Origin of the sequence: Leptotrichia shahii, from assembly GCF_008327825.1 — a bacterium.
Taxonomy (GTDB): Bacteria; Fusobacteriota; Fusobacteriia; order Fusobacteriales; family Leptotrichiaceae; genus Leptotrichia; species Leptotrichia shahii.
This window is the reverse complement of sequence record NZ_AP019827.1, coordinates 2,076,170-2,133,840: the sequence shown is the minus strand read 5'-3', so window position 1 is coordinate 2,133,840 and position 57,671 is coordinate 2,076,170. Positions and strand designations below refer to the sequence as shown.

The window sequence follows — 57,671 nt, the reverse complement described above, 5'->3', positions numbered from 1 at the left end:
TTATCATAATAAGGAAGTGGTTAAAATGTTACAAAAAAAAGCATTATTTTTAGTTACGGCAGAAAATGAAATACAGCCATTGGTTAATTTTGCGGGAATTTTTAAGAAAAAATATGATGTTGATATTGATGTTATCTATATCAAAGATATCTTAAAGTACGAAGTTTTTCCTGTGAGCATTGAAGGTATGGGATTAAATATCGGAGCAAATTATGCCTTTAAGGAATACAGGGAGCTTGAAGAAAAAACTGTAAAAAAAATAAAAGAAAAAATGACAGCTGATATTTCAAATTTTTACACAAAGGATGGAGAAACTTCTGAAATTATTTTGGAAGAATTGAAAAAATATGATTTGCTCGTGCTTGTAAAAAATGAAAAAGTAACTCCTGTATTAAAGGAAATTTTGAGAAGCATATTCAAGCCGCTAATTATTTTACCAAATGTGGAAAATTTCAGATTGGATAATTTGGTATTGCTTGATGACGGGGCTTATAATGCCAATAAGACGCTATTTACTTTTTTCTACATATTTGGTGAGCAAAAGATGAACGTATTGCGTGTAAATGTTGAAGAAGATGATGAAAATAGCTTAGCCCAAAGATTTGGAGAAAACTATAACCTTATTCATAAAAAAGGAGATACATTCAAGACAATTATGAACGAATCTCAAAATTATGATTTAGTTTTAATGGGAGATTTACGGTATACAGTAATGGTTGAAAGAATTACTGGTAAACTTGGAGTTAGAATACTTGAAAATCTTCAAAAACCGATTTTTATTGTTTAAAAAGTCAAATAATAAAGAAATTTTTTATCTGCAAATAATATTGGATATTACTCAAGCAGTTTATAAAAGCTGTTTGAGTGTATCTAAATTCAAAAAACGCATTTCTTTCTTTTTTATATTTAATTTAGTATAATTAAATAATATTAGATCTGTATAAAATAGTTGCTTGACTTATAAATAGTTTTACTGTAAATATGAGTATATTTTCAAGATATTATTTAAAAAATAAAAAATTATATTTTAAAAATATGCTCGATTTTCTTTAAAAATATATTAAGAAACTACATAAATATAATGTGTGCTTGAAAAGCATTATAATTTTAAAGTTTAGTTTTAATTTAATTTTACTATAAAAGAAAATTATAATAAAAATAATATTTTTTATAAATTCTGCTGGATTATAATAAATAAAACTTATCAAAAAACTTATGATTAAATATAGATCAAATAATAGAAAAAATTAGTATAAAGTTAAAAAGTATGATATAATTTATCCAAAATGCCATAAACTTGAATATTAAATTATACAAATGTTTAATTGAGTAGAATAATTATAATATTTAAAACAGTTTCAAGGTAATTTTGCTATAGAAATAAATTATTTAGAAAATGATTATTTTAAAATTTAAATTTTAATCTAAAAAATACAATAAGACTATTTTAAAACTAGGCTAAAAAACTACAACCATTTTGTATAAAACTTTTAAAATGTTTGATTTTTATTAGTTCAATTTTAAAGGAGTTTGGGTATGAAAAAAATTTTAGGAGTAAAAAAAGAGGAAGATGGAGAGAGGAGATTTAATGAAAGTATTAATTTGTTCGGATAGTCACAGAAGACTTGATTATTTTCAGCAGGTGATGGAGCTGGAAAATCCAGAAATCGTAATTTTTGCAGGAGATCACAGCACCGATGCAATTGATATGTCATTAGTTTATAGGGATGTACTTTTTGCTATTGTAAAGGGAAATACTGATATGGATGATTATGAATCGAGAGATATGAGAATATTTGACTTGATGGGGAAAAAGGTATTTCTTACACATGGACATCTGTATAATGTGAAACAGACACTTGAAGAACTAGAAAAAAAGGCACATTTGGAAAAAGCTGAAATTTGTGTTTTTGGACATACGCATAAGGAATTTTTTGCAGAAAAAAATGGTATAATATTTGTAAATCCAGGAGCATTACAAGATAAGAAATATATGTTATATTATGGTGGAAAAAAATTTGAATCCAAAATATTAAAATAATTTATCTTTGTTTTATTGTAAAATTTTAAAAAAGACGTAACTTAGTGAATTAAATCATAAGCTATGTCTTTTTTGTTATTTTTTATTGGTTAAATTTAATGTTATCGTATAAAATAGAAAAGTTGTAAAATATAAAAAAACAGTTATAAAAAAATACTAAATATGATATAATAACTCTGTATACAGAGTTAAGGAGAAAAAATGAAAATATTGGTAATACATACAGCATTTATTGGGGATATTGTCTTATCTACGCCTTTGATCCAAAGATTAAAGGATATGTATCCTGAATCAGAAATTGATTATTTGACATTGCCGTCAAATCAGAGTGTAATAAGCAATAATCCTAATTTAAATGAAATACTGCTTTATGATAAAAAGGGGAAAGATAAGGGAGTAAAGGGATTCTTGAGAGTATTAAAAATTTTAAAGCAAAAAAAATATGATTATGCCGTGATACCACATAGATTTATAAAGTCGATATTGCTTGCAAAACTGGCAAAAATTCCGAATATTGTTGGATTTGATGTGGCAACAGGCTCGTTTTTGCTAAATAAGAAAGTTCATTATGACATGAAAAAGCATGAAGTGGAAAGACTGCTTGATTTGGTGGAATACAAAGGGGAAAAAATTCCAATTAGAATTTATCCTGTAAAGGAAAATTTTATTAAAATTGATAAAATTCTAAAAAATCATGGATATTTTGGGAATGAAAGGCAAAAGTTGATATTGGTTGCACCAGGTAGCCAGAGGGCTGAAAAAATGTGGCCAATAGAAAAATATCGCAAAGTTATTGAGAGATTGAAAAAAAATAAAAATTACTTTATTGGGATAACTGGCTCAAAAGTGGAAAAGGAACTTCCTTTAAATTTTGAAAATGATAAAAATGTTATTGATTTCCGTGGGAAAATTAATCTTGTAGAATTTGGAGCATTGATTTCAAGGGCTGATATTGTTGTAGGAAATGACAGTTCTCCAATCCATATTGCCAGTGGATTTGAAAAACCGTTTATAATCGGAATTTTTGGACCTGGGAAACGTTCATTGGGTTTTTTTCCTTGGACTGAAAAAAGCAATGTTATTGAGGATAATGAGTTTTATGAGAATAATATTGTGAAAATTCCTGAAAGACAGCATAAGTATAGGAAGGATTATTATAAGGGAATTCCTTTAATTGATGTGGATAGAGTTTATGATGAAATTATAAAACATATTTAATGGGTTGCAATTGATATTGTAATTTATGATCAAAATAAACAAAAGATATATAAATTAAGAAATAATAGTATTTTATAGTAATAAAAAGAAATATTCCTTGTATAAGAGTGGAAAGATTAAGAAAAATAAAATATAAAAGTGCCGTATTTATTGGAATTTATAAATTTTTATAAAAGACTTGTTTGCAAATTATATGTATTTTAGAATTTAATAAAACAAATGTTCTAAAGCGAGAGGTATTGACTCCTCGTTGAAATAAAAAACTTAGGTTGTCGAACAGGTCTAAATTACCAATAAATATATTATGTTAAGGAGAAAAAAAATATGAATAATGAAAAAATAAACTTAATTATAGACAAGGTGGGGGTTATTTTTTGTTTATTAACTGGAGTTTCTTTATTTTTATCTGAAAAATTTGAGAATAATGTTGTGATTCCGTTACTGTTATTAACATTTGTAGTTTCAATGTTTTTTAAAAAGAATCGGAAGGATTTTTTTTCTAAAATAGATGTAAAATTTTCAATAGTATTAGTTTCATTTGTAGTTATGTCATTTTTAATAGCGGCATTTGATGGCGGAATAGGATCACGACTTGATAATTATAATTTAAGATATCTGATTTTTTTCCCATTAGCGTATTTTATAAATGATGATAAAAGAATTTTTGATTTTTTAAAGTCATTTTTATGTGGCGGAACAATAATTTTGATTTTAGCAATTTTTAATTTTATAAAAAATTATAATGAATGGGCACATCCTGTAGGGTTCGATTATCCGAGGGTTACTGCTATTTTAACTGTTCAGGATTTTGCAAATATTATGTGTATAATATTTTTATATTTGTTATCTTTTTTATTATTTTATAAAAATGATGATAATAAAAAAAACAAAATAATAAAAATTTATTTGGCTATAATGTCAATGCTAGTTTTGTTTATAGTTGTTGTAAATAGATCAAAAATGGTCTATATCTGTTTAATTCCTACCATTTTATACATTATGTATAAAAAAAGAAAAAGATATATGTTAATGGCTATTTTGATGTGTTTTGCAGGTTATTTCATGTTGCCAGTTTCAATATCAAATAGAATTCAATATATAGTCAAATATAAAAATGATCCTTCGAGCAATTTAAGAGTAATCTTCTGGAAGACTGGAGTCGAAGCCTTTAAACAAAAGCCTCTATATGGCTGGAAAGCAGAAGAAAGAAAACAATTTAATTTGGATTATTATAAAAAAACAGGAGTCAGTGACTATGTTTATAAATATTTTCTTACTGGAAATAAACTGCGTATCCAGCATTACATAGCTTCGCATAATTCATATTTACAATATTTACTGGATTTTGGAATTTTAGGTTTTATATTTTTTATTTTGATAGTTATGAATTTATTAATAAAATTATTTAAAATGAATCTTTATAAGCACAATAAGAATGCAAAAATAATTGCATTTGAAATAGCTACGAAAGTTTCATTTCTAGCTTGGATAATTCAAGGGATGACAGATGATAATTTGAATGATAAGCATTTAGTAATAACTTTAACTGTACTAATATTTTTTATTGACTACTTGTACAGAAACATAAAAAATCAGAAGACTTTAGATTTTGAAAATGAAAAATGATGTTCTACTATTTTTAGTTTAAATATTATGTTTGAATTTTCAATTGGTGAGATCGAATTAATTAAAGTAATTTTACTATATAAATAACAGGAGCGTGAAAATGGAGAAATATAAATTTTCTAACAGCAAAATTTACAAACTTAACGAAAAATTAAATAAAAAGCCCTATAAATATGTGTATAAAGAATTATTGCCAAAAAAAATATATGACAAATTACAAAGTAATGTGTATCTTTTGAATCAAAAAACAATTGCAAAGGATTGGGATAATATTTTAAAGGATTACTTTCAAAATAAAGTTATGGGAAAAAAAGTTAAGCCAAAAAAGACATTGGCAGATAAGAACATAATATGGCAATTTTGGGGGCAAGGCTGGGATTATGAAAAATTGCCTAGTGTTGTAAAAATTTGCTATAAATCTATGGAGAAATATGGCAGGGATTATACTGTAATTCGTCTGGATAACGAAAGTATGAAGGAATATCTTGATATTCCAGAATATATTTTGGAAAAATTAAATGATAAAAGAATGGGATATGCTCATTTTTCAGATATATTAAGGCTTGCATTGCTAAGTAATTATGGTGGTGTCTGGATGGATGCGACAATACTTTTAACAGATTATTTGTCTGAAAAATATTTTGAAATGGATTATTTTTTGTTTCAAAGAGATGAAAATTTGGAAAACAAAAAAGAATGGGAAGATTATGATTCAATTTATTTTTCTTGGAGTAAAAAATCGAAGGTAAGAATGTTAAGCAGCGTTATTTTCTCACATAAAAATAACAAAGTCATTGATACATTACTGGATATGTTAATGATTTTTTGGGAAAACAACGATTCAGTTCCAAATTATTTTATTTTACAAATACTTTATAACGAATTGATAGAAAATTATTATAAAAAGGAACAATGTCAAGTTATATCTGATACTTTTCCACATGAAATGTTTAGAGTGTGGTTTGATAAATATTCTAAAGATAAATTACAAGAAATAACAAAAAAATCAAGTATTCATAAATTGTCTTTTAAAATAGAGAATAGTAAAAGAAAAAAGGATGGAACTTTTTTTGAATATTTTGAAAATATGTACAAAATAAAATAAACTTGGTAAAAAAGGATGAAAAAAATGAAAGTGCTGGTATTACATGGTCATTTGAGCATGGGAGGAGAAGAAAGAGTTTTACTAAATGTATTAAAAAATTTGGTTGAATTAAATTATGATGTTGATTTGCTTATAACTTGGGATCATAGGGGAAATAATTTATTTGAAAATGAAATTCCTGAAAAAGTGAATTATGAATTTTTATTTAAAAATTATGACGGAAAAAGTAAAATTATTAAAGAAATTTTTAGGTTACGGGCAAAAACTACATATTTAAAAAAAGTGGAAAAGAGAATAAAAGAAAAAAAATATGATATTGTTATAGATTACTCTTCAAATTTGTTGAAATATAATAATTTTGATATAAAAATACCTGTATTTGCCTGGATTCATTTCTCGCTTACTTTTGGAGAAAAATTGAGCGAAGAAAAAATAGAAAAATATAAGAAACAATATAAAAAATATGATAAAATACTGGCAATATGTGATACAATGAGAGATGAGTTTGTGGATATTTTAGGAATGAATAAAACTAAAGTGGAATTAGTTTATAATCCAATAAATCTTGAAAAAATCAAAGAAAAGGCAGAGAATCCAAATCCTGACTATGAAAAATACTTAAAAGAGGATTATTTTTTACAAGTATCACGTTTGACACAGCAAAAGCAGCCTGAACATCTAGTTGACATTTATCATAAATTAAAGCAGCGAGGAATAAAGGAAAAACTTTATTTTATTGGAAATGGTGAAAAAATAGAATTAATTAAACAAAAAATTAAAGAATACAAATTGGAAAATGATGTGATTTTGTTAGGACAAATTGAAAATCCGTATCCATTTTTTAAAAATGCAAAATTATTTGTACATACTGCTAAATATGAAGGATTGCCAACTGTACTGCTGGAAAGCCTTGCTTTTGGAACACCTGTTATATCTTATGACTGTCCCACAGGACCAAAAGATATATTGGGAAAAAATAGTGAATATGGGGAACTGATACCATTAAATGATAAAGATGAATTTGTGGAAAAAGTTTATGAATTAATGAATAATAATAAAAAATATGAAAATTATAGAAAGCTGTCATTTGTGAGAGCGAATGATTTTTCAATGGAAAGTAATAAAACAAAACTAAAGGAATTAATAGAAAATATAAATTCCTAAAAAAATAAATAGCTATTTAGAAGAATGTAAAGAAAGGTTACATAATGAGTATAGTAAATGGAATAAAATCCAAAATAATGATATGGCTATTTGGTACTAAAAAAAAGTATAAGCATGTTAATTTGAAAAATATAAAGTCTATACTTTTAAATCCTAAAGATTCTATTGGTGATACTTTAATAGCTTTTTGCTATGCAAGGCAATTAAAAAAGATGTATTCTGATATTAAATTAGGAATAGTGGTAACAGATAGAAATATAGAATTTGCTAAATTATGCAATGAAAATGAAAAAGTAATAGATGCTGTTGTAAAGTGGAGTGATGTGTTTAAAAATCATAAAAAATGGGATGTGCTATTAGACTTTTTGAGCAAAGAAAATACAAAACGGATGATTTGGAAAAAAGTATTAAGCCCTAAAATTACAATGATTTTTGGAGAAAGAAATGAAAAGCATTATTATAATAAAAAAAATTTAAAAAATTATGATTTTGATTGTACTCCACCTGTTGAAACGCATATTATAGATTATTTGATAAATTCTGAATTTTCTAAATATTTTAAAATAGAAAAACAGAAACCGCATATTAAACTTTTGGAAAAAGATATTGTAAAAATGGAAAAATTTTGGAAATATGATTCTCAAAAAGTTGAAGAGAAAAATAAAAAAGTAAAAATTTTATTAGTTCCACAAGGTAGTGACAGGGAAATGAAGCCCGAAGAAGTTGCTGAATTGTTAAATAATATTGAAAATGAGAAGATAAAAGATGTAAAAATTATTATGGGAAAAACTGCTGGAAGTGAGGAATATTATAAAAAATTGATAAGCAATGTAAATAAAAATTTGGATATTTCCTTATCTAAAAAATTTAGTATTAATGATTTTATTTTATTTGTGGCTACTGCTGATTTGGTAATTGGAGTTGATGGCGGTGCAATTCATATAGCTTCTTCGTTGAATAAACCTTTGCTGAGTTTCTATGCAAACGACAAATATAACTTATGCAGATGGTCACCTAAAACAACTGCTGATAGCTTGCAGGTAATTTCAAAGATACAAGGAAGCCATAATCAAACTTATAATTTTTCATTATCAGAACCGATAAAATGGCTAAATAATAAGATAAATGAAATAAAAAAAGTTAAGGGAAATTAATGGGATTATACGTTACCCTTGAATTAACGTAAATAACTGTAGTTACATAAGGAATAAAAATATAATGAGTAAAATAAACTGGAAATTTTATAGACCATACAGGGATAAATTAGTTGATAAAAAAAATGAGATATTAAGTAGAATATTTGATAAAAGAAAAAAAGATGTAGATTTAGATCCATCCAAAATAAACAGAATTTTATTTTTAAGAACTGACGGGAAAATAGGTGATTATATAATAAGTTCATTTATTTTTAGAGAAATAAAAAAATATTATCCTAATATAAAAATTGATGTTGTTTCTGATAAATCTTTAGAAGATTTACTGAAATTAAATAAGAATATAGATAAATACTATATATTTGACAGGAAAAAATTTTTTGAGTGGAGAAAAGCTGCACGGATATTGAAAAAAAATAATTATGATGTATTGCTTGATTCGACGGAAGGATTGAAGTATAAGCAGTTTTATCTTATAAATAGGATAAATGCAATAGTTAATGTTGGCTATAATAAAGATGGCTATAAAATATATAACAAGGATGTAAAACAGAATAATACTTTAAAAATGGTTGAAATTTATAAGCAAATGATGAAAAGTGTGAATATTGAAATAAAAAATACAATGTATGATGTTCCAGTTTCAAAAGATTCTGAAAGAAATGTAAAAAAATTTTTAGATGAAAATAATATCAATGAGAAAATAATCGCATTAAACTTTTTTGGAGCTTCCAGAGGAAGAAAAATAAATGAGAAAGTTGCTTTAATTATAATAAAAAGACTAAGTAAAATTTATAAAGATTATAGGATTATAATATTAGATTCTCCAAACGATAGAGAAACAATTTATAATATACTTGAAAAGACAGATAATAAGAATATTTTATTTTTTGAAAAGTCCAGAACGGTACTTGATTCAATATCTATAATTAAAAATAGTGATTTGGTGGTATCTTTGGATACTGCAATCTTGCATATTGCTGAAGGGCTAAATAAAAAAATAATGGCTTTTTATGGACCAAAAATCAATAAAAATAAATGGCGAATAAAAGAAGAAGGAAATATACTGATCGACTATACTGAAAGCCGAATTAATGATGTGGATTTTGAAAAAGTATTTGATAAGTTAAGTTATGAAAATAATCTATCTGCTATTTAGGAATTTAAAATATGAAATGGGAGAAATACTTATGAAACTATCTGTAGGAATAATAACTTTTAATGAAGAAAATAGAATAGGAAAAACTTTAGATTCTGTGAGGGAAATTGCTGATGAAATAATAATCATTGATAGCGAAAGTACAGACAAAACTGTGGAAATTGCACTTTCAAAAGGAGCAAAGGTTTTTGTGGAAAAGTGGAAGGGGTATGGACCACAAAAAAATTCTGTCTTGGAAAAATGCAAGGGCGAGTGGATTTTGCTAATAGATGCTGACGAAGTAATATCACCACAGCTAAAGGAAAAAATAAAAATAATTATAAATAGTGAAAATCCATCAAGTGACGTTTATAAAATAAAATTGAGAAATATTGCATTTAAAAAGGAAATAAAGTTTGGTGGATGGGATGATTATGTAATAAGGTTATGGAAAAATGGTAAAGTGAAGATAAGCAGCCGTGAAGTGCATGAACAATATCAAACTGACAGCAAAATAAAAAAAATAAAAGAAATGATAATACATTATACTTATGACAGCATAGAGGAATTTCTTGAAAAATTAAACAGGTATACTTCACAAAGTGCTAAAGAATATATGAAAAAAGGGAAAAATCCGAGTTTTATAAAAATATATTCAAAAATGATGTTCAGATTTTTTAGAATGTATATTTTGCAGCTTGGATTCATGGATGGCTACGAAGGTTACCTGCTTGCCAAATACAGCTCCATTTACACAATGACAAAATATACTAAATTACGGGAAGAATATTATAATAGCTTGGGAAATGGCACTTCGCTTGTTATTACCACGTATAATTGGCCAAAAGCTCTGGAAATATGCTTAAATAGTGCATTAGAACAAACTGTTGCCCCAAAGGAAATAATAATTGCCGATGATGGCTCAAAGCAGGAAACAATAGATCTTGTAAAAAGATTTCAGAAAAGCTATCCGCAAAGCAACATTATTCATTCTTGGCAGGAAGATAAGGGATTTCGGGCTGGCATGTCAAGAAACAGAGCGATAAGCAAGGCAGCTGGAGATTATATAATAATAATAGATGGTGATTTAGTATTAAATAGGCATTTTGTTGAAGATCATATAAAAAATATGAAAAAAGGCTGTTTTATTCAAGGATCAAGAGTTATAACTTCAGGGGTTACGGCAAAGAAGATAATGGAAGGGAAGAAAATAAATCTTTTTAGTAAAGGTGTGAAGAATAATATAAATATGATAAGAAGCAAAATCCTTTCTAAAATTTTTACAAAAGTAGATAGAAATTTACGTGGAATAAGATCTTGCAATATGTCCTTTTTCAAGGAGGATTTAATTAAAGTAAATGGATTTGAGGAGGAAATAGAAGGTTGGGGAAGGGAAGATAGCGAGCTTGCTGTAAGATTATTTAATATTGGGTGTAAAAAGAAAAAACTCAAGTTTGAGGCAGTGGTGTGTCACTTGTATCATAAAGAAAATGATAGAAGTAGGCTGAAGAAAAATGATGAATACTTGGCAGAGGCTATAAAAAGCAGAAAAACAATGGCTAAGAAGGGGCTTGATAGATATGAAGGAAGTAACGCTAGTAATAACTAGTTGTGGAAGATTTGACTTGCTGGAGGAAACGCTTGACAGCTTTTTTGAATATAATACCTATCCAATTAAGAAAATAATAATAACAGAAGATAGTACTGAAGAGAAAAAACTCGAAAAGCTGATTTCAAAATATGATACTAAAAAGCAGAATTTTAGACTCATAGTAAATGAAACACGGTTAGGACAGCTAAAATCAATTGACAAGGCTTATTGTGAAATTGATACTGAATATATTTTTCATTGTGAAGATGACTGGAAATTTCTTAAAAAGGGATTTATTGAAAAATCAATGGAATTGATGGAGGAAGATGAAAAAATCTTGGTTGTTGGGCTTCGTTCAAAAAGTGATTTTAAGGAAGATTTTTTTTATGATGAAGATTATATTTCAAAAAAAGGAGAGCATTGGTATAATGTAAAAGGTGAAATATTTACTTATAATCCAGCTTTGAGAAGAAAAAAGGACATGGATTTATTTGGGCCTCATGAAAAGTTGGAAAATCAGAGATACGAGGAAGTTTTATCGGATTTTTATAAGGAACGTGGATTTAAAACGGTATTTTTTAAGGAACCTTATGTAACTCATATTGGAAATAAAAGACATGTGCATTTTAGTAATAAGAGAAAAAATACAGTTCTGAATTTTAAAATTGACAGGTTAATAAAAAAAATAAGAGCAAAACTTTTAAAATTAAGAGGTAAGTTATAATTTGAAGGGAGGCGAAAATGACATATTTATTTTTAATAATAATCTTGCTGTTTTTGGTATTTATTGCCTATAATAAAAATAGGAAAAATTTTGTCTTGTGCCTTATGTATCACAGCATTGATAGTGAAAAGGGTAAAGGCGGAATTTTTGTGGATGAATTTAAAGAGCATATAAAATGGATAAAAGATAAAAAGACTTTTAAAATGGAAGAATTGAAGGGATTAGATTATAAGTTGCCGAAAAATTCGATACTTATAACTTTTGATGATGGATATAAAAATAATTATACTCTGGCTTTTCCAATTTTAAAAAAATATAATATGAAGGCTACAATATTTTTGAATACAAAGTTTATTGAAAAGGATGAGGCTTATTTAAACTGGGCTGAGATTAGGGAAATGTATGAAAGTGGACTAGTTGATTTTCAGCTTCATACACATTCACATCAGTTGACAATAAAAAATATTGATGTACTTGCTTTTTATGACAGAGAAAGTTCTCCATATTTTAAAAGGGAAAGTTATAGCTTGTTTTTTGACGGAAATTATGATGAAAAAAGTGATGCTGAAAAGTTAAATGGACTTCCTGTGTTTAAATTACGAAGTAAAATTTCAATTCCTGGATACAAGCCTAAGAAGGATTTTGTAGAAAAATATAGAAAGGTTATGGAACTTCAAGAGGACAATATGTCTGAAAAAGAGAAAAAAGAATTTTTGAATAAATTATTTAAAAAAAGAAAAGATGAATTTTTTGATAAAATTAGTGAAGAACAATTTAGAAAAACTGTTGAATTTGAAATTTTGGAGAATAAAAAAATTATTAGTGAAAAATTGGGGAAAACTCCAGATTGTCTGGCTTATCCTTGGGGACACCGATATAAAGGAAATAGAGATGATATAAAAAAATTGGGAGTGGATATTTTTATAACAACTAGAAAGGGTGTGAATTCCTTAAACCTTGATAAAAATTGGATTTATCGTGTGAGTGGAGATGATTTTGAAAGTTTTGATGAATTTAAAAAAGAATTGACTGATGGAAGTGGAGCATATTATAGAAAATTAAGAAAAATTTTTATAAAAAAATAATTACGACTGAAAAAAATTTAAACATAGTAAAATAAAAATGAAAGGTAGATAAATGAAGAAAGTAAAATTAGATCTTGGAGGGATTCAGAAGCTGAAAAAATATATAAAAAAATATTATGTATTAATCATACTAAATCTTTTACTTGCAACAGTATCATCTCTTGTTTCTTCAGCTCCGATAGCTTTGATAAAAAGGCTGTTTGATAAAGGTATTGCTGGGAAAAGTGAAAAGGATATTTTGTATGCGGCTGGAGCAATGATAATGCTAGCAGTAGTTGGTGCAGTGCTTATGTATTGGAATACAATTTTTTCGACTGTAATTTCATCTTCTATTTATAAGGATATAGTCACTGATATCTATAACAAGATACAGACTTTAGATATGGAATATTTTTCAGGAAAAAAAACTGGAGATATGATGATACGTGTAATGACGGATCCTAGTAATATAAATTCAATTATATTGGAAATTTTTGATATGATTTCTGAGATAATAAAAGTAGGACTTTGTCTGGGAATAGCATTTTATATAGACTTTGATCTGACTCTAGGAGTTATGGTTGTTACTCCAATTCTTATAATTACAGTGAGAAGATATGCAAAGAGATTAAAACGTTCTGGAAAACATCGTCAAGAAGCACTAGACAGCTTAAATTCCAAATTACAGGAAACGTTGTCAGGAATTAGAATTATAAGAGCATTTGCCACAGAAGATTATGAAATAAATAATTTTAAGAAAAAAAATGCCAATTTAAAGAAAATTGCTGTAAGGTCTGCTAGATATAATGCAAAAGCTAATTCTATTATGGAAGCTATGAACTATATAATTATAGCACTTTTATTAATGTTTAGTGGTTATCGTGTTTTGAGGGCAAAAAGTTTTACACCTGGAGATTTTATTACGATAGTAGGTGCAATCTCGTCAATGTATACGCCTGCAAGACGTGCAATGACAAGATTTAATTCGATAAGTGTAAATATGTCTTCTATTACGAGAGTTTCTGAAATTTTAGAAGAAATGCCGTCTATTGTAAATAGGGAAAATTGTATAAAGTTTGAAAATTTTGTAAGTGATATAACTTTTGAAAATGTGGATTTTAAATATAGGGACAGTACTGAAAAAATATTGAAAAACATTAATTTGAATGTTAAAAAGGGCGAAACAGTTGCTTTTGTTGGAAATTCAGGTGGCGGGAAATCGACACTTGTAAATTTGATACCAAGGTTTTTTGATGTATCAAGCGGATCGTTAAGAATTGATGGAATTGATATTAGAGATTATGAAATAAAGAGTTTACGTAAAGCAATAGGAATTGTGCCGCAAGAAACGTTTTTATTTTCTGGAACAATACTTAGCAATATAAAATATAGCCGCCGTGATGCAACTTTTGAAGAAATTGTGGAAGCAGCAAAACAGGCAAATGCACACGAATTTATTGAAAACTTGTCAGATGGTTATAATACAGAAATTGGTGAACGTGGTGTAAAATTATCTGGTGGACAAAAGCAGCGGATTGCTATCGCACGTGCAATCTTAGAAAATCCTCAAATATTAATTTTAGATGAAGCGACTTCTGCCCTTGATAATGAGTCTGAAAAGCTAGTTCAAGATGCACTTGAAAAACTTATGGAAGGAAAAACTACATTTGTTATCGCCCATAGGTTGACAACAATCGAAAATAGTAATAAAATAGTAGTGATACAAAAAGGTGAAATAAAAGAAGTTGGAAATCATAATGAATTATTAAATAAAAATGGAATTTACAAAGCATTATATAATAAAAATTTCGATTTTAATGTTAAAAGTTAATATTTAATTAGAATAAGGAGAAGAAAAATGAAACAGATAAAGGGAATTTTCCTGTTTTTAATGTCAGTTGTGCTAGTGGCATTTGGAAGTCAGGATTCAAAAAATGCAAAAAATTTACTAAAAAAATTGAAGGATGAAACAAAGGAAGTTGGGAAAAATATAGTTGGCAAAAAAAATAAAGCTGTAATAGCAGACAATAAGAAAGAGGAGGCTAAAAAAGAAGAAAATAAAAAAGTTGAACAAAAACCAGCACAGCCACAGCCAGTTCAGCAACCTGCTCCTGCAGCAGCAGTTCAGCCACCGCAACAACAGCCGCAACAGCCACAGCAAAATGCAGCTAATAATCCAAATTCAGCACAAAACAAGGCTGTCAGTCCAGAATATGAACTTAATGCAAATAATAAAACTGGTGGTAGAAAAGGAAGCAAGAAATATAAAAAAGGTAACCAATATAATTTTTATAAAGAGCCAAAACATAGCCGTTTAAAACATAGCTCGTCATCACATAAATCTTCACAAGTTAAATCTCAAGATTCTTCTGTAAAACCATCTGCAGGAGGAAATAGTGGTGGAAGTAGCAGTTCTGGAGGAACTTCAACAGGTGGAGGAGATTCAACTTCTTCAGAATAAAGATTTGAAGTTTATGAAATCTAATATTAAACTTGTTTGGAAATTAATTTGTCTAATAAAATAAATATTGTAAAAAAAGTTTTGATCTCTTATTGAAATAAAAAATTTAGATTATCAAATATTTAGAGAGTAGAAAATAATCTTAAGATTAGAAAAACAAACTATAAAAGGAAAGGTAGTGAAATTTTAATATGTTTAGAAGTAAAAGAAGGGAATTACAGGAAAATATAGCAAAAACGAATATAGATATTTTAATATCCTTGATTCCGATGTTGCTTACTGCATTTTTAGTTTACCAGATAACACCTGTTCTAGTAATATTGTCAGCAGTTGTTGCCTCAGAATTGGCGGAAATAATATTTTCATTATTAATACAAAGAAAAAAAGATACTTTAAAGGATTTTTCAGGAATAGTAATAGGGGCTTTAACAGGATTTTTACTTGCTCCGTTTACACCATTTTATGTAGCAGCATTTGCTGGGGCAATGGCAACATTGTTTGGAAAAATTATATATGGAGAAACAGAAAAGAAAATATTTAATCCAGTAATATTAGGAAAAATATTTGTTTTGACATTTTTCCCAGCTGTATTTGCTTCGGATTCTGCAGCGTGGGCTAATCCTGAAGTTTTAAATATTTCTGAAAACTTTTCAGGATTATCCTCTTTAATTTTAACAGATAGAGGAATAATTGGGGAACTTTCGATAATTGCAGTGGTTTTAGGGGCTATATATCTAATTTTTAAGTCAAAAATAACGTGGCATATACCTGTATCGTTTTTTGTTACAATTTTCTTTGGATATTATATTGCTTCAAATCAAAATATTAATGTGACTATTTCACTTGGAGAAGTAATTTTTATGGGAGTTTTTGTGTTGACGGATACTTTTACTACTCCACAGCATGGTTTTGGAAAAGTATTTTTTGGATTTCTTGCTGGAGCTTCAACAATTATATTCTGGTTTATGGGAATCCAGGCAGAAGCGATTATCTATTCTGTATTAATATTAAATCCTTTCACAAGACCGATAAATACAATTTACAAACCAAATGTATTTGGAGTTGAAACAGTTTCATTCGCTGAAATAATACAAGGACTTGGTCTTGCAATTTTAATAATAGTACTTGTTTTTGCTGTTTCATATTTGCACACTTTAGGATTTGTGCCATATATTGTTTATATTTATATAGTTTATGGAATATGGCGATTGTATAATAACAGATAGAAATAGGAAGGTTTTGTATGAACTTTAATTTAAGTTTTTTAAATAAATTAAAAAATAAAGAAAAAAATATTCTACAATCTGAAAATAATTTTTACCGCGGTGCAATTCCGTGGTTTTTATTATGTTCGGAAAAGAAAAAGATAATTTATATTTCCACATCCAACAGAAATTTAGAAAATTATCATGCAATGCTTGAAAATTACTATGAAATGTCAGAAAAACAAAAAGATATTTTAACGGAAAAATCTAAAACTGGTAAAAAAGATAGTAAAGAAAGTAAAAATAAACTGGAAGTAAAAAAAATAATTGATATTTTTGAAAATATCTCACAAAATGAGGAAGATATTACAGGGATAAATATAAGACTGTTAGATATTCTAAAAAATCAAAAGCAGTTTATTCTATTTGTAAATTTACAGATTACTTTGGATATATTTTTTGAAAAAGTTAAGTTTTTTTCCTTTGAAACTGGGAAAGAATACAGTTTTTCAAAAATTCTAGAATTTCTTGTGGAAAATGGGTATGAAAATTCATATTTGATTGAAAAAAAGGGGCAGTACAGCAGACGTGGGGATATTCTTGATATTTTCCCGCCAGATTTGGAACACCCTGTTAGACTCGAGTTTTTTGGAGATGAACTGGAAAGTATAAGAGTTTTTGATATTGATAGCCAGATTTCTGTGGAAAAGATGGAAGAAATAAAGGTTTTTGGAAATTTGCTTTCTGGAAATAATTATGAATTGATTGAGCTTATTGATGAATTAAAGGCGGAAGATGTAACGATCGTTATTGAAAATGAGGAATTGCTGGACTATAAAATGGAAGAGTTTATCCTACTTGACAGAAGCCGTGAGGAAACTTATCGAAAAAGGTATGAAAATTTGAAGAAAAAAAGCATTTTTGTTCAGACTAAAAATTTCTCGCAGGAGCAGATTGAGACTTTTAGGGATAAAAATAGGCTTGAAAAATTGTCAAAAATTGAAGATATTTATATTTTTACGAATAACTATGAGAAGAAAATGGCTGAATATGGACAAATTCTAACTGAAAAGGAAAACAATCTGGAAATTGAAAAATATGAGCTGTTTGAAGGATTTATCTTTAATGATAATTCAAAAAATGCTGATAGCAAAAATAGAAAAAATAATTTTATTGTGCTTACAGACAGAGAGCTTGACGGATATATTTACGAGCGGAAGAAAAAAACGACAAAAGCAATAAAATATAAAAAAGTCAATCAGATTATCGAAGGTGACTACGTAATTCACGTTCAGTACGGTGTTGGAATTTACAAAGGAATTCAGACAATGGAAGAGCGGGATTATCTGAAAATCAAGTATGCTGATGAGGACATTTTGTATATTCCTGTGGAAAAGCTGGATAGACTGGAAAAATATGTGTCAAATGATATAGAACCGCAGTTATTCAGGCTAGGAACACGTGGGTTTAAGCGAAAAAGGAAAAAGCTTGAAGAAGATATTCAGAAATTTGCGGCAGAACTTATCAAAATACAGGCACGACGGCAAAGCCAGAATGGTTTTGTGTATCAGAAGGATACTGTGTGGCAGGAAGAATTTGAGGCGAATTTTCCGTTTGAGGAAACTGAAGATCAGAGAAATGCCATAAATGACGTGAAAAAGGATATGGAAAGTCCGCAAATAATGGACAGAATTGTCTGTGGAGATGTTGGATATGGAAAAACGGAAGTTGCGATGAGAGCGGCATTCAAAGCGATTGACAATGGAAAGCAGGTTGTTATGGTGGCTCCGACTACAGTACTTGCAGAACAGCATTTTGAACGGTTTAAAAGAAGATTTGAAAATTATCCGATTACAATTGAGAATTTATCACGGCTTACGAAGAGTAAATCAAAGGACATTTTAAAAAATTTGAAAAGTGGAATTATTGACTTGGTTATTGGAACTCATAGGCTTCTAAGCGATGATGTGCAGTTTAAGAACTTAGGGCTTTTAATTATTGATGAGGAGCAGAAATTTGGAGTTAAGGCTAAAGAAAAGTTAAAATCTCAAAGGGAAAAGCTGGATGTGCTGACATTAACTGCGACTCCGATTCCACGTACATTAAATCTTGCGATGCTTGGAATCAGAGAGATTTCCATAATTGACACTCCGCCAACAAACAGGCTTCCCATTATAACAGAAGTACTAGATTGGGATGAGGAAACAATAAAAATGGCAATACTGCGTGAACTATCACGTGATGGGCAAGTTTTCTATATTTATAACGATGTAAAAAATATGAAGGAAAAATTGAAGGAACTAAAAGAAATGCTTCCAGACTTTGTAAAAATTGAATTTATAAACGGACAGCTCCCGCCAAAGGAAATTAAGGATAAATTATTACGCTTTGAAAATGGGCAGTTTGACATTCTGATAGCTTCAACAATCATTGAAAATGGAATTGATGTAGGGAATGCCAATACAATTCTGATTGAAAACTTTACTGGTCTAGGATTATCGCAGGTATATCAGCTGAAAGGGCGTGTAGGACGTAGCAACAGGCAAGGATACTGTTATTTATTAAAAACGAGAAATATTACAAAGCAGGGACGTCAAAAGGAAGAAAGCATGCTAAAAGTGGAAGGAATAAAATCAGGAGGTTTTCAAATTTCGATGGAAGACTTGAAAATACGTGGTGCTGGAGAAATTTTGGGAGATAAGCAGCACGGAACGATTGAAACTTTTGGTTATGACTTGTATATAAAAATGCTAAATGAGGAAATTCGTAGACAAAAGGGCGAGTTTGTTGAAAAAATTGAAAATGTGGAAATCATACTAAATGAAAGAGGATTTATTCCAGAAACATATATTGAAAGAGATGAAAGATTAAATATTTATAAGCGATTTGCAATGTTGGAAACAGATAGTGAATTAACTGGTTTGCTTGATGAAATTAGAGATAGGTTTGGAAAAATTCCAGAGCAGATGAAAAAATTCATTTTAAGCATTAAATTAAAATTATTTGCTGAAAAACATAAAATTCAGAGAATTCTTGAAACAAGAAATCATTTTGAACTATATTTTTTAGAAAATGCACAAGAAGAGCGAGCAGAATTAAGTGAAAAAATTGAAATGAAAAAAGTCGTGAAAATTATTAATTCAGCAGTTTTAACAGGAAAAAATAAAAAAGGAGATATTGTTGATAATTTTGTTATAATGAAAGTTAAGAAAAATGAATTTATAAAAAATCTGTAAAAAATATCACATTGAAAAAAACAAAATATTAATATATAATGGATTATGTTAAACATACTTAAAATCGAAAGGAGAATGTAATTTTAAAATAAAAGAATTACATAATTATATATAATGAGAAATTATGATGTAATTGTAGTCGGTGCTGGGCATGCGGGAAATGAAGCGGCTTTGGCATCAGCAAGATTAGGATTGAAAACAGCAATTTTTACGATAACACTTGATAATATAGGAGTTATGTCTTGTAATCCATCGGTAGGAGGACCTGCAAAAAGTCATCTGGCTAAAGAAGTTGATGCTTTAGGTGGAGAAATTGGCCGAAATATGGACAAAAGTTTTGTGCAGATGAGAATTTTGAATACAAAGAAAGGACCGGCAGTTCGTTCGTTGAGAGCTCAGGCAGATAGAAAAATTTATGCAAGAGAGATGAAAAAAACAATAGAACGTCAGGAAAATCTTGATACTGTACAGGATATTGTTACAGAATTGATTTTTGATGAAATTGAAATTGTTGAAAATGGTTCTAAAAGAATAGAAAAAGTTGTAAAGGGAATAAAAACTAAAACTGGAATGGAATTTTTGGCAAAAGCAGTTATACTTGCAACAGGGACATTTTTGAGAGGACTTCTGTATATTGGAGATAAACGTGTAAAAGGTGGAAGAATGGGAGAATTATCTGCTGATGATTTGACAAGTTCGCTAAAATCATTAGGATTAAAAATGGGAAGATTTAAAACAGGAACTCCTCCAAGACTTGACATTAGAACGTTAAATCTTGAAAAACTCGAAGAGCAGCCTGGAATAACAGGAGTACCATTAAAATTTTCGATGAGAACACCAAATAACGAAATTTTGGAAAAACCCCAATTATCTTGCTATTTAACAAGAACAAATGAAACAACACATAAAATAATACTTGATAATTTAGACAAAGCACCAATGTATAACGGAAGCATAAGCAGCACAGGACCAAGATACTGCCCGTCAATTGAAGACAAAGTTGTAAAATTTAACGATAAAGATAGCCATCATTTATTTTTAGAGCCAGAAGGCTTTGAAACAGCGGAAGTTTACATAAGCGGACTTTCTACAAGCTATCCTGCCAGTTTACAGCAAAAAATTGTAAATACAATTAATGGACTTGAAAATGCCCATATAATGCGATATGGCTATGCTGTGGAATATGATATTGTAGATCCAAGCGAGCTTGATTACACACTTGAAACAAGAAAAGTAAAAGGGCTTTATCTGGCTGGGCAAGTTAATGGTACAAGCGGTTATGAAGAAGCGGCTGCACAAGGAATTATCGCTGGAATTAATGCAGCTCTTAAAATAAAAGGAGAAGAACCGTTTATTTTGGATAGGGAAAGTTCTTATATCGGAACAATGATAGATGATTTGATAAATAAAGAATTATTTGAGCCATATAGAATGTTTACTGCAAGATCCGAGTTCCGTCTCATTTTACGTGAAGATAATGCTGACATCAGACTTTCTGAAAAGGCTTATAAAATCGGGCTTCTGGATAAAAAATATTATGACATTGTGGAAGAAAAGAAAAAAAATGTAAAGGAAACTATAGAAAAACTTGAAAATATAAAATTAGGAATTAGTAACGAAAGACTTGTAGAAATTCTTGACAAATACAATGAAAGTCTAAAGAGTGGAACTACCTTAAAAGAAATTTTGCGTCGTCCAAAGGTGACATATCAAGATATAAAGTACATTGCTGAAATTATTGAAAATGCACCAAATTTAAGTTTTGATGCTGAAACTGAATATCAAATTGAAGTTCAGACAAAATATGAAGGTTATATCGCCAAAGCAATGCAAATTATGGAAAAACAGCATAAACTTGATGACAAAAAAATTTCTAAAGATTTTGATTATGAAAAAATGAAGGGGATTACAAGAGAAGCAAAACAACGTTTGAAGGAAAATCAGCCATATAACGTCGGGCAAGCATCTAGAATGTCTGGAGTAACGCCAGCAGATATTTCAGTATTATTAATGTATTTGGATGGAGTTTTGAAATAAAATAGTATTTATTTTTATTAAAAATAGAAATTAGGAGAAAAAATTGGAAAATATAAACCAAAATATTGATTTAAAAAAATATTTTTTAAATTTACTTGAAAAATCAAAAATGAAAGTAGAAAATAAAAAAATTGAAAAAATGTTAAAATTTTTAGAACTTTTGTATAACAAAAATCAAGTTATGAATTTAACAGCAATTAGAGATAAAAAAGGAATGTTGGAAAAACATTTCGTAGATTCGTTATTTTTAACAAAAGTTATAAATGATACTGAAAAATCATTTATTGATGTTGGAACAGGTGCTGGATTTCCAGGACTTGTACTTGCCATTTACTATCCAGAAAGAAACTTTTTATTAGTCGATTCAGTTAGAAAAAAAATAGACTTTATAAATGAAGTAATAAAAGAATTAAATTTAAAAAACGTAAATACAAGTTTTGAACGTTCTGAAGAGTTAATAAAAAATAACCGTGAAGTTTATGATATTGCACTTTGCCGAGGAGTGGCTAATCTAAGAATAATTTTAGAATATATGATTCCGTTTATAAAAGTAAATGGCCGTTTCTTGCCACAAAAATTAAATTTAAACGAAATAGAAGAATCTAAAAAGGCTTTAGAAATTCTAAATGCAAAAATAAATAATATTTTTGAATTTAAATTGCCAGAAAATGAAGATAAAAGAATAATACTAGAAATTTTAAAATTAAAAAAAACTAGCAAAAAATATCCAAGAAAAACAGGTATACCAGCAAAAAAGCCATTATAATTTAAAAAAATAATGCATTGTCAAATCAAGTCCAAAAAAATTTGAAAAAAGTAGTTGACAAAGAATTACTTTTATGATAAGATATATCCTGTCGATACGAAAATGTATCGTGGACAATAGAGATATGAATAGTATGAAGAAGCAATAAAGTGTAAGAAAAACAAGTCAAGAATCTTGAAAGAGATCACGTCAAGACTAAAAGGTGAAAATTAAGATATATGAAGATATATTGAATGAAGAGTTTGATCCTGGCTCAGGATGAACGCTGACAGAATGCTTAACACATGCAAGTCTTTGGCGAAGCTGCGCTTGCGCAGACAAGCCAAGGCGGACGGGTGAGTAACGCGTAAGGAACTTGCCCTGCAGACAGGGATAACAGACGGAAACGACTGACAAGACCTGATACAGTTGCCGGCACGCATGTGCCTGGCGATGAAAGGAGACGCTGCAGGAGAGCCTTGCGTCCTATTAGCTTGTTGGCGGGGTAATGGCCCACCAAGGCGATGATAGGTAGCCGGCCTGAGAGGGTGGACGGCCACAAGGGGACTGAGATACGGCCCTTACTCCTACGGGAGGCAGCAGTGGGGAATATTGGACAATGGGGCAACCCTGATCCAGCAATTCTGTGTGCGCGATGAAGGTTTTCGGATTGTAAAGTGCTTTCAGCAGGGAAGAAGAAAGTGACGGTACCTGCAGAAGAAGCGACGGCTAAATACGTGCCAGCAGCCGCGGTAATACGTATGTCGCGAGCGTTATCCGGAATTATTGGGCATAAAGGGCATCTAGGCGGCCCTGTAAGTCTAGGGTGAAAACCTGCGGCTCAACCGCAGGCCTGCCCGGAAACTACAGGGCTAGAGTGCTGGAGAGGTGGACGGAACTGCACGAGTAGAGGTGAAATTCGTAGATATGTGCAGGAATGCCGATGATGAAGATAGTTCACTGGACGGCAACTGACGCTGAAGTGCGAAAGCTAGGGAGCAAACAGGATTAGATACCCTGGTAGTCCTAGCTGTAAACGATGATTACTGGGTGTGGGCATGAAGAGTGTCCGTGCCGAAGCTAATGCGATAAGTAATCCGCCTGGGGAGTACGGCCGCAAGGCTGAAACTCAAAGGAATTGACGGGGACCCGCACAAGCGGTGGAGCATGTGGTTTAATTCGACGCAACGCGAGGAACCTTACCAGATCTTGACATCCTGCGAAGGCCTGCGAGAGCAGGCCGTGCCTTCGGGAACGCAGAGACAGGTGGTGCATGGCTGTCGACAGCTCGTGTCGTGAGATGTTGGGTTAAGTCCCGCAACGAGCGCAACCCCTATCGCTAGTTGCCATCATTAGGTTGGGGACTCTAGCGAGACTGCCTGCGAAGAGCAGGAGGAAGGCGGGGATGACGTCAAGTCATCATGCCCCTTATGATCTGGGCTACACGTGCTACAATGGCCGGTACAAAGAGCTGCCAGGCGGCAACGCCAAGCGAATCTTTAAAGCCGGTCCAAGTTCGGATTGAAGCCTGCAACTCGGCTTCATGAAGCTGGAATCGCTAGTAATCGCAGATCAGCAATGCTGCGGTGAATACGTTCTCGGGTCTTGTACACACCGCCCGTCACACCACGAGAGTTGTCTGCACCTGAAGCCGCCGGTCCAACCGAAAGGAGGAAGGCGTCTAAGGTGTGGACAGTGATTGGGGTGAAGTCGTAACAAGGTATCCGTACCGGAAGGTGCGGATGGATCACCTCCTTTCTAAGGAGCATCACGCACTGCTTCTTCACATATCTTTATAATCTTAGGACAATGGGAAATGAATAGTAGGTAAAAGATTACAATAAACTGGAGTAAAAGTTATTCTGGATAAAAAAGCTAAAAAGGGCACACGGAGGATGCCTAGGCAGCAACAGCCGATGAAGGACGTGATAAGCTGCGATAAGCCGGGAGCAGATGCACATAATCTCTAATCCCCGGATTTCCGAATGGGTAAACCTGCATGCCTGGAGGGCATGCGTGAAGACGGTAAGCCTGCGAACTGAAACATCTAAGTAGCAGGAGGAAAAGAAAGTAAAACGATTCCCTGAGTAGCGGCGAGCGAACGGGGAGAAGCCTAAACCGTGCCAGTGCCAAGCGGACAGCCTTGCTGGCACGGGGTTGTGGGACTTCCTTTAACGGATTGTCATAATGTTTAAGCTGTATGCATGTAAGTGGAACCAGATGGGAAGCTGGACCAAAGAAGGTGATAGTCCTGTAGAACATAAAGTGCATATTGCGACTGGAAGCACCCGAGTAGCGTCAGGCACGAGGAATCTGGCGTGAATCAGCGTGGACCAAATCACGCAAGGCTAAATACTGTTGCTGACCGATAGTGAAGAGTACCGTGAGGGAAAGGTGAAAAGAACCCTGAGCAAGGGAGTGAAAAAGAATTTGAAACCGTGTGCTTACAAACGGTAGGAGCCCGTTAAGGGTGACTGCGTGGATTTTGGTTAATCATCCTGCGAGTTATGGCTGGTGGCAAGGTTAATAAACGGAGCCGAAGGGAAACCAAGTCTTAACAGGGCGACAAGTCGTTAGCCATAGACGCGAAACCTAGTGATCTAGGCCTGTCCAGGCTGAAGCTGAGGTAAGACTCAGTGGAGGGCCGAACTCACCGCCGTTGAAAAGTTGGGAGATGAGGCAGGTCTAGGGGTGAAAAGCCAATCGAACTAGGAGATAGCTCGTTCTCTCCGAAATGCATTTAGGTGCAGCCTTGGCATTGAGATATGTGGGGGTAGAGCTCTGTATGATCTAGGGGGCGTACTGCTTACCGAAATCAAGCAAACTGCGAATACCATATATTATTGCCAGGAGTGAGTCCGTGGATGACAAGGTCCTCGGACGAGAGGGGAACAGCCCAGACCACCAGCTAAGGTCCCTAATTATGTCTAAGTGGGAAAGGATGTGGCGTTGCCCAGACAACTAGGATGTTGGCTTAGAAGCAGCCATCATTTAAAGAGTGCGTAATAGCTCACTAGTCGAGTGACACTGCGCCGAAAATGTACCGGGGCTAAACATATTACCGAAGCTGTGGATTGTCCTTTGGACAATGGTAGGAGAGCGTTCTAAGGGCGTTGAAGCATGATCGTAAGGACATGTGGAGCGCTTAGAAGTGAGAATGCCGGTGTGAGTAGCGAGAAGGCGGGTGAGAATCCCGCCGGCCGGAAGTCAAGGTTTGGGGAAGGCTTGTCCGCCCTGGGAAGTCGGGACCTAAGCATAAGCAAAATTGTGACGGCGAATGGAAAACAGGTTAATATTCCTGTACCACTATTATCGCTTGAGAGACGGAGTGACGCAGGAAGGTATGTGAGAAGGCTGACGGTTTAGCCTTCTAAGGGCCCAGCGTGGGCGCGCAGGAAAATCCGCGCGCCTAAACGTGAGACCTGACGGGGAAGTGCATATGCATAAGTCACAGATCCTACACTGCCTAGAAAAACTTCTATCGATGAGAAGTAGTGCCCGTACTGTAAACCGACACAGGTGGACAGAGTGAGAAACTTAAGGCCGACAGGATAACTCTAGCTAAGGAACTCTGCAAAATAGCCCCGTAACTTCGGGAGAAGGGTGCCTGACATACCTGAAAGGAGAAACACCTGGGAAACAGGCCGCAGTGAAGAGTCCCAAGCAACTGTTTACCAAAACACAGGTCTATGCTAAGCTGAAAGGCGACGTATATGGGCTGACACCTGCCCAGTGCCGGAAGGTTAAGAGGAGGAGTGAGAGCTCCGATTTGAAGCCCCGGTGAACGGCGGCCGTAACTATAACGGTCCTAAGGTAGCGAAATTCCTTGTCGGGTAAGTTCCGACCTGCACGAATGGTGAAATGATTTGGGAGCTGTCTTGGCTGGAGACCTGGTGAAGTTGTAATGCCGGTGAAGATACCGGCTACCTGCAGTAGGACGGAAAGACCCCGTGGAGCTTTACTGCAGCTTGGCATTGGGTTTTGGCAATGTGTGTATAGGATAGTTGGGAGACTGTGAAGCAACGGCGTCAGCTGTTGCCGAGTCGCTGTTGGAATACCAACCATATGCTGCTGAAATTCTAATCTGGTAACGGAGACAGTGCTAGGTGGGCAGTTTGACTGGGGCGGTCGCCTCCAAAAGAGTAACGGAGGCGTTCAAAGGTTCCCTCAGGCTGGATGGAAATCAGCCTAGGAGTGCAAACGCATAAGGGAGCTTGACTGCAAGACTGACGGGTCGAGCAGGTACGAAAGTAGGAGTTAGTGATCCGGCGGTTCCGCATGGAAGGACCGTCGCTCAACGGATAAAAGCTACCCCGGGGATAACAGGCTGATACTTCCCAAGAGTCCATATCGACGGAAGTGTTTGGCACCTCGATGTCGGCTCGTCTCATCCTGGGGCTGGAGAAGGTCCCAAGGGTTGGGCTGTTCGCCCATTAAAGAGGCACGCGAGCTGGGTTCAGAACGTCGTGAGACAGTTCGGTCCCTATCCACTGCAGGCGCTTGAATACTGAAAAGATCTGACCTTAGTACGAGAGGACCGGGTTGGACAGACCTCTGATGTATCAGTTGTCACGCCAGTGGCACGGCTGAGTAGTCACGTCTGGTACGGATAACCGCTGAAAGCATCTAAGCGGGAAGCCAACTTTGAGATGAGTATTCGCAGTATCCATGGAGAACACATGGTCGATAGGCCAGGGTGCAAGCGCAGCAATGCGCTCAGCTGACTGGTACTAATATTACATACGCTTTTTAACTGTCTTTTGCCTTTACTATTTATTTCTCATTGTCTTAATCGGCAGTACTTTTGTTAGTTTGGTGATCATAGCGACAGGGATACACCCGGTTACATTCCGAACCCGGCAGTTAAGCCTGTCTTCGCCTAAAATACTTGGATTCGTCCTGGAAGATAGGCAGTCGCCAAACTTTTTTCAATATGTGTGTCTCCGTAGCTCAGCTGGTTAGAGCATCTGACTGTTAATCAGAGGGCCGCTGGTTCGAGTCCAGCCGGGGACGCCATTTTTTTTTGCAAAATTAAATTTATTTCCCTTACCTGAATTTCTCCTAAGTGGAGTTTTTTTATTTATAAGGAAATTAAATTAGGCATTTACTGATATATTTGATAATTTTAAAAGAGGCGTTAGCCTCTTTTCCTCTTCTTTTCTCAAATAAATATATAAATGTCTACGACAAAATATCCAACCTAGTTGGATTAATAAAATATTAATAGTATTTTTTGAGGGGCGGATATCTGTAATGATAAAATTCCCATACAATCATTTTAACCTTGCATACCGGACAGTAAAAAGGATTCATCCCGAAAGTCTTGTACATCTGCCTTTGATAAAATGAATATCTTGACACGGTAATCTTTTTCCTGAAAGCATCAATTACCTTTTTAAGCCTGTCAGGAATATGCCTTGAATAAAATCCGTAGCGGTTTACCATCTTAAAGTTTTTAGTCAGTAATGTCAGTAATCTTGTATTCAGCAATGGGAGAACGTGCAAGGTATCGTCCAAGATATTTGATAATACCTTTTGTGCTGTTAATATCGCCATTGCCAACGTTAAAGAAAAACCTTTTGTCTTCCTTGTAAAGCTTAGCGGTAGTATTTCTAGCGGCTTTCTCAATCTTCTTACTGGGATAGCTTCCTTTTCAATAATTTTAAGGACATGTTATTTCCATTGTCTAGCAATAGTATCAACAAAGTTAAATTATTCAAAAATATAATCCAAAATTTTTACTCTCTGCTAAATGAAAAAATTAGATTTATTTAAAAAATTATGATATTATAAATAATATTGATATGGTGAGATTAATACTATTTTTTATTTAGATAGCTAATTTATTATAAATTTTTTTCACAAAAGATTAAAAGAAGAATAAATAGAGTGTAATTTTTGGCTTTTAAATGGAGATGAATACAATGGTTAAATAAAAAAAGTAGTTAATATTGAATTGTTGATAAGTTAATTCAGTGAAAAATATAGTTTTTGAGAGCATTTGTTATTTGTTAGAGGAATTTGAGTATAAAATAAAAAATTTAAAAAGAGGGAATTTATAAATGACTGGGAAAGAAAAGGAAGTTAAGGAAAATAGAATACAGGAATTGCTTGTAAAAAGGGAAGAGTATTTGAATAATGGAGAGATTGAGAAGGAAATTAAGGTTTTGAGAGAATTGAGGGTGCTATTTAGGAGGGTTTTTGGACGGGAGAGTGCAGAAAATGTGAAAATTTTGACGGAATTAGGGAATGCATTGAAGTATGTGAGGAACTTTGATGAATCGGTAAGGTTATTGACGAAGGCAGAAAATATTATTTTGGAAATTTATGGTGAAAATAGTCTTGCGTATGTGACCTGTAGTGCTAATCTTGCTGAGGTTTATAGGGTTATGAAGAATTATGGAAAAGCTGAGGAAAAGTATCATAAGGCAATAAAAATCTATAAAAAGAATAATTTTCAAAATGGATATATATTTGCTGGGATTTGTAATAACTTGGGACTTTTTTATGAAGAAAATGGACGGTATCAGGATTCAGTAAAATGGCAGAAAAAAAGTTTGGTAATATTGCAGGATTTGGAAAATAGTGAGATTCAGGGAACAATTATATTAAGTAATATGGTAAAGCCTTATTTGAAACTTGATGAAAAAAAGATGGCAGAAAATATAGTGGATGAAGTATTGAAAATATTAAAGAGACGAGTTGGAGAAGGCAGTAATCTCTATTTAAATATTTTGAATAATTTTATAAATGCTTATTTTGAAAATAAAAGTTATAAAAAGACGTTGGAATTGCTAGAAAAATGTGAAAAAATTTCTAAAGATGTTTTTGGAATTGAAAATGAAAATTATAAAGCAATTTTAGAAAAAATAAAAATTGTGAAAAATAAAATTGATAAAAATAAAATGGAACAATATGTATGGAAAAAACAGATTATAAGAAAAGTAAAAAAATAAAGGGAGTCTGAAAATATTATGGATAAATTAGATGATTTTTTAAAATATTCTGTACTATTTTCCTATTATAGCGAACTTTTTCCAAAAAAGAAAAGGGAGTATCTCGAACTTTATCTGGAAGAAAATAGTTCCCTTTCAGAAATTGCAGAGCAATGCGGAGTTACGCGACAAGCAGTTTTTGACAATATAAAAAAGGGAGTTCAAAAATTGGATGAATATGAAAATAAACTTGGAATATTTAAAAAGGAAAAGGAATTGAAGGGGAAATTAGAATATTTAAAAAAAAATTTTACTATGGAGAATTTGGAAAAAATAATTGAAGATTTTGACTATGCAGAATAGTTTTTTTTACTGCAAATTGAATTTACTTGACAATCAGTTTAAATTTTAGATTGTATTAACTAAATATTGTTTATCAAAAGATCAAAATAGCTAAAAATTTTATTTTTTAAATAGTTTTGAGATAAAAAATAAATTTTTATTGACAAATAAAAAAGTTAGGGTATAATAATTATGTAAAGAATATGTGAAATTACAAACTTGTGAATTTTAGATTATTACTATTTGGATTAGACAAAACTGAAATGGTGGGAAATAATTCTGAAAAGGTGTTCCTGCCTTTAGTTTTGTCTTTTTTATAATAGAGAAATTCTGTAGATATTATTATTTTTGTAAGATTAGACCTGTTCGATAACTATACAAACTTAGAATTTAATAAAATAAATATCTTGAAACAAGGGGTCTTGACCCCTTGTATAGATAAAAAAACTTAGGTTATCGAACATATCTAATAATAAAACATTAGCAAAAAAACTAAATATAACTCCTTCCGCATTTTCTAGAAAAATTAACGGAAGTAGTAATTTTACTATTGAGGAAATGAAATTTATTAGGAAAGAGTATGAGTTGAGTGATATTGAGTTTTTGGATATTTTTTTTAATAGACCTGTTCGGTAACTGTACAAACTCAAAATTTAATAAAATAAATATCCTGAAGCAAGGGGTCAGGTGGTTATCGAACATATCTATTATATTTTAATATAGGAAAAATTGTTAAAAATATTTAAATATGAAAACTTTTAGGAGAAGATAAAAATAGGATTTGAAATATGTGAACTCGTATTTTCCTAAATGGAGCTGAGGAGATTCCAAATAAAAAAGGGCTTTTAAAATACTGATGTATATAGAGATAACACATGAAATCTAGAATAATGGTTTTATAAAAAATATTGAAGGAGATTAATTATGAAAATGAATCATGTAGCAATTTATGTAAAAGATTTGGAAAAAACAAGGGAATTTTACGAGAAATATTTTGAAGCAAAGGCAAATGAGAAATATCATAATAAAAATACTGGATTACAGACTTACTTCCTAACTTTTCTAGATAGTGAAGCACGGCTTGAAATAATGTCACGTCCTGAACTCTCGGAAAGAAACAATAAAATAATGAGCGAAGGCTTTATCCATCTTGCTTTTAGCGTTGGAAACAAAGAGAATGTCGATAAATTGACAAAAAGACTTGTAAATGATGGGTTTAGATGTTTAAGCGGACCTAGAACAACTGGAGATGGATATTATGAGAGTGTTGTTGAGGATTGTGAAGGAAATTTGATTGAAATAACAGAATAATAAAATATTTATTTGCAAATTGAGAAAAAAGATTTGAAGAGTATAATTACTAAAAAGATACATAAAAATTTACAGATACGAGGAGTGGTAATTATGTTCAGAAAATTAGAGAAAAATGGGTTTTATTATGGATTTCCAGTATTACTGATGACTACAGAAGATAAAGAAACAGGCAAAAGCAATATAACTCCGTTATCATCTTCATTTGTACTTGGAAAAACAATAGTTGTGGGAATAGGGTTTGGAAATAAAGGATTTAAGAATATTGAAGCTGGATCGGATGTAACTTTTAATGTTCCAGATGAAAACTTGTACGAAAATGTGAAAAAGATTGAAAAATTTACAGGCGATACAGAAATATCAGAAGTAAAGCGGGAGCTAGGATATACGTATTGTGAAGATAAATTTAAAATGGCGGGGTTTACTGAACTAGATGGTGAAATGGTAAATTCTGTGAGAATAAAGGAGTGTCCAATTCACATAGAGGCAAAAGTTACAGATATTATCAAAAAAGACTGGTTTGCCATAGTAACTTGCGAAATACAGGGAATTTTTGTCGATGAAAAAATAATGAAGGATGATTCTCATATTGATACTCAGAAGTGGAAACCGTTAATTTATAAATTTAGGGAATATACCTCAACAGGCGATAGATTAGGATTAAATTTTAATTTTCAGGAAGTTTAGAAAAACGGTAAATTTATATTGTAAAATAAAAAATAGAGATTGTGCAGTAATTTTAAATGAAAAAAGAAATATTTTTATTCATAATTAATTGTAAAAAAGGTGAAAAGATACTCTAGTCTTCATTGGTTGGGTTGGGGTATTTTTTTTGTAAAGTTTTGTGATGTTCTCCAATGTCATTAAAATATTTCATTTTAGGGATATAAAATAAGATTTAAAACGACAAATTCAATTTTTAAAGTTATAAATATGCTATATTGCATATTTTTTATTAAAATTATTGACAAAACTTTATTTATGTGATATTATACAGAAAATAAGAAGTTAACTTTTTAAATATTATAATGTAAAGGAGAACTAAAATGACAAAATTTAATTTAAAAGATTTTAGAGAAACTTATTTAAAATTAACACAAAATGAATTAGCTGAACTAATAAGTGTCAGACAAGATAGAATTTCAAGATTAGAGCAAAATTTAGATACAATATCACTAGAAGAATTAGTTGTATTAGCAAAAAGGACAGGAAAGTCATTAGATGAAATAGCAAATTATAAAAAAGATATTCCTCATGAACTAATTATTAATGATGGTTGGGATAAAGTTCGCTATATAAAAACTACTATAATAAATTACATCAAGGATTTTTTTCCTAAAAATAATCAAAATTATATCAATAAAATAGAAGATTTAAGAAAAAATATTGAAGGAATAACACGAAAGCCAAGAATTGTTTTTTCTGGAAAATCAGATTCAGGAAAAAGTACTATGATTAATGCTTTAATAGGAAAAGAAAAAATGCCTACAAATTGGACACCTACAACATCTATTATTGTCTATGTTAAGGATATATTAGAGAGACCTGATTATATTGAAGATGAACTATGGATTTTTAGAAAAGGTAAAAATACAGAGTGGGATGACACTAGACTGTACGATGAAAAATATTGTAGAGAATGGAAAATTGCTAGTGGGAATGCAGAGATATTATCTCAATACGGAGTTAGAAAAGGACATGATTATAATAAAGATGTTGGTTCAGCAGTATTATTTGTAGATTCTCCTATTTTAAAAAACTGTGATATTTTGGATATACCTGGTATTACTGCTGGAATTGAAAGTGATAATATAGCTGCAAATCAAGCACAATTAAAAGCTGATGTTTTAGTATATTTATCTCAAGCCTCAGGATTTTTACAAATTGAAGATGCTAATTATTTAAAAGAAGCACTTGAAGTGTTGTCACCCTTAGAAGAAACAGAAGGAACGGGTTTATCTCCAATGTCTAATTTATTTATAGTCGCAACACATGCTCATCATATAAATCCTAGAACAGATTTAAAAAATATATGTGATAGTGGTTGTGATAGATTTGCTGACACAGTTGCTGATTCTTTTTGGCAGAGATATTCACATAATTCAAAGAAAATATTTACAAAAAAAGATTTAAGAAAGAGATTTTTTACATATGCAATTGATATTGAAGATTTAAGAGAAAATTTTGAAAAAGAATTAAAAAATACAATAGAGAATTTGCCTAAATTACTTGAAAAAAAAGTATTTAATATTACGAAAGATTATATTAAAAATGAATCAGAAAAAATGAAAAAAGAAGTAGAAAAATACGAAGGTTTAATAAATGAAAGAGAACGTTATTCTAAACTTCTTGAAGAAATAAAGAAAAATGAACCAAAAAGAAAGTTTTTATTAGAAGAAAATAATAGAAATGTTAAAAGTAAAATTTTTGATTTAGATAATGAAACCAAACAAAAATTTAAAGAGGACTGTAATCGAATATTAACAGAAGAAAATATTATAAAAATAATAGATAAAAGAGAATACAAAAATAAAAAAACTGATTTAGAAAAATTAGGTTCATATATAAGTTCAGAAGTCCAAGATGTATACAGAAAAAATTTGGAAAAAACAACTGAAAAATTTAAAAATATAATGGATGAATACTTATTAAAAACGCAAAAGAGTCTTGAAATTGATAACTTTAACAGTATGGATATTAACCTTAATTTTGATTTTAAAAGTGCTTTTATAGGTGGTTTAGCAGGTGTTGCTACTTTAGGTGGTTTAGCTTTTTGGGCTTCGACTCTAGGAAATCTAGGTGCTTATATATTGGTTGCAAAAGGAGTTAGTGTTCTTTCAGCTTTAGGAATATCCATTGCAGGAGGAACAGCCACAGCTACTGCTTTTGTAGCTTCAATAGGAGGACCTATAACTTTAGGTATTGCTGCTGCTATTTTGGTAGGTTTAGCAATATGGGGAATCTTTAGTGGTAGTAGTTGGAAGAAAAAAATTGCTGAGAAAATAATAAAAGAGTTTAATAAAAATATATATAAATATGACAATGCTATCACTCAATACTGGAATGATACAGAAAGCGGATTTAATGTTGCAAAAGATAAGATGGAAGAAGAATGGCAAAATTATATTAATAATTTAGAAAAAGAATTATATCATTCTGATGTGAATGAATTAAAAGAAACTTTGAAAAATGCAAAAGAAGTTGAAGATTTTTTTTTAAATACCCCTCTATAAAAAATAAACTTTATCCACTTATAAAAGAAATATAGAAAATAAACAAGGAGTTGGTATTTAGCTCCTTGTTTTTTAATAACTAAGAAAAAAGAGTTTTGGAAATAGAATAGTAATGTGGTAAAATTATGGAAAAAATAAAGGAGAATAAGTACTTGGAAAGTGATAAATTGACATAAATAATAAAATTCAAAAATAAAACAGGATTATTTAGAAGGGACTATAAAAATATGAAAAATTATAAAGAATTAGAAAAAATATTATTTTCAATGGATCGAAAAAGTTATTCGGCGTATAAGTCGCTTAAAGGGGAATATAAATTTGAAAAGTATATTCTTGCGATTGATCACGTACAGTCGGATCCTTATGCTCCGCCTTCAAAAATGAGGATTATAATGGATAGGAAAATTTGCGGTATTCCTTATGAATTGACGGATACGAAGGATAAGAATATTGCAGTTTCGGATTTTCTTACGAGAAATTTTTATAGGGAAATTCAGAAAAGTGGAAATGACAGTGCTGGAACTGGGGGAAGTGGAAGAATTTTTATTGACAGATGTGGGCAGGAAATTCTCGAAAGGACTTCAGTTTTGATAAAGGGAGATAAAGTTGAAGTGAGGTTTGAAATGGGGATGCCTGCGAGAGGTAGACGGATAATGGGAAAAGCGGCACAGAAAATTATTTTTGAGCAGTTGCCTGAAATTGTGGAAAAATCCATTATTTATGATAATTTGAATAAAAAAGCATTAAATGAGCAGGTAATTCTAGTGCTGGATCAGGAATATGCGAGAAAAATATTGAAGGAAAAAGGGCTTGTTGCATTTGTGGCTAATGATTCTGTGCTTCCTCGTGAAAGTGGAGTTTCGGACAAGCCTATGAAAAATGCAGTTAAGTTTAAAAGTCCAGAAAAATTTGAGATTACATTAAAACTTCCAAGCGGAAAAGAAGTAAGTGGAATGGGGGTTCCAAAAGGAATTACATTAATCGTGGGAGGAGGTTATCATGGGAAATCTACCTTACTTGTGGCACTTGAAAGAGGGGTTTACAATCACATTGTTCAAGATGGGAGAGAACTCATAATTTCTGAATCGGATGCGGTAAAAATACGTGCAGAAGATGGAAGAAATGTCGAAAAGGTTAATATAAGTGGATTTATTAATAATTTGCCACAAAATAAGGATACAAGGGCTTTCTCAACTGAAAATGCGAGCGGAAGCACATCGCAGGCGGCAAATGTGGCAGAAGCTCTGGAATATGGAACTTCTTTACTTCTAATAGACGAGGACACTTCGGCTACTAATTTTATGATTCGTGACGGAAGAATGCAAAAACTTGTGGCAAAGGAAAAAGAGCCGATAACACCGTTTATTGACAGGGTAAAGGAACTTTATGACAATTTTGGAGTTTCTACGATATTGATTGTCGGTGGCTCTGGAGATTATTTTGATGTGGCAAATCACGTTATAATGATGGATGAATATGTGCCAAAAGATGTGACAGAAAAAGCAAAAGAGATTGCAAAATTAGACGAAAACAAGCGAGAATTTTCTTCAAATGATAAATTTAAAGGAGTTACACAGAGAATACCACTTAAAAAAAGTTTTCCACAATTTGGAAAACTGGATAAAACAAAAGCCAAAGGGAAATACAGCATTCTGTATGGAAAAGAATTAATCGACATTTCAGGGCTGGAACAACTTGTGGATGACAGCCAGACAAATTGTATTGCCGTAATGATTGAATATTTTAAAAATAAAGTGCTAGATGAAAAATTGACACTTTCGCAAGTGGCCGATATGATTTATGAAAGAATTGAAAAGGAAGGACTTGATTCAATTTCTTCGTACACAGGGCATCCAGGAAATTTGGCATTGCCGAGAAAGCAGGAATTTTGTGCTTCAGTGAATAGATATAGGAAATTAAAGATAAAATAATCTTTTTATAAATAGTAAAGGGGGGATTTATTTTAGTAAACGGTAAAACAGAATTTGAAAAAAGAAAAAATTAATAAAAATAGTAAAAACTAATATTAATTATTTAGATAAATGAAAGTTTTTAATTTTGAATTTTTGTAATTAATAATGTTTTTTCTATAATTTTTATATTTTATTTTTGGTATATTGTAGTAATCTATTAGGAGATATTGGAAATCATGGGTAAAGATAGTATGGATAGAATGATGGATATTTATGAAATGATGAAAAATATTAGAAGGATTTCTTTTAAGGCCGAGAGTTTGGAAGGGTCTTTGACAGGTTGGAATTACGTTGGTAAAGGGAATGTTGTGGTTAGAGAAGAAGAAGACAGGCTGTATTTTATTGAAGAAATTCTTCTTGATAATGATATTCGGTATAATGATAGAAAATTATGGGAGTTTAAGGAAGATTATATTAGATTTTATAGATTTAGAAATGGGGATTATGAGAAGATATTTGAATTTCTATTTTGTGATGGGGAATTTATGATGAAGAAAGAGTATTTGTGCAATCCTGATTTATATTATGGAGAAATAAAGATTTTGGATAATATAATTCGTCTGTTGATAAAAGTGAAGGGGGAAAAGAAGAATGAAGTTTTAGAATATACGTACTTAACATAGAAATTTAGTATATATTTAGGACTTTTCTTGCTAGTAGATCTTATTTTGCTATTATATCATTTGTGTTTTTTAACAATTCATTTTTAGATACTTATAGTAAAATTACTTTAAAAATATACTTAAAAATTGAGGTTATTCTGCTGAAATTTTAGATTTATATAATTTTTCCAACTTGACTTTAAATGGATTTGAGCATAAGATAAATTCTTTTAGAAAAATTTTGAAAAAAAATAAAAATATATTGAAAAAATACTCTTCAAATGATATAATTTTATAATGTGGATAAATATGAAAAAAATGTTAAATTAAATAAGAATTTGGAGAAATTTTATGAATAAAAGTGAAGTATTTCAAAGGCTTTTTAACATAGAAAAAATATCAGATTTTGAAATAAAAAATGTTTCAATTAATTCAAAAGAACTTGAAAAAAATGATGTTTTTATTGCTATTAGAGGTGGGAATAATTTTGTTAGTGAAGCATTGGAAAAGGGAGCTTTTGCCGTTTATGATAGTGAAACTGTGAAAATTGATGAAAAATATGAGGAACGAGCATTTTTTGTAGAGGATAGTATCGAGTTTTTACAAAATTTTGCAAGGGAATGGCGAAAGAACTTAGATATAAAAGTAATTGGAATTACAGGGAGCAATGGTAAAACAACTGTAAAGGATATGATTTATCATTTGCTTTCACAAAAATATAAGGGAAAAAAGACTGAAGGGAATTACAATAATCATATTGGACTGCCCTTCACTTTGTTGCGTACTGAAAAAGATGATGAATTTATCATTCTGGAAATGGGAATGAGTGGCTTTGGAGAAATTGATCTGCTGGGGCAAATTGCATTGCCTGATATTAATGTAATTACAAATATTGGGGAGTCACATCTGGAATTTTTGAAAACGAAGGAAAATGTATTTTTAGCAAAGACGGAGATTATTCCGTATATTAAAAGTACGCTTGTAATTAATGGTGATGATGAATATTTAAAAAATGTAAAGGCAGAAAATATTGAAGTTATAAGGGCTTTGAATTTAGAGAATAATGAGTTTAGGGATAAGACGTCTGATTTTTATTATGGAGATATTCATTTTAATGAAAGCGGAACTGAGTTTTTTCTAAAATATTTTGGAAAAATTTGTCAAAGCACGGTTGAGAGAAATTATAAGACGAATGTTCTGGGAGAACATAACGTGCTAAATTTAGTTATGGCGATTGCTGTAGCTAAGCAATTCGGAATGGAAGATAAAATAATCAGTGAAGCTGTGAGAAATATTGGCTTGACTGGAATGCGGTTTCAAATAATTGAAAACGGCAATACTACATATATTAATGATGCCTATAATGCAAGTCCGATGTCTATGGAGAAATCACTTGAAACATTTTCCCAAATATATAACGATAGGCTAAAAGTCGTGGTGTTGGGAGATATGCTGGAACTAGGGGAAAATGAACTGGAACTTCATAGCAACCTTTTTTATACAATAAAAAATACAAAATTTGACAAACTTTATTTATTTGGGGAAAGAATGAAAAGTCTGTTTGAAAAAATAAAGGAAAATGTTGATGATAAAAATTTGGACAATGGGAATTTAGAAATTAGCAAAGCCTTGAAAAATGGAGAATTTGAACATTTTGATGAAAAGGAAAAAATAAAAGAAAAAATAAGACAAATTTCAGTAAAAAAAGCAGTGCTGCTAAAGGCATCACGAGGAATGAAACTGGAAGAAATTATAGAAAAATAAATATTTAAAATTGGAAAGGAGAAGAATTTTTTTATTAAAATATAAATTACTAAAATAAGAAGATTCTATAAGAAATAATGTTATATATATTACAAGATTTATTTATAAATAGCTGGGGAGTTTTACGTATTTTTAAATCAATAATGTTAAGAGCTTCTGTAGCATTTATGATTGCATTTTTGTTTATGCTGGTTTTTGGGAAACCGTTTATTATTTGGCTAAAAAAGAAAAAATATGGAGATACAGCAAGAGAAGAGGGGCCTAAATCGCATTTTGACAAATCTGGAACGCCTACAATGGGAGGGATTTTAATAATTGGAGCAGTTCTATTTGCAACTGCCATTGCTGGAAACTTCACAAATAAGTTTATTGTGTTTCTATTCATAATTACAATTTTATTTACAGCGATAGGATTTTACGATGATTATTTAAAATTGACGAGACATAAAAATGGGCTATCTGGAAAGAAAAAAATATTGGGACAAATGATAATTACAGCATTGACATTTTGGTTTGTTTATAAATATGGACTTGTTAATAAAACAATTGATTTTTCAATAGTTAATCCAATAATAAAAAATTCTTATTTTTATATAACACCAATTTTATTTTTTGTGTTCATAGCTTTTGTAATAATAGGATCTTCAAATGCTGTAAATCTAACAGATGGATTAGATGGACTTGTAAGTGGACCTACAATTGTAGTAAGTATCACACTTTTAATTATAACTTACTTGACTGGAAACGTAAAATATGCAAAATACTTAAATCTTTACTATGTTCCGCAAGCTGCTGAAATAATAGTTTATCTTGCAGCGGTAATTGGGGCATTAATTGGATTTTTATGGTATAATTTTTATCCAGCGCAAGTATTTATGGGAGATACGGGTTCTTTGACATTGGGAGGAATTTTAGGAATTATAGTTATTTTTATAAAGCAGGAATTGCTACTTCCAATCGCAGGTTTCATATTTATTATGGAAGCATTATCAGTTATGATTCAAGTCTGGCACTTTAAAACTTTTGGGAAAAGAGTATTTAAAATGGCACCAATCCATCATCACTTTGAATTATTGGGATTGCCTGAAACAAAAGTTACAATAAGATTCTGGATTGTTTCAATAATGACATGCTTATTGACATTTGTAATTTTGAAATTAAGATAAATAAAGCAGGGGGACTTTCCCCTGCAATCTAATTTTAAATTTTGAAGAATTATGTTTTTATTTATTATTTCATAAAAAGTGAAATTGTAAATAAGAATATAATAGATTTATTCTTTAAGTATTCAACTAAGTTATTTTTTACAAAAGTAAATTGTTGTTAATAAATATTATTTCTTTAATTCTTATGTTATGTTTTTATTTTAATTTAGAAATTAATAAGATTATTAAGCAAAATTTCGTTAAAAGAAAAAGAACTGTTTGAGCTTTTGAAAAAATTTTAAATCATTAAATATTTGTATATATTAAAATAATCTTTATTCAAAAGTGAGTTTTCTTTTTCTTTTATAAGAAAGTTTTGCGTAAAGCGGGATTGTAAGGGTATGGCGTCTGATACCCTTACGTTAAAAAAATTGAATATATAAATATAAAAAACAATTATTAATGATTAAATATTTTTAAAAGAAAAAATAACTTAGTTGAGTACTTAGGAATTTGGAATTTAGAAATATAAAATAAATAATAGAAAGAGGAAAAAATCACATGGATAAAAAAGGTATTGTATTTGGTGCTGGGTTAAGTGGACTTGGTGCGAAGGAATTACTGGAAAAAAATGAATATGAAGTATATTTAATAGATGATAAGGCTGCAATGCCGTTAGAAGAAGGAATTAGACTTTTGAATGAAGAGGAAATTGAATTTGTTGTGAAAAGTCCTGGAATTCCTTGGAAGACGGAACTTTTAAAGGTTGCGAAGGAAAAAAATGTTAAAGTTGTTTCAGAAATAGATTTGGCTTATAAATATGTGGATAAAAATATAAAAATTATTTCATTTACTGGAACAAATGGGAAAACTACCACATCTACTAAAATGGCAGAACTTTTAAATTTCGCTGGATTTCGTGCCAGACTTGCTGGAAATGCTGGATTTTCATTTGCAAAGCTGGTGGCTGATGAGGAAGAACTGGATTATATTGTGTTGGAGCTTAGCAGTTATCAATTAGAAAATAATCCGCAAATTCATTCAAATATTGCTGGGATAATTAATTTAACGCCAGATCATTTGACAAGATATAATTCGGTGGAGGATTATTATATTACAAAATTTGCGATTTTTGATAAGCAAACAGAAGATGATTTTGCATTAATTAATCTAGATGATGAAGTTTTTGCAGGACTATATGAAAGAAGTGATATAAAAGAGAAAATAAAGGCTCAAAAAGTGTATTTGAGTAAAGAGGCAAAGGGAGCAGTTTTTGTCTATGAAAATAATATTCGTATAATGAAAGATTTGAGTAAACGAGTTGATGAAATTCCGAATTTTGATGAAAAAATTGATGAAATTTCAGAAATTTTGTTAAAAACTGAAGAATTGTCATTAAAGGGTAGACATAATTTGGAAAATATGTTATTTTTGATAAGTTCGGCAAAAATATTAAATGTGAAAAATGAAAAGATAGCAGAATTTTTAAAATCGACAACTGCATTGGAGCATAGGCTTGAAAACTTTTTTGTAAAGGGAAATACAACGTTTATTAATGATTCTAAAGGAACAAATGTGGAATCGACATTGAAAGCTATTGACTCGTTTAATAATACGATTATTATGATTTTAGGCGGAGATGACAAGAAAATTGATAATATGCCTTTGATTAAGAGAGTTAAGGAACAAGTCGATTTTGTTTACTTGATTGGAGATAATGCTCAAATTTTGATTAATGATATGGAAAAAGTTGGATATAAAAATTATAAAAATTTGGAAACGGTTGAAAATGTGTTAAATTATCTAAAAGAAAATGTAGATTTTTCAAAGGATCAGACAGTGCTGTTTTCACCTGCAACATCTAGTTTTTGCCAATTTAAGAGTTTTGAGCATAGGGGAAAAGTATTTAAGGAATTGACAGAAAAAATTATTGGAAAATAGTTTTTCTTTTGGAAAAAATGGAATTTAGGAGAAAAAATTGAACAGGAAAAAAATGTTAGGGACAGGATTTATAATAGTAATTTTGATACTTTCAGCATTGAGTGTCATAACGATGGCGAGCCTTAGTTCTCAAAGAGCTCAAAATGAATATGGAGTAACTTATTATTTTTTATTACGGCAAGTGATATGGCTAATTGCTGGTTGGTTAGGATTTATTCTCACTGCTAATCTTAATTATAAAAAATACAGGGAAATAACAAAATATTTGTATGTTGCAGGTGCTTTTTCACTTGTGGTAGTTCTAGTAATAGGGAAAACTGTGAATGGTGCTAAGCGTTGGATTGATCTTGGAATGGGTGTTGTTATTCAGCCTTCAGAATTTGTAAAGTTAATATTAATTATTGTTCTTTCAACTCTTGTCTATAATCTTAAGATACGAAATAAAATAAGTAAGCACCCTTGGTTATCAAGTATAGTTATAATGGGAACTACGGGAGTTTATATGTTTCTTATTTTTTTTGAAAAATCATTTAGCAATACAGTACAAATTGCAGTAATTGGAATGACTTATTTGCTTGTTTCAGAATTGAAATTTTCAATAATTGCACTTTATATGGGACTAGGTGGAATTTTAGGATGGTTTGGTATAATGAAAGTTGGTTATAGAGCAAGCAGGATTGCAGCCCATGCTTCTAAAGATATTGGATTTCAGACGACACAATCATTAATAGCAATAGCTAATGGTAAAATTTTTGGAAAATTTTATGGGAATGGATTTCAGAAATATGGATTTTTGCCTGAAATACATACAGATTATATTTTTTCAGGATATGCTGAAGAAAATGGATTTTTAGGAGTAATATTCTTACTTGGATTATATGCAGCATTGTTAATTATAATAGGAATTACTTTAAAAAAAATAAAAGATTTATATGCAAAATATCTTTTAGCTGGAATTTTTATAATAATTGCAACACAGGTAATTGGAAATGTGGCAGTTGCAAGTAAACTTGTGCCTTCTACAGGAATTCCACTTCCAATGATGAGCTATGGAGGAAGTACAATGATTGGGGTAATGATGATACTAGGAGTTGTTTATAACATAATAAGGGCATTGTATAAGCAAGAAATGGGAAATCAGCTAGATGAATTAAGTGAAATTGACTATATGATGTAACAAAGCAGATTAAATAAAATGAGAGGAAAAATAAACTGATGGAAAAAGTAGTATTTACTACAGGTGGAACAGGTGGACACATTTACCCTGCCTTATCAATTGCAAAAAAAGTTAGGGAAAAGGGAATAGATACTTTATTTATTGGGACAAAGCATCGAATGGAAAAGGACATTGTTCCAAAGGAAAATTTTAGATTTATAGGACTTGATATATTGCCGTTAAGAAGTATAAAATCTGTGTTTAAGATGATAATAGAAACTATGAACACAATAAAATTACTAAAAAAAGAAAAACCTACAAAAATAATAGCATTTGGAAATTACATAACGATACCTGTATTAATAGCAGCTAATGTTTTGCGAATACCGTATTATCTTCAGGAGCAAAATCACACAATGGGTCAGGCAAACAAATGGTTTTACAAAGGTGCAAAAAAAGTATTTGTTGCTTTTGAGAATACACTTGAAAGTGTTAAGGAAAAGTATAAAAGTAAATTTGTAGTAACAGGAAATCCATTGCGAGAAGAATTTTATGGAAAAAATAAAGCTGAAGAAAGAAAAAAACTGAATATCAAAAATGATGAAAAAGTAATTCTTGTAATTGGTGGAAGTTTGGGAGCAAAAAATATAAATGAGGCTATCTTGAAAAAGTGGAAAACAATTTCGGAAGATGTAAAAATAAGATTATTTTGGGCAACTGGAAAGGATAATTATGAGGCTTCAACTTACAGAATAAGAGATTTTGGGACAGCAGTAGTTGAGCCGTATTTTGAAAATGTACCTGAACTGATGGCGGCTTCTGATATTGTAATTTGCCGTGCTGGAGCTTCGACTATTTCGGAGCTTATTCAGCTGGAAAAGCCATCGGTATTAATTCCATACGATTTTGTCGGGCAAAAAGAAAATGCAGATGTACTGGAATATGTAAATGGTGCAAAAATATTTACAAATGAAACTGCAGAAGAGGCGATAGATGAAGCTTTGTCAATAGTGGGACAAGCATCAATGCTGGAATTTATGAGCGAAAATGTAAAAACTTTGAAAAAAGGAAACTCAGCAGAGATAATAGTAAATGAAATGGGACTTTAAACAGAAAATACATAAATAAAATTATAAAACAGGAAAGAGAAAATTTGGAGGAAATTATGCTAACAAAAGTAAATAACGTGTATTTTAGTGGAATAAATGGAATTGGAATGAGTGGACTTGCAAAAATTTTAGCAGCAGATGGATTTAATGTGGCAGGTTCAGATTTAGAAAGAAAAGCTGTGACAAAAGATATGGAAGATATGGGAATAAAGGTTTACATCGGGCAAGTTGAAGAAAATGTAAAAGATAAGGGAATAGACTTATTTGTGTATTCAACAGCAATTAGGGAAACAAATCCAGAATATAAATATATCGTTGATAATAATATAAAAAAAATAAAAAGAGGACAGCTGCTTGCAGAAATAATGAATAGATTTGATGGAATTGCTGTAGCGGGAACTCATGGGAAAACTACAACAAGTTCAATGATGAGTGTGGCACTTTTGGAAAAAGAGCCATTTATCGTAGTTGGAGGAATAATTCCTGAAATTCAAAGTAACAGTAAAATTGGAAATTCAGAATATTTTATTGCCGAAGCTGATGAAAGTGACAATTCATTTTTGTATATAAAACCCAAATATTCTGTTGTAACAAATGTGGAAGCTGACCATTTGGATCATCACGGAACATTTGAAAATATAAAGAAATCATTTGAGCAATTTATCGACAGTACAGAAAGAATTGCAGTTCTTTGTAAAGATACTGTTGGAAAAGTCGGGCTTAATTTAAAAAATAAAAATGTAGTCTGGTATAGCATAAAAGATGAAACCGCTGATATTTTTGCTAAGAATATAAGAGTGGAAGAAGGAATAACAAGTTTTGAAGTTGTGAAAAAAGGTGAAAATCTGGGAACATTCAGCTTGAGTATTCCTGGAGATCATAATGTTGCAAATTCACTTCCAGTAATTTATTTTGCACATGAGTTCAAATGTAATATGAAAAAAGTAAAAGAGAGAATCTTGAAATTTAAGGGTGCAAATAGAAGATATCAAGTTATTTACGACAATAATTTGAGATTGATTGATGATTATGCACATCATCCAACAGAAGTAAAAGTAACAATTAATGCGGCACACAATACTGAAAAAGGCAAAGTAACCGTAATTTTCCAGCCTCACAGATACAGCCGTACAAAATTTTTCTTTGATGATTTCGTAAATTCATTAAAAGATGCTGATGATTTGATTTTACTTCCAATTTATGCAGCAAGTGAAGACAATACTTACGGCGTAAGTTCAGAATTACTTGCAGAAAAAATAGGAGGAAATGTCAGGGTGCAAACTCAGGAAGAAATAGAAAACATCATAAAAAACGATAGAAATAGTGGAAATACTTATGTGTTTATGGGAGCTGGAAGTGTATCAAGAGTGGCTCATGAGATTGCAAATGATTTAAGAAAGATGGAAAAATAGGAAACAAAAATCCAAAAGGAGAGAGAAAATAAAAAATGGAAATAATAAAAAATGCCAAGATGAAGGAATATTCAAATATGAAGGTTGGCGGAACAGCAAAGGAACTTATTTTTATAGATGATAAAAATGAACTAAAGGAAATTTTGCAAACCAGAAATAATATTTTTCTATTAGGAAATGGTACAAATACCCTTATTAACGATGGAAATTTGAATATAAGTTTTTTATCATTAAAAAGATTGAAAAATATAACAGTTGAAGAAAAAGCTGAAAAGGAGAAAAAAGAGGATAGTTATGATTTTGTGAGAGTGGAAGCCGGGCTGGACTTGGATGATTTGATAGAATTTATGGAAAAAAATGATTATACAGGTTTGGAAAATATTACTGGGATTCCAGGATCTGTTGGTGGACTTGTAAATATGAATGGTGGAGCTTATGGGACAGAGATTTTTGACTGCATTGAAGAAGTGGAAGTTTGTAAAAATGATGGAGAAATTGTAAAAATTAAAACAAAAGATTTGAACTTCAAATACAGAACTACTGAAATAAAGGAAAATAAATGGATTGTTGTGTCTGCTCTGTTTAAATTTGGATTTGGCTTTGATAAGGAGGCTTCAGAAGATAAAAGAGAACAAAGAAAGGTAAAACATCCGTTAGATTTGCCAAATTTAGGAAGCACATTTAAAAATCCAGAAGGGACATTTGCAGCAAGACTAATTTCTGATGCTGATTTAAAGGGGTATAGAGTTGGAGATGCGGCAGTTTCTGAAAAACATCCAAATTTTGTAACAAACTTGGGAAATGCGACTTTTAATGATGTTATTTCAGTCATTGAGCATGTAAAGGAAGTTGTTTTTGAAAAATTTGGAATAAAATTGGAAACAGAAATTATAATTTTAAAAGATTAATAAAAAAAAATCAAAGATTTTAAAATATAAGTTATAGTTTTTTTATTTATTTTTGAAACGGTTTCACTACTAAATTTAAATAAATTTATTTAATATATTGAATAAAATCAAAAAAAAGTGTATAATAATATAAAAAATGGAGTTTGAATATGAAAAAATCGGTTAAAGTATTGATTTTACTGTTTTTATTGGCAGGAATAATGTTTTTTGGTAAAAGATTTATTGATACAGATTATTTTAAAGTTCAGGAAGTTTTAGTGGAAGGTCAGTCTAATTTGTTAAAACAGGATATTGTGGCTCAGCTTGAACAGATGAAAGGGAAGAATATTGTATATTTAAATACTAGTGAGATTGAAAATCGTATAAAAACCGATATAAGGGTAAAAAAAGTATCAGTAAAAAAACTTTTTCCAAGTAAAATTCGAGTTCTTTTAGAGGAAAGAGAGCCTTATGTATATGTAAAAAAAGGAGATGAAACACTTTTAGCAGATAAAGATTTAAATATATATGGTGATATTTTGGAAGAACCAGCAAAAAATATCCCTATAATAGATTACACAAATGATGAAAGTTTAAAGGAAATGAAAACAATACTTTCAAAAATACAAAATAAAGATTTTTATGCTATGATTTCAGAAATAAGACAATCTGAAAAAAACTACGAAATACTTCTTACAAATAATGTGAGAATATTAACAGATACATTAGTAACAGAAAAAAAATATGATGATGCATATAAATTATATGAAAGAATAAAAAAAGAACGTCCAGTAATTTCTATGGATTTAAGATTTATAGATATTGTTGTAAAATGATATTTTACATAAAATTAAGAGAAAGGAGAAGCTACTTTGAAAGTTATTAAATTAAGTAGCAAAGAAAAAATGGATAACTTTAGTAATGCGGCGAAACTGAAAGTAGTAGGAGTAGGTGGAGCAGGTGGAAACGCAATAAACGATATGATAGAAAGTAATATAACAACTGTTGATTTTATAGCCATAAATACAGATCAGCAGGATTTAGATAGATCAAAAGCCCCTATAAAAGTACTTTTAGGAAAAGGAATGGGAGCTGGCGCAGATCCTGAAAAAGGGAGAATCGCCGCAAAGGAATCAGAAGAAAAAATAAAAGACGTTCTGGAAGGTACAGATATGTTATTCATAACTGCTGGAATGGGTGGTGGAACAGGAACAGGAGCTTCTCCAATTATTGCTGAAGTGGCAAAAACAATGGGAATTTTAACTGTAGCTATTGTAACTAAGCCTTTTAGCTTTGAAGGACCGTTAAAGAAAAATAATGCTGCACTTGGAATTGATAATTTAAAAGAAAATGTAGATACTTTAATAGCTATTCCAAATGATAGATTATTTGAAATACCAGGAATGAATATTTCATTAATGAATGCGTTTAAAGAGGCAAATGGAGTTTTAAAAATGGGAATAAAAGGTATTTCAGACTTGATTACAAAACAAGGAATTGTAAATTTAGATTTTGCGGATGTAAAATCTATTATGCAAAATTCAGGAATTGCAATGTTAGGATTTGGAGAGGCAAATGGCGATGAAAAAGCTAAGAGTGCAACAGCTCAGGCATTAAACAGTCCATTATTGGAAAAATCTATTGAAGGTGCAAGAAAGATATTGATAAACGTTACAGCTGGTCCAGATATCGGATTACAGGAAATACAAGAAGTTGCTCAAACAATTTCAGAAAAAGCTGGGCATGATAAAGCTAATTTATTGTGGGGTTATATAATGGAGCCTGAATTGGAAGGAACAATAAGTGTATCAGTAGTGGCAACAGACTTTGAAGATGAATTTTTAACAAATGAATCAAAATCTTCACAAACAATAAGATTTGCTCCTTCTGAAGAAAAAACAGAAGGAAAGTCAAAAGAAGAAGAGAATGAAAAAGATAATTATCAAAATGAAGGGAATGGCTATGAAGAGGAAGAAAAAATAGAAGATTCAGGAGATTTTGTACTTCCACCATTTTTTGAAGAATAATTAAATATAAAAGTTTAATATTATCAGAATAATTTAAATAAATTTTGAAAATGACTTGATTTTATTAGGCTTTTTTGTTATAATTATAGAACCTGCTCTATTTTAGAAGTAGGGCTAAAAAGCCATAGGAAAGGAGAAAGAAATGAGAAATTACGAAATTATGTTTATTTTATCTACGCAATTAACAGATGAAGAAAAACAAGCTGGAGTTGCATTTGTAGAAGAAACATTAAAAGCTGCTGGATCAGCTGAAGTTAAAACAGAAGTTTGGGGAGATAGAAAATTAGCTTACCCAATTAAGAAAAAAGAAAATGGATATTATGTTTTAACAACATTCCAAGCAGATGGAACTAAATTTACTGAAATTGAATCAAAATTAAACATTAATGAATCAATTTTAAAATATATGATTGTTAAAAATGACTAATTTAATTATGGATAAAAAATTTGAGGTTTTTAATTTTGAGATAAAAAATATTAGAATCAGGGGGAAATGATGAACGTAGTAATATTAATGGGAAGAATGACAAGAGATCCTGAATTAAAATATACTTCAGGAGGTAAAGCATACGCTAATTTTACGTTAGCTGTGCAAAAGACAAAAGATGAAGCCGAGTTTATTGATTGTATTGTTTGGGAAAAAACAGCAGAAACTATTGCCGAATATTTTAGAAAAGGCAGAAAGATTCTTGTACAAGGACGTTTGAATGTAAGTAGTTATGAACAAAACGGTGAAAAAAGAAAATCTACGAAAGTTGTTGTAAATAGTTTTGAATTTGTTGAAAATTCAGGAAATGGCAATAATGGTAGCGGATATCAGCAAAATCAGCCTTATAATGGAAATAGCGGAAGCAGCAGTAATAAACCAGTTCACAATGATACGTACGAAAATAATGATGATATGGAAGATGACGAAGAGTTTCCGTTTTAGCAATTAGGAAAGTCTTAATTTGAAAAAATGCTAAAAACTATAGCATTTTAGTAGAAATAATATATTCTAAATAAATAAAGAAGGAGAAATGCTACAATTTAGTGACTCAGAATATATTATGTGTACCGATGGCTAGTCGGGAATTTACGGCTGTGGAGAATAAAAGAACTTATCGAAAGTATATTCGCTGAAGCAGCAATATTTTAGTGTGTTAAATATGTTTTAATACATTTTTAGTAGCAGGTGTGAATTTAATGAGAGCTAAACCAGTTACAGAATTTAAAAGAAGAAAAAGACGACCAAAAGTTAAATTTAAAGTAGAAGATATCAACTATAAAAATGTTGAATTATTGAAAAACTTTATGAATGATAAAGGAAAAATCTCTCCTGCGAGAGTAACAGGATTAGAAGCTAAAGTTCAAAGAAAAATTGCAAAAGCAATTAAGAGAGCTAGACAAATCGCTTTAATGCCTTATACAAAAATTGAAAAATAATAATAAATTTTTCTTTTTAGCAAAAACTGCTGTTATATATTTATAATTTTAACTGTAAGCAGTTAAAAGTTTAAGACTATTTAAAATAAGTATTAACTTGTTTATAAATGGTCTTTTTTTTTGAAAAAATATGGAAAAATTAAGAATAATATTGTATAATGTATCAAATATACTTATACTAACTTCCATTTAAAAAACAGAAATTGTATTTATATCATTTGCTAACAAAGGAATCTTGAACCCTTGTAAAAAATTCATAAATAATCCGCTATTTAAATGGGAAATGGTATTAATCCCTTTAATCTCAAACTGAATAATTTTTTAAGTTTAACTTTAAAGAGATTTTACTGTATAAAAAGAATTAGGTGGTAACAAAAATGTTGAATAAAAAAATGAATATACTTTTGCTTTTTTTATTTATTTTTATGATAGGTTGTGAAAAAAAGGGAAATGAAAAGAAAGAAAAAAAGAAAAATTTTGAAAATTTACAAAGTAAAACTACACAAGAAAATATTTTTTCAAATAATTCAATAGAAAAAATAATTGAAACGTTTTCAAAAAAATCTAAAGATAATAAGATAAGCATTGGAAACTTTGAAAAGTTGAGCTATGAAAATAGAAATTATTATTATGTTAAAATACACTCAAGAGGAGATGCAATTTATGCACTTGATTATAGCGGAATAAGTGCAACTAGCATATTTCTAAAAGTTAATAATGTAAATGGGGCTAATTTAGCAATTATTGAAAATATGGTTGTAAATTTGATACAAGTGTCGGATGAAAATATTAAGGATTCAGAAGCTAGGGCAATTTATACAAAAATTTTATCAAGTTTAGGAGAAAAGGAATTATCAAGCCTTTTAACTTATAAAAATGGTATAATTTATGGAATAAGAATAGATTCTGCAACAGGAGAATTTATATTTTTCGCTAGAGAATCAGAAGATGAAAAAGCAGTAACAAGTATTCAGAATTTAAATTTTGCCAATAAAGGAAAAACAGATGAAAAAACTTTAGCAAAATTAGAAAAGAATAAATGATTTAAAAATTTGAAATTTAATTAAAAAAATGGAGGGAAAATGAATTTAGAAGCATTATTAGGACTTTTACAAGGACAGGATCTAGGAAAATTAGCTGAACAAGTTGGAGGGAGCAGTACAGATGTAAGGAATGGAGTAGCGGCAGCTCTACCAGCAATTTTGGCAGCAGTTAATGAAAATGCAAATAATAGTGAAAAGGCACAAGGCTTGAATAAAGCATTGGAACAGCACGATGGATCAGTATTAAACAATCTTGGTGGCTATTTGCAAAATCCTGATTTAAAAGATGGAGCAGGGATTTTAAACCATCTATTTGGCGGGAATACACAAAATGTGGCAAATGCAGTTTCTCAATCAAGCGGTTTAAATTCACAAGGAAGTTTAAAAATATTAGAAACTTTAGCACCGTTAGTTTTAGGAGCATTGGGGCAGCAGAAAAAAGAAAATAATTTGGATGTGCAAGGAATTGGAAATCTAACTTCAAATTTGGCAGCGAATTTTGCTGGAGAAGGCGGGATTATGAGCATGATTACAAATTTACTGGATACAAACAAAGATGGAAATGTGATGGATGATTTGACTGGGATGATTGGTAAATTTTTTGGCGGTAAAAAATAAAATATTGTAAAATAAATATATTTAATTAGGCAAAGAGGATTATTTTATTTTGTGAAATTATCTTGCATTTGCCTAATTTTTTTATTTTATAGGATAGGAAAATCTATAAGAAAAATGTTAGGGAAAATTGGTAAAATTTTGCAATTAATATTATGATTTATGATAAATAAAAATTTATAAAGCTGTAATAAAAGTTAAAAATCCTAATATCACCCCAGCTAAATTTGGAACGATAAGAATAAAATCTTTTTTAGGTTCTTTAGTCCATCCGTAAATAACCCAAATTAGACAAGAAATTGAAGCTGTGAGCGGTTGCCAAGGCTGAGCTTTTTCTCCTCCTAAATTAGCGATAATTTGAGGAATATAGGTTATAAACACAAAAACTCCAATAAATGCTCCAATTGAACCAACAATAGTGTTAATTTTCTTTTTGTTCATAAAATCACCTTCTTTTTTAAAAATTTATAGATATTATAATATCACAGTTTAATATTTTTGTCAAACTTAAATATTTTGAAAATTTCTCAAACTGTGAAAATTTTTCAAACATTGTAAACAAATATCAAAAATGATATAATTTAACGAATAAAATTAAAATATAAAATATAAAAAAATAATTTAATAAAATATAGAGAAAAGGAAGGAAATTTGATGAGTTTAGTGCAATTTAATAAGGTGTATAAGCAGTTTGCTGGGGAATATATATTGAAAGATATTAATTTTACGATTGAGGAGAGAGATAAGATTGGGCTTGTTGGGGTGAATGGAGCTGGGAAATCGACAATTATTCGGATGTTACTTGATAGAGAGCGAATTGATGGGGCGGAAGATAATTTGAATGAAGTTGGGAATATTGTGAAAAGTCCTTCTATGAAAATTGGGTATTTGTCACAGAATACTGAGTTTTCAGATGAAAAAAATACGATTTATGAGGAAATGATGACTATTTTTGAGGAAGAAAGAAAAATCTGGGATGAGATTCAGAAGGTTAATATGCTTTTGGGAACAGCGAATGAAGATGAAATGGAAAAGCTGATTAACAAGTCTGCGGAACTTTCTTCTGTTTACGAGGCAAAAAATGGTTATGAGATTGAATACAAGATTAAGCAGGTGCTTACAGGGCTTGAGCTTACTGGAGAATATGAGAATTTGCTATTGCAGGATTTGAGCGGTGGGGAAAGAACACGTGTTTCACTTGCAAAACTGCTTTTGTCTGAACCTGACTTGCTGATTTTAGATGAGCCGACAAACCATCTGGATTTGATTTCGATTGAGTGGCTTGAGGATTATTTGAAAAAGTATAATAAGGCGTTTTTGCTTGTTTCTCACGATAGAATATTTTTGGATAATGTCTGTACGAAAATTTTTGAGTTGGAAAATAAAAAACTTCATAAGTATGATGGCAACTTTTCATCGTTTATTCTTCAAAAGGAGATGATTTTGAAGGGAGAAATCAAGCGATATGAGAAGGAGCAGGAAAAAATTAAGAAAATGGAGGAATATATTGACAGATTTCGAGCTGGAATAAAGGCAAGACAGGCTAAAGGACGGCAAAAAATACTGGATAGAATCGAGAGAATGGAAGATCCTGTATTTAATCCGCAAAGAATGAGGCTAAAATTTGAAGCGGCTAAAATGAGTGGAGAAAATGTGTTGAAAGTTAGAAATTTGTCTAAAAGCTTTGACGGGAAAAAAGTTTTGAATAATATAAATTTTGAACTTTTCCGTGGAGAAAGAGTAGGAATTATTGGGAAAAACGGAATTGGAAAATCTACGCTTTTAAAAATACTTTTGGATAAGTTGCCGAAGGATAAAGGGGAAATTGAGTTTGGAACAAGGCTAAAAATCGGATATTATGATCAGAATCATCAGGAATTTTCGCGAGAAAATACGATTTTACAGGAAATAAACAATTCACTTGACTTGACAGAAGAATATTTGCGAACACTCGCAGGTGGATTTTTGTTTTCAGGCGACGATGTGCAGAAAAAAATCAGTATGCTAAGCGGTGGAGAAAGAGTCCGTGTGGCATTTTTGAAACTTTATATGGAAAAAGCCAACTTTCTGATTTTAGACGAGCCGACAAACCATCTGGATATTTATTCTATCGAAGTGCTGGAGGATGCTTTGGAGGATTTTGACGGAACAATGCTAGTCGTTTCCCACAACCGACACTTTTTAGACACAGTTTGCAACACAATTTACTGTCTTGATGAAAATGCTCTTACGAAATTTAAGGGAAATTACGAAGACTACAAAGAAAGCCTAAAAATAGCAAAATTAGCTTCTCAAGGAACAGACATCGAAACGAAGGAAGAGAAAAAACTTTCATATCAGGAGCAGAAGGAACAGTCAAGAAAAATCGCAAAATTGAAACGTGATATTGAAAAACTGGAAAAGGAAATGGAAAAAATCACAGAAATGAGAGAAAACTTGAATGTAGAATACGAAAAAGCTGGAAAAGAAAACAATATGGAAAAACTGATGGAAGTGCAAGAAAAACTCGACAGGCTGGAAGAAGAAGAGATGGAGAAGATGGAAGAATGGGATGTGAAGAGTGGGGAATTGGAGAGTTTGGAATAGAGAAGGGAGAAAAGTGTTAGAACAAGATATTAGATTTTTAGCTGAAGAATTAGAAAAAGGGAAGTTAGTAGTCTTTGTTGGTTCAGGAGTTTCCAAAAATAGTGGATTGCCAGAATGGGAAGAATTAATAAAAGATTATGCTGATTATAGAGGAATAAAAGAATTTACATCAAAACAATTTTTAACTATACCAGAAGAAGTTTTTGAAAGATATGGTAGTTTGAAATATTATGAAATTGCAGAAAAAAGATTTTTAGGGAAATATGTTACCAATTCTATTCATAGAATTTTAAAAAAAATGAAATTGACTTATATAATTACAACAAATTATGATACATTAATTGAAGATGAAATAAAAAATTTACAAATTGTAAGTAAAGATGAAGATTTACCGTACACTAATTCTAACAGAATGCTTATAAAAATGCATGGTGATTTTGAAAATAAAAATATAGTTTTGAAGAAAAGTGATTATGATAATTATGAAAAAAATTTTCAATTAATTTCAACTCTTGTAAAAGGTTTATTTACAACAAATACAGTACTATTTATAGGTTATTCATACAGTGATACAAATGTGCAACAAATTATGAATTGGATAAAAGAAATTTTGAAAGAGAAAACTAGAAAGGCATTTCTTGTTGAATTTACAAACGAGGATAATAAAGAGGAAGAAAATGGTGAACAGATAAATAAAATTTCATTAAAACTTTTGAATGATAATAACGACGAAGTACTATATGAAAATAAAAAAGAAAGATTTAATAATAATTACGAGAAAACTTTAACTAAATTTTTATCGAATATCTATAATGAAAAAGAGAAAGTGAAGCAAGAAAAAATTTTTGAAATATATATAAATTTAAATTATTTAACAAAGCACAATTGGAATAAACTTAATAAATATTCTGAAATTCGTATAGATGAAGACTGGAAAAGAATTTTATATACAAGATTAGAGTTTAAAGATATAGAAAAATATGAAGAGATACTCTTTAAATCAAGGATAAAAAAAATTTTGCAGAGGATAAATAGAAATGAAAAAGAAATACTAATTCCTTTTTCTGAAAAAGGAATTACTCCTAAGAGAAAAGAACAAAAAAATATTTTAGAAGAAAAAATAGAAGTAGAAGAAAAATTTTTAAAAATAATTTGTGATTATGATTACAAAAATTTTCAGAATTTAGTAGAAGAATACAAAGAAAATAACAATATTAACAAATATGTAATTGTATATGGATATTTATTTTTTAAAAAAATAAATAAAGCAAAAGAAACAATAAAAAGTATGATAGAAGAAAAAGAAAATGTTAATAGTAAAAATGAAAAATTAGTTTGGGATAACTTTATATTGAGTATTATTGAATTTATAGAAATAACACATGCAGAAGAAAATTTAAATAAAACTTTTGAAAGTATAGAAGAAAGTTTGGAAGATAAGTATTTTGAATATTTTAAATATGAAACAGAACTTTTTAATGAAATATTTAAATATTCAACTTTAGAAGCTTTAAATAAGGAAATGAACAAATTATTTGATAAAGTAAGAAAAGGGAAAAGTGCTTCATATGTAATGGGAACACCTCCGTCATACAAAGCTATAATTTTGTCAAGAGATTTATTTTATTTTTGTTCTTTAAATGGAATATTTGGAAATTCATTTTCTGATTATTCAGAATTTATGAAAAAGTACATTGAAATTTTACTCATGTCGTATACTAATAAGAATATCGAGGTCAAAAATCAGATGTTTAAAAACAGAAACCTTATAGAAGAATTTGAATATTTTGATTTTTTTATGATGTTAGAATTAAGTTACAGTGATTTGAAAAAATTATTTAATGAATATGAGATAAAAGATTTAAAATGTGAGAAAGAAATTCTCGATAAATTAATTGTATTACTCAAAAATATACTTGATTGGATAATAAAGAATGATAACGAATTTATGGAAAAAATAGATACTTTAGAAAGTATTTTACTAATAATCTCAAAATTAGATTTAATAGAAACTCAGTTTGAAAAATTAGTTGACATAATATTAAATGATAAAAATAGCAATGTCTTTTTTGAAAATAATTATGCTTTGGAGGTAGCAGATAACTTTAGAGTTATAATTTATAAAAATTTTAAAAATTTAAACAAAGAGTTTTTTGATAAGATATTGGAAAAGATTTTTTCAATTGACAGGAAAAGAATAGATGAAAATTTATTGGATCACATTACACACTATTTTAAAAAAAAAGAAATGCCAAAAATTTCAAAAAATGATAAAATAGAAAACTTTATTAATAAAAATAATTTAAAAATAAAATGTTATTTTTTAAGAATAATAGATGAAATATATTTTGAAGAGTTAAAAAATGAAATACTAAAAGAAATAAAAGATACACTAAATATAGAAGTTTATAGTTTTTTATTAAATGAAAAATTTATAGATTTTATTCCAGAAACAGAAGATAAAATAATAAAAGAATTAGATAGAATTTTTCAAAAAAAAGATATAGATATAAGTAATTTAATAAGTTATACATCTGAAAAAGAAAAGATTTTAGATTTTTTATTAGTATCGGGTTTAAATAATAGATTACCGATTTCTTTTATAGAAAAATTAAAAAAATATAAAAATAAGGAATTTTTTAAATCGTTGGAACAATATGAGTCAGAGATATTATGGAAATACATATTAAATCAAGAAAATTTTGATTATTCTGAATTTACAGAAAATGAGTTAGAGAAATTTTCAAAAATAAGAATAAAAAATCTTTTAGAAAAAAATAATAAAAAATTAATAAAATTAGTGAGAGAATATATTTTTTCTAAAATTAAGAATAATGATAATATTTCAAATAATAGTATTGTAGAAGCTTATTTTGAATGGGAGAGTGAAAAAAATGAAGCTACAGAATAAAGATTCTGTAATGAACTTAGGAGATACAAGTTTTAGAAGAAAAAATTTATTAGATGATTGTAATGTTACAGGGAATTACAGAACAATTAGAAGAATGGGATACGAAGAATAGTTCACAAATGGCTTTTTATCAATATGTTGCAAAAAGTGGATTAATAGATGATACATTTTATGGGGATTACTATTCTTTTATATCTGATAAATTTAAAGAAAGTATTTTTGAAAAATATAAAGATAAGAAATATGAAAATAATAAAATAGTTAAAGATTATAAAAGTTTGCTAGAATATTTTATTTCAGAACAGAAAAAAAGAGGAAGAACTTATACAAATGCACTTGTAAAAATTGGACTTGTAGATGAAAAAAGAAAAATAACAGAAATTGGAGAAGTGTTGCTAGACGGAGATACAAAACAGGATGATATTGAAAAATTATTTAATTTATCAGCAGACAATATTATTTTTTTAAGACAATTATTGAAATTGAGAGTTTATGAATCTGAAGGAGAAAATTACATTTATCCATTTAGAATGGGAATTTATTTACTTAGTAAATTTGATAATATTCCACAAAAGGAATTTTGTACAATTTTGTCTTTAATCAGAGTTGGTAAAGCAGACGAAGAATATAGAGAAATATTAGATAAATATAAATTAGTAAAAAATAAGAATATAAGTTTTGGTGAATATATTTCAAGATATATACAGGAAGAGCCTTCAGAAATAGAATTTGAAGAAAAGTATAG

General features: G+C 30.2%; 45 protein-coding genes, 1 tRNA gene and 3 rRNA genes (1 of these 49 cut by a window edge). 47 read left to right on the top strand and 2 right to left on the bottom strand.

The window, feature by feature from the left end:
• Positions 1-25 precede the first annotated feature (25 nt).
• The 21 genes from F1564_RS09910 to F1564_RS09810 all read left to right on the top strand — a co-directional run bounded on the left by F1564_RS09910 (position 26) and on the right by F1564_RS09810 (position 27,525).
• A complete protein-coding gene (locus F1564_RS09910) occupies positions 26-787 on the top strand; it encodes a hypothetical protein (protein WP_018451378.1) in 762 nt (253 codons plus the stop codon).
• A gap of 801 nt (positions 788-1,588) precedes the next feature.
• Positions 1,589-2,041: a YfcE family phosphodiesterase gene (locus tag F1564_RS09905; protein WP_018451377.1), complete on the top strand. Its 453-nt coding sequence runs from the start codon at positions 1,589-1,591 to the stop codon at positions 2,039-2,041.
• A 201-nt stretch (positions 2,042-2,242) separates the two neighbouring features.
• Complete coding sequence (locus tag F1564_RS09900) at positions 2,243-3,259, top strand: glycosyltransferase family 9 protein (RefSeq protein ID WP_018451376.1); 1,017 nt, start codon at positions 2,243-2,245, stop codon at positions 3,257-3,259.
• A 324-nt stretch (positions 3,260-3,583) separates the two neighbouring features.
• Positions 3,584-4,885 carry an O-antigen ligase family protein gene (locus F1564_RS09895; RefSeq protein WP_018451375.1) on the top strand — a complete coding sequence of 434 codons (1,302 nt, stop codon included), beginning with the start codon at positions 3,584-3,586 and terminating at the stop codon, positions 4,883-4,885.
• Between the two features lie 100 nt (positions 4,886-4,985).
• Positions 4,986-5,990: a capsular polysaccharide synthesis protein gene (locus F1564_RS09890; protein ID WP_018451374.1), complete on the top strand. Its 1,005-nt coding sequence runs from the start codon at positions 4,986-4,988 to the stop codon at positions 5,988-5,990.
• A 24-nt stretch (positions 5,991-6,014) separates the two neighbouring features.
• Positions 6,015-7,154 carry a glycosyltransferase gene (locus tag F1564_RS09885; protein WP_018451373.1) on the top strand — a complete coding sequence of 380 codons (1,140 nt, stop codon included), beginning with the start codon at positions 6,015-6,017 and terminating at the stop codon, positions 7,152-7,154.
• Positions 7,155-7,198: 44 nt separating this feature from the next.
• Positions 7,199-8,308: a glycosyltransferase family 9 protein gene (locus tag F1564_RS09880; RefSeq protein WP_018451372.1), complete on the top strand. Its 1,110-nt coding sequence runs from the start codon at positions 7,199-7,201 to the stop codon at positions 8,306-8,308.
• 64 nt (positions 8,309-8,372) lie between these two features.
• Entirely contained in the window at positions 8,373-9,467 is a 1,095-nt protein-coding gene (locus tag F1564_RS09875; protein WP_018451371.1) for a glycosyltransferase family 9 protein, read from the top strand.
• Positions 9,468-9,498: 31 nt separating this feature from the next.
• Positions 9,499-11,055, top strand: coding sequence for a glycosyltransferase family 2 protein (locus F1564_RS09870; RefSeq protein ID WP_018451370.1), 1,557 nt, complete (start codon positions 9,499-9,501; stop codon positions 11,053-11,055).
• Complete coding sequence (locus F1564_RS09865; RefSeq protein ID WP_018451369.1) at positions 11,027-11,761, top strand: glycosyltransferase; 735 nt, start codon at positions 11,027-11,029, stop codon at positions 11,759-11,761. Before F1564_RS09870 ends, F1564_RS09865 begins: the two co-directional genes overlap by 29 nt.
• A gap of 17 nt (positions 11,762-11,778) precedes the next feature.
• Positions 11,779-12,846 carry a polysaccharide deacetylase family protein gene (locus F1564_RS09860; protein ID WP_018451368.1) on the top strand — a complete coding sequence of 356 codons (1,068 nt, stop codon included), beginning with the start codon at positions 11,779-11,781 and terminating at the stop codon, positions 12,844-12,846.
• Positions 12,847-12,898: 52 nt separating this feature from the next.
• On the top strand, positions 12,899-14,656 hold the full coding sequence (locus F1564_RS09855) for an ABC transporter ATP-binding protein (protein ID WP_018451367.1): 1,758 nt from the start codon (positions 12,899-12,901) through the stop codon (positions 14,654-14,656).
• Positions 14,657-14,683: 27 nt separating this feature from the next.
• The gene (locus tag F1564_RS09850) at positions 14,684-15,286 is read left to right on the top strand and encodes a hypothetical protein (protein WP_018451366.1); all 603 of its coding nucleotides are present in this window, start codon (positions 14,684-14,686) and stop codon (positions 15,284-15,286) included.
• Between the two features lie 191 nt (positions 15,287-15,477).
• A complete protein-coding gene (locus F1564_RS09845; protein WP_018451365.1) occupies positions 15,478-16,512 on the top strand; it encodes an RnfABCDGE type electron transport complex subunit D in 1,035 nt (344 codons plus the stop codon).
• Between the two features lie 17 nt (positions 16,513-16,529).
• Positions 16,530-19,727: a transcription-repair coupling factor gene (mfd, locus tag F1564_RS09840; RefSeq protein WP_018451364.1), complete on the top strand. Its 3,198-nt coding sequence runs from the start codon at positions 16,530-16,532 to the stop codon at positions 19,725-19,727.
• Between the two features lie 114 nt (positions 19,728-19,841).
• Complete coding sequence (mnmG, locus tag F1564_RS09835) at positions 19,842-21,764, top strand: tRNA uridine-5-carboxymethylaminomethyl(34) synthesis enzyme MnmG (protein WP_018451363.1); 1,923 nt, start codon at positions 19,842-19,844, stop codon at positions 21,762-21,764.
• Between the two features lie 43 nt (positions 21,765-21,807).
• Complete coding sequence (rsmG, locus tag F1564_RS09830; RefSeq protein ID WP_018451362.1) at positions 21,808-22,530, top strand: 16S rRNA (guanine(527)-N(7))-methyltransferase RsmG; 723 nt, start codon at positions 21,808-21,810, stop codon at positions 22,528-22,530.
• A 230-nt stretch (positions 22,531-22,760) separates the two neighbouring features.
• Positions 22,761-24,267 (top strand): 16S ribosomal RNA (locus F1564_RS09825).
• Between the two features lie 110 nt (positions 24,268-24,377).
• A 23S ribosomal RNA gene (locus F1564_RS09820) occupies positions 24,378-27,263 on the top strand.
• 57 nt (positions 27,264-27,320) lie between these two features.
• Positions 27,321-27,432 (top strand): 5S ribosomal RNA (gene rrf / locus F1564_RS09815).
• Together the 16S, 23S and 5S rRNA genes with 1 tRNA gene alongside form the textbook arrangement of a ribosomal RNA operon.
• Positions 27,433-27,448: 16 nt before the next feature.
• Positions 27,449-27,525 (top strand) — tRNA-Asn (locus tag F1564_RS09810).
• 439 nt (positions 27,526-27,964) lie between these two features.
• Here F1564_RS09810 and F1564_RS10575 read toward each other — a convergent pair.
• The gene (locus F1564_RS10575) at positions 27,965-28,138 is read right to left on the bottom strand and encodes a transposase (protein WP_149201967.1); all 174 of its coding nucleotides are present in this window, start codon (positions 28,136-28,138) and stop codon (positions 27,965-27,967) included.
• 433 nt (positions 28,139-28,571) lie between these two features.
• Between F1564_RS10575 and F1564_RS09800 the strand changes: the two genes are divergently transcribed.
• The 22 genes from F1564_RS09800 to F1564_RS09695 all read left to right on the top strand — a co-directional run bounded on the left by F1564_RS09800 (position 28,572) and on the right by F1564_RS09695 (position 51,432).
• Positions 28,572-29,465, top strand: coding sequence for a tetratricopeptide repeat protein (locus F1564_RS09800; protein WP_018451146.1), 894 nt, complete (start codon positions 28,572-28,574; stop codon positions 29,463-29,465).
• Positions 29,466-29,483: 18 nt separating this feature from the next.
• Positions 29,484-29,807, top strand: a complete 324-nt coding sequence (locus tag F1564_RS09795) for a DNA-binding protein (protein WP_018451145.1) — start codon at positions 29,484-29,486, stop codon at positions 29,805-29,807.
• A gap of 417 nt (positions 29,808-30,224) precedes the next feature.
• Positions 30,225-30,422 carry a helix-turn-helix domain-containing protein gene (locus F1564_RS09790; protein WP_083917133.1) on the top strand — a complete coding sequence of 66 codons (198 nt, stop codon included), beginning with the start codon at positions 30,225-30,227 and terminating at the stop codon, positions 30,420-30,422.
• A gap of 288 nt (positions 30,423-30,710) precedes the next feature.
• On the top strand, positions 30,711-31,097 hold the full coding sequence (locus F1564_RS09785; protein WP_018451144.1) for a VOC family protein: 387 nt from the start codon (positions 30,711-30,713) through the stop codon (positions 31,095-31,097).
• 93 nt (positions 31,098-31,190) lie between these two features.
• Positions 31,191-31,784, top strand: a complete 594-nt coding sequence (locus tag F1564_RS09780) for a flavin reductase family protein (RefSeq protein WP_018451143.1) — start codon at positions 31,191-31,193, stop codon at positions 31,782-31,784.
• 359 nt (positions 31,785-32,143) lie between these two features.
• A complete protein-coding gene (locus F1564_RS09775) occupies positions 32,144-34,330 on the top strand; it encodes a dynamin family protein (protein WP_018451142.1) in 2,187 nt (728 codons plus the stop codon).
• A gap of 227 nt (positions 34,331-34,557) precedes the next feature.
• Positions 34,558-36,261 (top strand): ABC-ATPase domain-containing protein, encoded by a 1,704-nt coding sequence (locus F1564_RS09770; protein ID WP_018451141.1) that lies wholly within the window; start codon positions 34,558-34,560, stop codon positions 36,259-36,261.
• Between the two features lie 218 nt (positions 36,262-36,479).
• Entirely contained in the window at positions 36,480-36,926 is a 447-nt protein-coding gene (locus F1564_RS09765; RefSeq protein WP_018451140.1) for a DUF6314 family protein, read from the top strand.
• Positions 36,927-37,256: 330 nt separating this feature from the next.
• The gene (locus F1564_RS09760; RefSeq protein WP_018451139.1) at positions 37,257-38,669 is read left to right on the top strand and encodes a UDP-N-acetylmuramoyl-tripeptide--D-alanyl-D-alanine ligase; all 1,413 of its coding nucleotides are present in this window, start codon (positions 37,257-37,259) and stop codon (positions 38,667-38,669) included.
• 77 nt (positions 38,670-38,746) lie between these two features.
• Positions 38,747-39,835 (top strand): phospho-N-acetylmuramoyl-pentapeptide-transferase, encoded by a 1,089-nt coding sequence (gene mraY, locus F1564_RS09755; RefSeq protein ID WP_018451138.1) that lies wholly within the window; start codon positions 38,747-38,749, stop codon positions 39,833-39,835.
• A gap of 540 nt (positions 39,836-40,375) precedes the next feature.
• Positions 40,376-41,755 carry a UDP-N-acetylmuramoyl-L-alanine--D-glutamate ligase gene (murD, locus tag F1564_RS09750; protein ID WP_018451137.1) on the top strand — a complete coding sequence of 460 codons (1,380 nt, stop codon included), beginning with the start codon at positions 40,376-40,378 and terminating at the stop codon, positions 41,753-41,755.
• 37 nt (positions 41,756-41,792) lie between these two features.
• Positions 41,793-42,932, top strand: coding sequence for an FtsW/RodA/SpoVE family cell cycle protein (locus F1564_RS09745; protein ID WP_018451136.1), 1,140 nt, complete (start codon positions 41,793-41,795; stop codon positions 42,930-42,932).
• Positions 42,933-42,970: 38 nt separating this feature from the next.
• The gene (gene murG, locus F1564_RS09740; RefSeq protein WP_018451135.1) at positions 42,971-44,020 is read left to right on the top strand and encodes an undecaprenyldiphospho-muramoylpentapeptide beta-N-acetylglucosaminyltransferase; all 1,050 of its coding nucleotides are present in this window, start codon (positions 42,971-42,973) and stop codon (positions 44,018-44,020) included.
• 56 nt (positions 44,021-44,076) lie between these two features.
• On the top strand, positions 44,077-45,432 hold the full coding sequence (gene murC, locus F1564_RS09735; RefSeq protein ID WP_018451134.1) for a UDP-N-acetylmuramate--L-alanine ligase: 1,356 nt from the start codon (positions 44,077-44,079) through the stop codon (positions 45,430-45,432).
• A gap of 35 nt (positions 45,433-45,467) precedes the next feature.
• A complete protein-coding gene (gene murB, locus F1564_RS09730) occupies positions 45,468-46,340 on the top strand; it encodes a UDP-N-acetylmuramate dehydrogenase (RefSeq protein ID WP_018451133.1) in 873 nt (290 codons plus the stop codon).
• Positions 46,341-46,489: 149 nt separating this feature from the next.
• Positions 46,490-47,155, top strand: coding sequence for a cell division protein FtsQ/DivIB (locus F1564_RS09725; RefSeq protein WP_018451132.1), 666 nt, complete (start codon positions 46,490-46,492; stop codon positions 47,153-47,155).
• A gap of 69 nt (positions 47,156-47,224) precedes the next feature.
• Positions 47,225-48,346: a cell division protein FtsZ gene (gene ftsZ, locus F1564_RS09720; protein WP_040505672.1), complete on the top strand. Its 1,122-nt coding sequence runs from the start codon at positions 47,225-47,227 to the stop codon at positions 48,344-48,346.
• A 142-nt stretch (positions 48,347-48,488) separates the two neighbouring features.
• Positions 48,489-48,773, top strand: coding sequence for a 30S ribosomal protein S6 (rpsF, locus tag F1564_RS09715; protein ID WP_018451130.1), 285 nt, complete (start codon positions 48,489-48,491; stop codon positions 48,771-48,773).
• 69 nt (positions 48,774-48,842) lie between these two features.
• Positions 48,843-49,277, top strand: coding sequence for a single-stranded DNA-binding protein (locus tag F1564_RS09710; protein ID WP_026231283.1), 435 nt, complete (start codon positions 48,843-48,845; stop codon positions 49,275-49,277).
• Positions 49,278-49,531: 254 nt separating this feature from the next.
• Complete coding sequence (gene rpsR / locus F1564_RS09705) at positions 49,532-49,771, top strand: 30S ribosomal protein S18 (RefSeq protein ID WP_006806119.1); 240 nt, start codon at positions 49,532-49,534, stop codon at positions 49,769-49,771.
• Between the two features lie 377 nt (positions 49,772-50,148).
• Positions 50,149-50,814: a hypothetical protein gene (locus tag F1564_RS09700; RefSeq protein ID WP_018451128.1), complete on the top strand. Its 666-nt coding sequence runs from the start codon at positions 50,149-50,151 to the stop codon at positions 50,812-50,814.
• Positions 50,815-50,853: 39 nt separating this feature from the next.
• Positions 50,854-51,432, top strand: a complete 579-nt coding sequence (locus tag F1564_RS09695) for a DUF937 domain-containing protein (protein ID WP_018451127.1) — start codon at positions 50,854-50,856, stop codon at positions 51,430-51,432.
• Between the two features lie 174 nt (positions 51,433-51,606).
• Here F1564_RS09695 and F1564_RS09690 read toward each other — a convergent pair whose 3' ends face one another.
• On the bottom strand, positions 51,607-51,870 hold the full coding sequence (locus F1564_RS09690) for a SemiSWEET family transporter (protein ID WP_007070517.1): 264 nt from the start codon (positions 51,868-51,870) through the stop codon (positions 51,607-51,609).
• A 213-nt stretch (positions 51,871-52,083) separates the two neighbouring features.
• Between F1564_RS09690 and F1564_RS09685 the strand changes: the two genes are divergently transcribed.
• The 4 genes in view from F1564_RS09685 to F1564_RS10225 are tightly spaced (at most 13 nt apart) and all read left to right on the top strand, a layout consistent with a single transcriptional unit that may run on beyond the window.
• Positions 52,084-54,015 carry an ATP-binding cassette domain-containing protein gene (locus F1564_RS09685; RefSeq protein WP_018451126.1) on the top strand — a complete coding sequence of 644 codons (1,932 nt, stop codon included), beginning with the start codon at positions 52,084-52,086 and terminating at the stop codon, positions 54,013-54,015.
• A gap of 13 nt (positions 54,016-54,028) precedes the next feature.
• Positions 54,029-56,926, top strand: coding sequence for an SIR2 family protein (locus F1564_RS09680; RefSeq protein WP_149201940.1), 2,898 nt, complete (start codon positions 54,029-54,031; stop codon positions 56,924-56,926).
• Complete coding sequence (locus tag F1564_RS10535) at positions 56,910-57,038, top strand: hypothetical protein (protein ID WP_269473392.1); 129 nt, start codon at positions 56,910-56,912, stop codon at positions 57,036-57,038. The genes F1564_RS09680 and F1564_RS10535 overlap by 17 nt, the downstream gene beginning before the upstream one ends.
• Positions 56,989-57,671: the 5' portion of an AlwI family type II restriction endonuclease gene (locus F1564_RS10225; RefSeq protein WP_197737468.1), read on the top strand. Its footprint extends 3,322 nt past the window's final position; only the first 683 of its 4,005 coding nucleotides appear in the window; its start codon is at positions 56,989-56,991; its stop codon lies beyond the right edge, outside the window. Before F1564_RS10535 ends, F1564_RS10225 begins: the two co-directional genes overlap by 50 nt.

What these genes read in the sequence shown, in the direction of transcription:
- F1564_RS09890 (WP_018451374.1), top strand. Translation starts at nt 4,986, where the DNA reads ATGGAGAAATATAAATTTTCTAACAGCAAAATTTACAAACTTAACGAA.
- F1564_RS09895 (WP_018451375.1), top strand. Translation starts at nt 3,584, where the DNA reads ATGAATAATGAAAAAATAAACTTAATTATAGACAAGGTGGGGGTTATT.
- F1564_RS09850 (WP_018451366.1), top strand. Translation starts at nt 14,684, where the DNA reads ATGAAACAGATAAAGGGAATTTTCCTGTTTTTAATGTCAGTTGTGCTA.
- rpsR (WP_006806119.1), top strand. Translation starts at nt 49,532, where the DNA reads ATGAGAGCTAAACCAGTTACAGAATTTAAAAGAAGAAAAAGACGACCA.
- F1564_RS09845 (WP_018451365.1), top strand. Translation starts at nt 15,478, where the DNA reads ATGTTTAGAAGTAAAAGAAGGGAATTACAGGAAAATATAGCAAAAACG.
- F1564_RS09855 (WP_018451367.1), top strand. Translation starts at nt 12,899, where the DNA reads ATGAAGAAAGTAAAATTAGATCTTGGAGGGATTCAGAAGCTGAAAAAA.
- rpsF (WP_018451130.1), top strand. Translation starts at nt 48,489, where the DNA reads ATGAGAAATTACGAAATTATGTTTATTTTATCTACGCAATTAACAGAT.
- F1564_RS09800 (WP_018451146.1), top strand. Translation starts at nt 28,572, where the DNA reads ATGACTGGGAAAGAAAAGGAAGTTAAGGAAAATAGAATACAGGAATTG.
- F1564_RS09785 (WP_018451144.1), top strand. Translation starts at nt 30,711, where the DNA reads ATGAAAATGAATCATGTAGCAATTTATGTAAAAGATTTGGAAAAAACA.
- F1564_RS09770 (WP_018451141.1), top strand. Translation starts at nt 34,558, where the DNA reads ATGAAAAATTATAAAGAATTAGAAAAAATATTATTTTCAATGGATCGA.
- F1564_RS10535 (WP_269473392.1), top strand. Translation starts at nt 56,910, where the DNA reads ATGAAGCTACAGAATAAAGATTCTGTAATGAACTTAGGAGATACAAGT.
- F1564_RS09780 (WP_018451143.1), top strand. Translation starts at nt 31,191, where the DNA reads ATGTTCAGAAAATTAGAGAAAAATGGGTTTTATTATGGATTTCCAGTA.
- mraY (WP_018451138.1), top strand. Translation starts at nt 38,747, where the DNA reads ATGTTATATATATTACAAGATTTATTTATAAATAGCTGGGGAGTTTTA.
- F1564_RS09725 (WP_018451132.1), top strand. Translation starts at nt 46,490, where the DNA reads ATGAAAAAATCGGTTAAAGTATTGATTTTACTGTTTTTATTGGCAGGA.
- F1564_RS09865 (WP_018451369.1), top strand. Translation starts at nt 11,027, where the DNA reads ATGAAGGAAGTAACGCTAGTAATAACTAGTTGTGGAAGATTTGACTTG.
- F1564_RS09690 (WP_007070517.1), bottom strand. Translation starts at nt 51,870, where the DNA reads ATGAACAAAAAGAAAATTAACACTATTGTTGGTTCAATTGGAGCATTT.
- murG (WP_018451135.1), top strand. Translation starts at nt 42,971, where the DNA reads ATGGAAAAAGTAGTATTTACTACAGGTGGAACAGGTGGACACATTTAC.
- murC (WP_018451134.1), top strand. Translation starts at nt 44,077, where the DNA reads ATGCTAACAAAAGTAAATAACGTGTATTTTAGTGGAATAAATGGAATT.
- F1564_RS09860 (WP_018451368.1), top strand. Translation starts at nt 11,779, where the DNA reads ATGACATATTTATTTTTAATAATAATCTTGCTGTTTTTGGTATTTATT.
- F1564_RS09795 (WP_018451145.1), top strand. Translation starts at nt 29,484, where the DNA reads ATGGATAAATTAGATGATTTTTTAAAATATTCTGTACTATTTTCCTAT.
- F1564_RS09910 (WP_018451378.1), top strand. Translation starts at nt 26, where the DNA reads ATGTTACAAAAAAAAGCATTATTTTTAGTTACGGCAGAAAATGAAATA.
- murD (WP_018451137.1), top strand. Translation starts at nt 40,376, where the DNA reads ATGGATAAAAAAGGTATTGTATTTGGTGCTGGGTTAAGTGGACTTGGT.
- F1564_RS09905 (WP_018451377.1), top strand. Translation starts at nt 1,589, where the DNA reads ATGAAAGTATTAATTTGTTCGGATAGTCACAGAAGACTTGATTATTTT.
- mfd (WP_018451364.1), top strand. Translation starts at nt 16,530, where the DNA reads ATGAACTTTAATTTAAGTTTTTTAAATAAATTAAAAAATAAAGAAAAA.
- F1564_RS09765 (WP_018451140.1), top strand. Translation starts at nt 36,480, where the DNA reads ATGGGTAAAGATAGTATGGATAGAATGATGGATATTTATGAAATGATG.
- F1564_RS09870 (WP_018451370.1), top strand. Translation starts at nt 9,499, where the DNA reads ATGAAACTATCTGTAGGAATAATAACTTTTAATGAAGAAAATAGAATA.
- mnmG (WP_018451363.1), top strand. Translation starts at nt 19,842, where the DNA reads ATGAGAAATTATGATGTAATTGTAGTCGGTGCTGGGCATGCGGGAAAT.
- F1564_RS09685 (WP_018451126.1), top strand. Translation starts at nt 52,084, where the DNA reads ATGAGTTTAGTGCAATTTAATAAGGTGTATAAGCAGTTTGCTGGGGAA.
- F1564_RS09875 (WP_018451371.1), top strand. Translation starts at nt 8,373, where the DNA reads ATGAGTAAAATAAACTGGAAATTTTATAGACCATACAGGGATAAATTA.
- F1564_RS09880 (WP_018451372.1), top strand. Translation starts at nt 7,199, where the DNA reads ATGAGTATAGTAAATGGAATAAAATCCAAAATAATGATATGGCTATTT.
- F1564_RS09695 (WP_018451127.1), top strand. Translation starts at nt 50,854, where the DNA reads ATGAATTTAGAAGCATTATTAGGACTTTTACAAGGACAGGATCTAGGA.
- F1564_RS09775 (WP_018451142.1), top strand. Translation starts at nt 32,144, where the DNA reads ATGACAAAATTTAATTTAAAAGATTTTAGAGAAACTTATTTAAAATTA.
- F1564_RS09900 (WP_018451376.1), top strand. Translation starts at nt 2,243, where the DNA reads ATGAAAATATTGGTAATACATACAGCATTTATTGGGGATATTGTCTTA.
- F1564_RS09760 (WP_018451139.1), top strand. Translation starts at nt 37,257, where the DNA reads ATGAATAAAAGTGAAGTATTTCAAAGGCTTTTTAACATAGAAAAAATA.
- ftsZ (WP_040505672.1), top strand. Translation starts at nt 47,225, where the DNA reads ATGGATAACTTTAGTAATGCGGCGAAACTGAAAGTAGTAGGAGTAGGT.
- F1564_RS09885 (WP_018451373.1), top strand. Translation starts at nt 6,015, where the DNA reads ATGAAAGTGCTGGTATTACATGGTCATTTGAGCATGGGAGGAGAAGAA.
- murB (WP_018451133.1), top strand. Translation starts at nt 45,468, where the DNA reads ATGGAAATAATAAAAAATGCCAAGATGAAGGAATATTCAAATATGAAG.
- F1564_RS09700 (WP_018451128.1), top strand. Translation starts at nt 50,149, where the DNA reads ATGTTGAATAAAAAAATGAATATACTTTTGCTTTTTTTATTTATTTTT.
- F1564_RS09710 (WP_026231283.1), top strand. Translation starts at nt 48,843, where the DNA reads ATGAACGTAGTAATATTAATGGGAAGAATGACAAGAGATCCTGAATTA.